We start from the raw sequence: 57671 nt of genomic DNA on the forward strand, positions 1-57671 counted from the left end.
TATCTCGTTCGGCAGCTCTATCCACTCATCGTCCAGACGCTGCAGCCTCGACGCCAAACGACCGCCGCTTGACAGCAAGTCAATAGGAGTGTCGCAGTTGAGGGGGTGGGTGGCTGAGCGCGTCGGTCGCCGGATGAAAGTCGAGGCCTTCCGATGATGGAAGTTCTCACACTGACCATCCGCCGGAAGACCTCGACGTGCACCACGCTACCTTCGCGCCCCCCGACCTGACCGTCTTCTGACACCTCGACGAGCTCGGTCTTGTGGCCGTCGGTCAGCTGCTCGAGCCGGATCGCGCGGTGATCGAGTGCCGCGTCGCCGAGCCGGACCCGTGGTGCCGGGGATGCGGTAGCCGGGCGCTCTCGCGCGGGACGGACACGCGGCGTCTCGCCCACGAGACATCCTCGCGTTCTTCGACCGGACCGGCACGTGCAACGGCCCGACCGGGACCGTCAACGGGTGCCTGGAGCGCCTCCGCGGCTCGGCCCTGAACTTCCGGAACCTGACGAACCTCATCCGGTCGAGACGGCTGAGGAAGGCTCCGCCTCGGTGCGCCTGGTGGACACGCACGCTTCGAATGGCCCTGTGGCTCGCGACCATCCGTGCCAGCGCTGGGGCAAGTTTCGACAAGCCTCCCGCTAGGTCCACCGTTCGGAAGACATTCCTCGCGGGAGACTTCCTCGCAGCAGCTCTTCTCGTCGTTCTGCAGCGGCCCCGCGCGTCGCGAGGCCGCTGCATTCTCACGATCTCAGCCCGCCGAGCCGGTGGACGTGTACAGCGTCATGCCCCAACCCACCGTCGTGCGCTCGGGTTCCGCGAGGCCGGCTGCCTCGAACAGTGCCAGGTGGTCCTCGTGCGTACGACCACCGCCGCCGCTGAGTGCGAAGTCGATGAGATCGTCCTCGTAGTCGTGCTCACCGGCGATGTCGTCGAGCACAGTGCCGAAGACGAGGACCCGGCCGTCCGGATTCAGTCCCGCCGCCGCCTGCTGCAGCACGTGCACGGCGTCGGCATCGGGCAGTTCGTTCAACCGCCCGGTCAGCAGCACCGCGTCGACCGGTTCGGGGCGGGTTTCGAGCATGCTGCCCGGCGTATAGGCGACGCGCTCGTGCTCGCCGTGGACGCGACGCAGGACCTCGATCTCCGACGGCGCGGCCACCACGGTCGCCCGTACCGACGGATTCGCCGTGACGAGGGCGTGGGCGTAGGAACCGGCGGCCTCACCGGAGACCGCGATCGTCGAGACATCGGAGGGCACCTTCGCCGCGAGGGCACTGGCGAAGTAGACGGCCATTTCGGCTTCCTGCTCGTACCGATCCGTCAGGAGAGCGGTGTCGTCTGTGACGCGCTGCGCGAAGCTCTTGCCGAACCGATGTGCGTCGTCCCCGCGACCCGTGCGGACGGCAGCGAGCAGTGCGAGCATGCCCGCCAGTTCCCGCTGCGCGTGCACACCGTCGAGTCGCAGTTCCTCGAGGTGGTGGTCGTCCTCGAGTTCACGGCCGACGCCGGTGAGCCGGAACCGGCCCTCGCCCAGATCCTCGGCCACCCCCACGGCGACGAGGTAACGGAGAAGTTTGCCCAGACCGGTGCGGTCGGTCCCTGTCTTGGCCACGAGTTCGTCGAGGGTGCGCGGCGACGCGTCGAAGGCCGTCGCCAGTCCGATGGTCGCTGCGACCCGCAGCGCGAAACCCGGTGCGATCTCGGTCAATTCGTCGAAACGGTCGCGTTCGTCCTCGGTCGTCTCGAAATCGGGCAGGGAGGCGTCGGCCTCCGACACCGCGACTTCCTGACGACGCCAGTAGCCGGTGACCTCCACCTGTTCCTTCGGCAGGCCCTTCTCATTGCGCAGCCACCGCCGGATCGAGGTGAGCGTGAGGGCCTCACCGGCCACCCACGCGAAGACCGTGCCGTCCCACCACTCGGCGGCCCGGAGGGCATCGAACAACAGGGTGGTCGTGCCCGGCTCGGCGCCGTCGCGGCTCAGCCAGGTCAGCTCCACACCGGCGGGAACGGGAAGATCCTGCCGATTCGAGTCGTCGGCGATCTCGACGAAGATCCGGCCGCGTGCACCCTCCGGCCAGTTCTCGAGCCAGCGCCCGATGGCCGGCAGCGCCGTCTCGTCGCCTGCCACGAGCGTCCAGTCCACGCCCTGCGGGTGTCCGGCCGACGACTTCGGTCCGGCGATCTGGATGGTCTCACCGGGTTCCGCGCGGTACGACCAGCTCGACGCGGGACCCACGCCGTGGCGCACGAAGTCCACGTCGATCTCGCCGGCGACCGGATCCCAGCGCCGGACGGTGTAGGTGCGCATGAGCAGCTTCGGATCGCGCGGCCAGTTCACCACGCCGTCGGCCTGGGTGGGGCCGAGGGCCTCGTCGAGTTCGGGATGCTTGAACATCAGCTTGAACTCGTCGTCCACACCGTCGGACCGGAACGCCTCCACCGGGAATCCGTTCGGCGCGACGTGCGCCCGCAACTGTTCGCCCCCGAGGGTCACCCGCCGCATCCCGGGGCTCACGTCCGTCACGCGGAGCACCTTCAGGTACCGCGTGGTGATCGGGAAGACCTCGAGGGGGCGAAGACTACGGGCCATGGGTGCGTTCTCCTCGGCAGGGGATCGTGGACGGCGGAACGACCGGTCTCTCCGCCCGCGCGGTGACCTGCGTTTAGGCGAACCTTACTTCAGAGGGCATCCGTCTGCCGCGACCCGTCCTGGCCCGCGCGACGACCGTTCGCGTACATCTCGTCGACGAGACTGGCGTACCGGGCGAGCACGCGATCCCGGATCGGACGCCCGGCCGGGTCGAGATCGTCGGTCTCCAGCGGCTCGCTCACCGTGACGAAACGGCGGATGCGTTCCCACGGATCCGATCGGGCGTCGAGCTGTTCCAGCGCGGCCGCGACGACCGGTTCCGGCGCGGTGGTGAACACGAGACCGACGCAGTACGAGCGCAGCTCCCCGGCCACGACGAGTTCGCTGCCCGGACACATCCGGCGCCAGCGGTCGGCGAGCGCGGTGGGGCCGACGTACTTTCCGGTGCTGGTCTTGAAGGTGTCCTTGCGGTGCCCTGTCACGACGACGAATCCGTCGGCGTCGATCTCGGCGAGATCGCCCGTGTGGAACCAGCCGTCGGCGTCGAGCGCGGCGGCACTCTCCGCGGGATCGTCGTGGTAACCGGTCATCACTCCGGGACTCCGAATGAGGAGTTCGCCGGTGTCGGCGATCCGGACCTCCGTGCCGCGCAGTGGTCGGCCGACCGTGCCGGGGCGGTGCGCGCCGAGCAGGTTCGCGCACGACGGTCCGGAGGTCTCCGTGATCCCGTAACACTCGAGCACCGGTACACCGAGCTGCTCGAACCGCCGGGCGACGTCTTCGGACAATCGCGCCGATCCGGAGACGACGAAGCGGAGCCGACCCCCGAGCTCGTCCCGTTCCAGCCGGGCGATCTTCTCGAGCACGTGCGGGACCGATCCCAGGAAGGTCGGCCGGACCGTGCGCAGATTCGCGGTGACGCGGTCGGCGCGACCGTCGACGGCGGTGCTCACACCTGTGTGCATGGCCATGAGCAGCAACGACCGGCCGAAGACGTGCGCGAGCGGCAACCACAGCAACTGACGGTCGGACGACGAGATCATCCCGGTCTGCGCGACGGCACGGGCGCCGTAGGTCGTGCCCCGGTGGGTCAGGCACGCGCCCTTGGTGCGGCCGTCCTCGCACGCCGTGTATATCAGCGCGGCCTCGTCGTCCGGGGACAACGCCGCGATCCGTCGCTCCACGACGTCGGGGTCGGTGCGCAGCAGACGGCGCCCTTCGTCGGCGAGCTTGTCGAGTCCGTCGATGCCCAGGACGTCGGTGGCGGCGACCGGCCGGTCGGCGACGGTGAGGACGGTGTGCGCACGCCGGATCTGCGACCGCACCTCGTCGTCGCGGGTCGCCGGGTAGATCGGGACGGTGACGCCGCCCGCGCACGCGATCGCGAGGTCGGCGACGACGGTCCGATAACAGGTCGTCGCGCAGATCGCGACCCGCGATCCGGCTCCCACACCCCGACCGATCAGTCCCGCCGCGAGGTCGAAGACCTCGCGGCGTACGTCCGTCCACGTCGAAGGACGCCACCGTTCACCGTCCGGGCACAGGTAGGCGACGGAGTCGGGGGAGCGGGACACCCGGTCGAGCAGCAGACCCGGCACGGTCGCGGGGAACCCGTCGCGACCGTCGATCGCGGTCGCGGTGCCCGTCGTCGCGCGGGGGTCCGCCACTGTTCGTAGCACCTCCCACGGACGAGGAATCGATGTCGCCCCAGTGATCGGAATGTTACCGCCGGCCGGGGTCCGAGGGGCCGAAGTGGCGCAGTACGCGATGCGCGCGTCGGCAGGGGCCGGGGCTCCTCCGGGAAGGCGCCGGTGGACGCCGATATCGTGGGCATGTGAGTCCCGCTGCCCGTCGCCCTGAGGTCCTGATCGCCGAGCTGCGCGACGTCCTCACCGGTCCGCTCGCGGAGATCGCGCAGCGATTCTCCACCTATGTCGACGACCTCGCTCCGCACAGTGCCCTGGTGATCTTCACGAGGGAATGCACCGGCCGGCCGCGGAAGGTGGCCGGCGACCCGTCGATCGTCGACCGGGTGACCATCGCCGAGCTGGATCGGGTGCGGAACGACCTCGCCGCGGGGGAGATCCGCCGCGGCAGCTTCCGTCTCGCTGGTCGCGATCGTGAGGTGTGCGCGATCCTCGACAGCACCGACACGCTCCTGGTGTTCGTGCCTCGCGGGGCCCGGGCCACCTCCGCGGCCCTCGTTCTCGTGCGGGCGGCGTTCGGCGTGGTCGCGACCGGCATCCGGTTGCAGGTGCACACCGCCAGCCCGGCATATCTCGCGGAATCGCGGGCCGCCTCCGCGGAGCGGGCCCGAACCGTCGCCGAGCTCACCGAATCCCATGCCGTGACCCTCGAGACGATCCTCGCGACCCTGCGGTCGAAGGATCTCGACGACACCCGTGCCCGGACCACGGCGCGGGAGACGGCGACCGAGGCCCTGATCGGCCTGCGATCGGCGGTGGACCTGCACCGCGAACTCGCGGAGGAGGCACTGACCACCGCGTTCGCGCGACTCCACGGTGAACTGCGCGATCTGGTGCGGCACCGCCCGCTCGAACTGCAGATGGTCGCTCCGCCGGTGGGTGGACGGGGACTGCCCGGCGAGGTCGCGCACGCGGCCCGCGCGATCGCCCGGGGCGCCGTGCTGGCGATGTCCGGTCAGACCGACGTGACGCGGGTGCGCGTCGCGTGGACCTGCGACGACTCGACCCTGCTGGTGGACGTGCGTGACGACGGCAGCGGCGAGATCGACGTCGTCGAACTCGGGCGCCAGCTCCGCGACCGCGTCGAAACCCTCGGCGGTGGAATCGATTCCGAGTCGACCCCCGGCTGGGGCACACGGATCGCGGTGAGCTTCCCGCTCGACCTGCCGATCGCTGCGACGGACGGACCCGCTCTCGATGCGCTCGCCGCGCTCGCGCCCCGGGAGATCGAGGTCCTCGAACATCTCGTGGCCGGACGGCGCAACCGCGTCATCGCCGAACGTCTCGGCGTGAGCGAGTCGACGGTGAAGTTCCACGTGGCCGGCGTACTACGAAAACTCGGCGTCAGCACTCGCGGTGAGGCCGCGGCTCTCGGTGCAGAGGCCGGGGTCCGCGCCGCGGGCTGACGCCGAGTTCTCGGTCGGCGGGTGGCCCGTCGAGGACGGTCAGGCAGCCGGTGCCGGCGACGTGGTCGTCGGGGCGACGGTCGTCGTGGGCGTTCCGGAGGAGGTGGTCGACCCGGCGCCCGTGGTGGTCTCGCCCGTGGCCGGAGTCGTGGTCTCCGACGGGGTGGAGACCGGAGCCGTGGTGGTCATCGGGGTGGGCGTGGCTGTCGTCACGCCCGCTTCGGGTGCAGGCGGGGCCACCGGTGCAGCGGGGTCGCCTGCGGGAGCCGGGACAGCGTCGACGGGGGTGGGCACGCTGCTGTCGGCGACCGTCGCATCGTCGGTCACAGTCGAGGACGGCGAGGTCTCCGGCGTGGTGGACGCCTCGGCGGTCTCGGCCTTCGCCGTCTCCTCGGCGATCATCAGCACCGCGGCCTTGTCGACCTTGTTCGCATCGACCGCGTTGCCCTCCTTGGCCTGGCGGGCCAGGTGCTCGAGCCAGGCGGCGGCGTACTCGACGGTGGACGTGCCCTTGCCGTCGATGTCGTCGTCCCAGTAGTCGAAGTGGTGCCCGTAGTGGTCGTCGTTCTCACGGTCGTAGCCGAAGGTCTGGTCGTACGGGTCGGCAAGCACCACCGCGAGGGTGTTCTGGTTGCTCCGGATGAACCCGACGACCTCCTTGACGATCTTCTCCGGCAGGTACGCGAGGTTCGACAGACGCTCCGCGGGGATCGGCGCCTCGGCACCGTCCTCACGGGTGGCGCCGGAGTCGGCGTCGGCAGCCACAGGCGTGGTGGGGCGGGCGGCGGGATCGTAGCTCGGGTCGGAGACCTTGATCAGCACCTCGAGGAAGGTCTCGTCCGACCGCATCCAGTCCGGATTCGCCGAGATGTCGGCGAGGGCGAGCAGCGCGACCCGGCCGACGACCTGGGCCAGGTCGGCGCCGGTCGCGGGGGTCAGTCCCTCACGCTCGAGGGCGTCGCCGTTGACCTGACGACCCACGTTCGCGAGCAGTTCGATGAGCGCGATGTTCTCGGGTGCCGAGCACGTGAAGTCGCCCTCGGAGCAGAACGAGGCGACCTTGCCGGCGAGATGACCGAAACCACCGTTCGTGTCGGGGAGGACACCGCGTCCGGAAACGGCGTCGCTGCCCGGCTGGTAGGGGCGATCGAAGCCGTCGGGGTTCGTGCCGTTTTCCGCGCCGGGGAAGAAGCCTTCTCCGGCCTCGCGGCCCGCGTCGGAGAGGATGACCACGCCGCTGACGGCGTCGGGATCGATGATCTCCCAGGAACCGTCCTCGCTCTGCTCCTGCGCACCGATCTGCATCGCGGCGCGGCGCGCGACGTCGGCGCCCTCGCTGAACCCGACGATGGCGAACTGGGTGTCGGGGCAGGACCGCCGGATGGCCTTCATGACCTCGATGGTGTTCTCGGCGCCCTTGTTCACGGCGTTCTCGTAGCTGGCGAGGTCGGCCGGGTACTCGATGTAGATGGCCGCGTAGCCGTCGCCGGCCTCGTGGTTCTCGAGCGGTGCGCTGATGACCGGCTCGACCCAATGGCTGCGGTAGGCGCCCTGCTGGGCGGCGGGAAGGCGGTTGCCGTTCTCGTCGACGAGCATCTTCGACTCGTCGCGAGGGATGTCACCGCGACCGCCGATACCCAGGCTGACCATGTCGTGACATTCGGTGGTCTTCGCCAGGCCGGCGAGGTACGGGTCGGCAACGGTGGGGGTGTCCTGTTGCGGAAGCACGATCGCGGCCGCTGCCACGACTCCGAGCGCGGTGGGGGCGAAGACGCCGGCGAGAATCCGCCGACGCGACAGCGACTTTCGAAGTGCCATGGGCCTCTACCAATCCGTTTCTGACCGAGGAATTGCCGGCCCGCCGAAGTGCGGCGGGTCGTAACGGATTTCGTGAAGGTCGCTCGCAGCGTTACATCGACACGGGTTTACCGAGGTGGCGACGGAGAAATGCAGGCGCGAACACCGAGCCGCGAAATCCAAGGGAAATGCGCCAATCGGACAATTCGAGTTCGCCGCTCAGCGACTGGCCGTTCGGCTGGGTCGGGCCCGCCGAACGATCAGGAGCAGAGCGCCGCGGGAGTGGCTAGGGTCGGAATCACCGGAAGTCGGAAACACCGGATACTGCCGGTCGCATCACGAAACGGAGACAGCATGTCGCAAACAGTCCGCGGAGTCGTCGCTCGCTCGAAGGGAGCGCCTGTCGAGGTCGTGCCCATCGTGATCCCCGATCCCGGCCCCGGTGAGGTCGTCGTCGCGATCGCCGCGTGCGGCGTGTGCCACACCGATCTGCACTACCGCGAGGGCGGCATCAACGACGAGTTCCCGTTCCTGCTCGGCCACGAGGCCGCCGGTGTCGTCGAATCCGTCGGTGAGGGCGTCGACTCGGTCGCCGTGGGCGACTTCGTCGTCCTGAACTGGCGCGCGGTGTGCGGCCAGTGTCGCGCATGCAAGCGCGGTCAGCCGCAGTACTGCTTCGACACCTTCAACGCCACCCAGAAGATGACACTCGAGGACGGCACCGAACTCACTCCGGCGCTGGGCATCGGCGCGTTCGCCGACAAGACCCTCGTCCACGCCGGTCAGTGCACCAAGGTCGACCCGAGCGCCGATCCGGCCGTCGTCGGCCTGCTCGGCTGCGGTGTCATGGCCGGTCTCGGTGCCGCCGTCAACACGGGCGGAGTCACCCGCGGCCAGTCCGTCGCCGTCATCGGCTGCGGCGGTGTCGGCGACGCCGCGATCATGGGTGCGCGCCTGGCAGGTGCCGTCACGATCATCGCCGTCGACCGCGACGACAAGAAGCTCGAGTGGGCCACCGACCTCGGTGCCACCCACACCGTCAACTCCAGCGGGGTCGACGCGGTCGAGGCGATCAAGGAGCTGACGGGCGGTTTCGGTGCGGACGTCGTCATCGACGCGGTGGGCAGGCCGGAGACCTACAAGCAGGCCTTCTACGCCCGCGACCTCGCCGGCACCGTCGTCCTCGTCGGTGTACCCACCCCGGATATGACCCTCGAGATGCCGCTGATCGACTTCTTCTCGCACGGCGGCTCGCTCAAGAGCTCGTGGTACGGCGACTGCTTGCCCGAGCGCGACTTCCCGACCTACGTCGACCTGTACCAGCAGGGACGCCTGCCGCTCGAGAAGTTCGTCACCGAGCGCATCGGCATCGACGACGTCGAGAAGGCGTTCGAGACGATGCACCGCGGTGAGGTCCTGCGTTCGGTGGTGGTCCTGTGAGCACCTCGCCGATCCGCGTCGACCGGGTCGTCACGTCGGGCACCTTCGCGCTCGACGGCGGCGAATGGGAGGTCGACAACAACATCTGGCTCGTCGGCGACGACTCCGAGGTCGTGGTGATCGACGCCGCGCACACCGCGCAGCCGATCATCGACGCCGTCGGTGGACGGAAGGTCGTGGCGATCGTGTGCACGCACGCACACAACGACCACATCACCGTGGCGCCGGAGCTGTCCGAGAAGCTCGACGCGCCGATCCTGCTCAACCCGGCCGACGACGTGCTGTGGGAGATGACCCACCCGGGTGTCGCGCACGGCACGCTCGAGGACGGGGAGCGGATCCGGGTGGCCGGAACCGACATCCAGGCGATCGCCACGCCGGGTCACTCGCCGGGTTCGACCTGCCTGTACCTGCCGGAAGCGGGTGAGCTGTTCACCGGCGACACCCTGTTCTCCGGCGGACCGGGCGCGACGGGCCGCTCGTTCTCGGACTTCCCGACCATTATCGGGTCGATCCGCGACAAGCTGTTCGTCCTGCCCGCGGAGACGAAGGTGCACACCGGTCATGGCGACGGCACCACGATCGGCACCGAGTCGCCGCACCTCGAGGAGTGGATCAAGCGCGGCAGCTGATGCTGCCGGTGCGCGGTTCCGGCGGCGGTTGCCGTCGGAACCGCGTACGAGCGCACGGCTAGTCTCACCACCATGGCGAAGAAGCAGATCCCGGTGATCGTGGTGGCCGGATTTCTCGGCGCGGGGAAGACGACGCTGCTCAACCACCTGCTGCGCAACACCCGCGGTGCGCGGATCGGTGTGATCGTCAACGATTTCGGTTCCGTCAACATCGATTCGATGATGGTGGCGGGGCAGGTCGACTCGATGGTCTCGCTGAGCAACGGATGTCTGTGCTGCGCAGTCGATGTCAGTGACATGGACGCGATGCTCGACAAGCTCGCCCACCGCTCGTCCGATCTCGACGTGATCGTCGTCGAGGCGAGTGGACTCGCCGAGCCCCGCAACATGATCCTGCTCGTCGCCGGTTCGGAGAATGAATACGTCTCCTACGGTGGCCTCGTGCTGGTCGTCGACGCGGTGGAGTTCGACGCGACCGCCGAGCAGCATCCCGAGCTCGAACAGCACGTGGCGCTCGCCGATCTGGTGCTGATCAACAAGACCGACCGGATCGACGGTGAGGCCCACGACGATCTGCTGACGCGCCTGTGCCGGCTCAACTCCCGCGCCGCGGTCGTCTCGACCGATCACGGTCGCATCGACCCGGCGTTGCTGTTCGACATCCCGGAGCGGCCGGGTCCGCAGCCGGGGGAGCAGCTCACCCTCGACCGGTTGCTCTACGAGCAGGACGACCACGAGCACACCCATCTGCACGACGGCTACGACGCGATCACCTTCGAGTCAGCAGATGCACTGCACCCCCGCGTGCTGGTCGATTTCCTCGAGAACCAGCCCGCAGGGGTGTTCCGTATCAAGGGATACGTGCGAGTCGCTGCCGGACTGGACACCGGCACCTATCTGTTGCACACCGTCGGCGACCACATCAGGTTCGAACCGGCGGGTCGCGGCGACGACGTGCCCGACGGGACGCAGCTCGTCGTCATCGGGGCCGATCTCGACTCCGACGACGTACGCGAGCGACTACGCCGCTGTGTGCCGACCGAACCGGTGTCCGCGGACGCGATGTACGCGATACACCGATTCACGCCCCGCTGAGGCGGAAGGCCGATTCATCCCGCTGAGGCGGAAGGCAGGCCCTTCGGCTCAGCGAGCGGCGGAGGTACGGCGCTGGGGACGACGACGGCCACCGGTGGCAGCTGCGGCGCCCTGACCGGCCGAACGCTGACCGCCGGCCGCGCGCTGCCCACCCGAGGAGCGCTGACCACCGGCGGAACGCTGTCCGCTCGACGAGGAACGCTGACCCGAACCGGAGCCCTGGCGGGGAGCCGACGAACGGCGGCTGCCGCCGTTGCGCTGTGGACGCGACGGCGCGGAAGCCTGCTTCGGTGCCGGCGCGACGTACGGCGCGATCTCGCCGACGAGCTTCAGCACGTGCTCGGAATCCGCCGTCACCTTGATGGGGGTGACGTCGATGGCGGCCTTGCGCATGATGGCCGCGAGATCCCTGCGCTGGTCGGGTAGGACGACGGTGACGACGTCGCCGGTGCTGCCGGCGCGGGCCGTGCGACCGGAGCGGTGCAGGTACGCCTTGTGCTCGGCCGGGGGATCGACGTGCACGACGAGTTCGACGTCGTCGACGTGGACACCACGTGCGGCGACGTCCGTCGCCACGAGCACCCGCGCCTCACCCGACGAGAACGCGGCGAGATTGCGGTCGCGGGCGTTCTGGGAGAGGTTGCCGTGCAAGTCCACCGCTGGGATGCCGGAGTCGGTGAGTTGCTTGGCGAGCTTGCGGGCCTGATGCTTGGTGCGCATGAACAGGATTCGGCGACCGGTTCCCGATGCGAGGGTGCGGACGAGGTCCTTCTTCGTATCCATGCCCGCGACGTCGAAGACGTGGTGGGTCATCGCGGCGACGGGGGAGGTGGCCTCGTCGACCGAGTGCATGACCGGGTTCTTCAGGAACCGCTTGACGAGCTTGTCGACGCCGTTGTCCAGGGTGGCCGAGAACAGCAGGCGCTGACCGTCTTTCGGTGTCGCCGTCAGGATGCGGGTGACGCCGGGCAGGAAGCCGAGGTCTGCCATGTGATCGGCCTCGTCGAGCACTGTGACCTCGATGTCGTCGAGCGCCACGAACTTCTGGCGCATGAGGTCCTCGAGGCGGCCCGGGCAGGCGATGACGATGTCGACGCCGCGACGGAGGGCCTCGACCTGGCGCTTCTGCGACACGCCGCCGAAGATCGTGGTGACCTTCAGACCCGACGAATGCGCGAGCGGTTCGATGGCCGCGGCGATCTGGGTCGCCAGTTCGCGGGTGGGAGCCAGGATCAGGCCACGCGGACGGCCTGCCGCCCGGGTGCTCCTGCCGGCGAGGCGAGCGGCGAGCGGGATCGAGAAGGCCAGGGTCTTACCGCTACCCGTGCGTCCGCGTCCGAGCACGTCACGACCGGCGAGGGTGTCGGGGAGGGTGTCCACCTGGATGGGGAAGGGGCTGGTGATCCCGGCGTCGTTCAGCGTGGCGACGAGCGGGCGGGGCACCCCGAGATCGGAGAAAGATGTGGTCATGGAACAGCGCTGCCTTTCGATGCGGCGTGTGTGCACTCGACGGACCGTGTGCCCGTGGTGCTGTGCGATCGCCGCAAGGAAGGCCGGTGCATCTGTGCGTACTGCATCTGTGCATGCGGGCCGGGCACGATCCCGGGCCGCCGGTATCCCACGACGGTGGGCGTCGTCGTGACGCCCGAACCATGTCACCCTACCGCACGGGGTGCGTCAGTCCCTGATGTGACTACAGACCCACCCACTCCGAGGCACCCTCGGTGAAGTGCTGACGCTTCCAGATCGGCACTTCGGCCTTGATGCGTTCGACCAGTTCGGCGCAGGTGGCGAAGGCTTCTGCGCGGTGTGGGGCGGCGACCGCCGCGACCAGCGCGAGATCGCCGATGGTGAGATCGCCCACTCGGTGCACCGCCGCGACCGGGAGCCCGGACTTCGCCGCGACGTCCTCGCAGCACCGCCGCAGGAACGCTTCGGCATCCGGATGTGCCTGGTACTGCAGCGCGGTCACCGACTGTCCACCGTCGTGATTGCGGACGACACCGGTGAAGAGCACCACCGCACCGTGTTCGGCGCCTGCCACCGCGGCGTCCACCGCTGCGGGATCGAGCGGTTCCGAGGAGATCCGGGCCAGTAGTTCACTCATGAGCGCCGCCTCCTGCGACTTGTGCCAACAGATGGTCGAGGATCGGGTCGAGGGCGGCGAGACCGTCCTTCACCCCGCCGGGCGAGCCGGGCAGGTTCACGACGACCGTGTGGCCGACGAGACCGGCGACGCCGCGCGAGAGCACGGCGTGCGGGGTGGCCTCGAGTCCGCGCTGCCGGATCGACTCCGCGATGCCGGGCAGTTCACGATCGAGCAGGGCGAGAGTCGCTTCGGGGGTCGCGTCGGTCGGCGACGCCCCGGTTCCGCCGGTCGTCACGACCAGGGCAGGGCCCGGACGGACCGCGTCGGCGAGACCGGCTGCGATGTCGGCGTCCGCGTGGACGAGGGGACCGCGGACCGCGAATCCCTTGTCCTCGAGCCACGACCGGATGAGCGGTCCGGTGCGGTCCTCGCGGGTGCCCGCGGCGACACCGGTCGACGCGACGACCACGGCGGCGGAGCGTCCGGTCTTCTCCACGGGCTGTTCGCCGGCCCCGGGGGTCCCGTCCCGGCCGGGTGCGTCGTCACGGGTCCAGTGGCCGCGCTTGCCGCCCTCCTTGGAGATCAGCCGCACGCCGTCGAGAACGGCGGCCGGATCCACGGCCTTGACCATGTCGTGCAGGGTCAGGCCGGCGACGGCGACCGCGGTGAGCGCCTCCATCTCGACTCCGGTCGGGCCCTTGGTCTTCGCGGTGGCCTCGATCGTGATCGAGGTGTCGGTGAAGTCGAACATCACCTTCACCGACGACAGCGCCAGCTGGTGGCACAGGGGGATGAGCTCCCAGGTGCGTTTCGCCGCCGCGATGCCGGCGATGCGGGCCGTGGCCAGGACGTCGGCCTTGGGCATGTCGTCGGCGCGGACGAGCGCGACCACCTCGGGAGTGGTGACGAGTTCGCCTGCCGCCACGGCGATCCGTGTGGTGTCGGTCTTCGAGGAGACGTCCACCATGCGGGCGCGTCCCTGGTCGTCCAGGTGGCTGAGGTCGGTCACAGGATCCGTACTTTCACGAGGTCTCCGGCTTCGAGGGAGGTGGTGTCGGCGGGGATGTCGAGGAGCACGTCGGCGGCGGCGAGTCCGGCGACGAGATGCGACCCGTGCCCGCGGAAGGGGGTCACCCCCTTCTCGTCGAGTCGCCCGCGCAGGAACTGCCGGCGTCCCGGGATCGACGTGAGATCCTCGGTGAGCGGCAAGCTCTCGCACACGACGGGCGGATAGCCGGCGGCGGCCCGCAATGCGGGTCGCGCGAACACCTCGAACGAGACGAGCGCGCTGACAGGATTGCCGGGGAAGGTCAGGATCGGCACGCCGTCGACCACGGCGGTGCCCTGAGGACCGCCCGGCTGCATCGCCACCGAGACGAACTGCCCGCCCCGCGGCGCGAGCGTGTCCTTCACGACCTCGAAGTCGCCCTTCGACACTCCGCCGGAGGTGAACACGACGTCGGCGACGCCCACGGCATGTTCGAGCATCGTCACGAACTCCTCCGGATCGTCGTGGCAGTGGTCGATGGTCACGACGTCGGCACCGTTGGCCGACGCGCTCGCAGCCAGCGCCGGTCCGTTCGAGTTGAAGATCTGGCCCGGCCCGAGTTCGCTCCCGGCCGTGACGAGTTCGCTGCCGGTCGAGATGATCGCGACCCGCGGCCGTGCACGGACGGGGATCGAGGTGAGGCCGACGGCGGCGAGCGCGGCGATGTGTCGGGCGGCGAGGACCGTGCCCGCGGGAAGCAGCAGATCGCCCTTGCAGACGTCGGTTCCCGCCTCACGCACGTAGGCTCCGGGCGTGACGCTGCGCTCGACGGTCACGCTGCCGGCGCCGTCCGAGTCGGGGGTGGTCGCACGGGTGTCCTCGACCGGGACGACGGCGTCGGCGCCGTCCGGGACGGGAGCGCCCGTCATGATCTTCAGCGCGTGCCCCGGTTCGAGTGCCGCGACGGTGTCGCCCGCGGCCAGCACGCCCTGGACGGGCAGGTCGGCGGGGGTCGACGCGAGATCGCCGGCGCGGACGGCGTAGCCGTCCATCTGGGAGTTGCGGAAGGGTGGCAGGTCCAGCGGCGACTCGACGTCCTCCGTGAGGGTGCGGTGCAGCGCGTGCGCGAGCGGCACACGCAACGGGCTCTTCTTCCGCAACGGGTCGAGCAACGCCGCCACGTGCTGTTCGTGTTCCTCCACGGACCGCCTGCCGCTCGTCATGCCGCCATCCTAGGCACACGAGGGCCGTGCCTCGCCGCCCACGACGCGCCGCGTGTGCCCCGTCTGTCCGGATGCGATGTCACGATCGGCGGTTGTGGGCATACTGGGCTGTATGAAAGCGATGGTCGTATGACAGCGGTGGACATGGGCATCCCGGTCGTGCGCGATCGCGCAGACGACGCGTCCGATCGGCCCGACGTGCCCGAGCTTCTCGATCGCTTCGGTCGCATCGCCCGCGACCTGCGCGTGTCCCTCACCGAGAAGTGCTCGTTGCGCTGCACCTACTGCATGCCGGCCGAGGGCCTTCCCGAGATTCCGCGCGACCAGCTGCTCGCGAGCGCCGAGATCGTGCGTCTGGTGGGCATCGCGACCGGTCGACTCGGTGTCCACGAGGTGCGCTTCACCGGTGGGGAACCGCTCATGCGCCGCGATCTCGAGGAGATCGTCGCCGGATGCGCGCAGCAGACGCCGGGGCTGCCGATCGCGCTGACCACCAATGCGGTCGGTCTCCGGCACCGTGCGCGGGCGCTGGCGGACGCCGGACTGACCCGCGTGAACATCTCCCTCGACACCATCGACCGCGAGCACTTCGCGCGGCTCACGCGCCGCGATCGGCTCGATTCGGTGCTCGACGGTATCCGCGCCGCGGTGGCCGCCGGACTGGGTCGGGTCAAAATCAACGCTGTCCTGATGCCGGAAACCCTCGAAGGTGCGGCCGATCTGCTCGCGTGGTGCCTGGACGAGGGCGTGGAACTGCGGTTCATCGAGCAGATGCCTCTCGACGCCGATCAGAACTGGGCGCGCTCGCAGATGGTGCCGGCCCAGCAATTGCTCGACGTGCTCGGGCAGCGGTTCACGCTCACGGAGACCGAACGCGAGGACCCGTCCGCGCCGGCCGAACGCTGGCTCGTCGACGGCGGACCGGCGACCGTCGGGATCATCGCGTCGGTTACGCGGTCGTTCTGCAGCGACTGCGACCGCACGCGGTTGACGGCCGAGGGAACGGTCCGGTCCTGCCTGTTCAGCGACCGGGAGACCGACCTGCGCGCCGCTCTGCGGGGCGGCGCCACCGACGACGAACTCGCCGCGCTGTGGCGCGGGGCGATGTGGAACAAGTGGGCCGGACACGGCATGGACGCGGCGGACTTCGCGCCGCCGCAGCGGAGCATGGGAGCTATCGGTGGCTGAGGTGACGACGGGGATCGAGGTGCGGTACTTCGCGGCCGCAGCAGATGCGGCCGGACGCGAGAAGGACACGATCGACCTGCCGGAAGGCGCCGATCTCGGCACGCTGCGTGCCGTCCTCGTCGATCGTTACGGCGCCGATATGGAGCGGGTCCTGTCGGTGGCGGCCTTCCTGCTCGAACCCGGCGACGGCGGCACGGGCGAACTCACCCGGGACCTCGGCCGGCCGGCCGGGTCCCGAGTGGACGTCCTGCCGCCCTTCGCGGGTGGTTAATCCTCACGCCACCAGGTGTCGAAGGGCCCCACGGGCATCACGCGCTTGTGCCGCGTGTCGAGGAACTTGGCTTCGAGGCGCTTGGCGAGGTCGTCGGTGACGTCCTTGCCCTCGAGATAGTCGTCGATCTCGCTGTAGGCCATGCCGAGCGCTTCCTCGTCAGGCAGCGCGGGACGGTCGTCCTCGAGATCGGCGGTGGGGATCTTGATCCAGGTGCTCTCGGGTGCTTCGAGTTCGCGCAGCAGCGCCGCACCCTGCCGCTTCGTCAGACCGGCCAGGGGAGTGATGTCGACGCCGCCGTCGCCGTACTTGGTGTAGAAACCGGTCACCGCTTCGGCGGCGTGGTCGGTGCCGACCACGAGGTAGCCGAGTTCTCCGGCGATCGCGTACTGGATCATCATGCGTTCGCGGGCCTTGATGTTGCCGCGCACGAAGTCGCGCAGACGCGTCTCGGTGCCGTACAGCGCGCGAGCCGCTTCCGAAGCCGTCGCGTCGGCGCCGGGCTTCACATCCACACCGAGAGTGCGATCGGCTCCGATGAACTCCAATGCGACGAGGGCGTCGTGCTCGTCGGCCTGCTTGCCGTAGGGCAGGCGGACCGCGACGAACTCCGCCGTGTGGCCCTCGGCGCGGAGCTTCTCCGCGGCGAGCTGGGCGAGCTTGCCGGCGAGGGTGCTGTCCTGCCCGCCGCTGATGCCGAGCACGAATCCCTTCGCGGGAGTGCTGCGCAGGTAGTCGGCGAGAAACTGCACCCGAGCGTCGATCTCGGCGCGCGGGTCGATGGAGGGTTTCACCCCGAGTTCTTCGATGATCCGATCGCGAAGGTTCGTCATCTTCACGACCCTAGCGTTCCTGTGTTACTGCTGCGATACAACGGAGAAGAGGGTGGGCGAAGAGGGCGGGACGAAGTGTGCGGTCGGGCAGACTCTGCGGGGTGAGCACCGGAGACGTCTTCCGCAAACACGACCCGCACGCCCATCCTGATTTCTTCCGGGCCGAGGCGGCCGGCCTGGCCTGGCTCGCCGAGGCCGGTATGCCGGTCGCGGCGGTGCGGTCGGTGAGCGAACACCACATCGAACTCGATCGGATCGCCGAGGCATCCCCGTCCGCCGGGACCGCACGTGAGTTCGGTGCGGTACTCGCCCGGATGCACGACGCGGGGGCCGCAGGTTTCGGTGCGGCACCCGACCACTACGACGGGCAATTGTTCATCGGCCGCCGCCCCATGAGCCGTACCGTGCACGCCACCTGGGGATCGTTCTACGTCGCAGAGCGGGTGCTGCCCTTCCTGCGCATCGCGGTCGATGCGGGCAGCGTCACCGACCGCCAGTGCCGCGACATCGAGGCCGCCTGCGATCTCGTTGCGGCCGGAGCCTTCGACGACGACGATCCGCCGTCGCGTCTGCACGGAGACCTGTGGAACGGCAACGTGTTGTGGTCGCCGCGCGGCGTCGTCCTGATCGACCCGGCCGCACACGGCGGCCACCGCGAGACGGATCTGGCGATGCTCGCGCTCTTCGGCTGCCCGCACCTGGGCCGGGTCGTCGACGGTTACGAGTCGGCGCATCCGCTGCGCGCCGGCTGGGAGCATCGGGTGCCCGTGCACCAGCTGCATCCACTGGCGGTGCACGCCGCGGGATACGGTGCCGGGTACGGGCGGGAGCTGCACCGGGCGGCACTCGCGACCCTCGAACTCGGAGGCAGTACGTGAACGGGATCCTCGTCGTATCCGCAACCCGCGCCGAGGCGGCGCACGTCCCGGAACGCTACGAGACGGTGATCACCGGGATCGGGAAGGTCGACGCAGCGGTGGCCGTCACCGCGGCGCTCGCGGGGAATCCGGCCGACGCGCGGCCGCTCGTCGTGAACATCGGCACCGCCGGCGCATTGCACACCCACCACTCGGGACTGTTCCTGCCGTCCGCCGCGATCAACCACGACATCAGCAGCGAGATCCTGAAGAGCCTCGGTCATCCCGTGCAGGACGTCGTGCAGATCGACGACGGTGACGGCAGCGTGCTCGCCACCGGTGATTCGTTCGTCTCGGACGCCCAGATCCGCGACGCGCTGTCCGCGCGCGCCGATCTCGTCGACATGGAGGGCTTCGCGGTTGCCTATGCCGCCCGCCGCATGGGCGCGCGGTGCCGGCTCGTCAAGCACGTGAGCGACCGGGCCGACGATTCGGCGCTCGACTGGCCGAAGCAGGTCGACCGCAGCGCGCAGGAACTCGCCCGCTGGCTCGTCGAGCGTTACTGAACGATTCCATGACGAACGATCTCAGCGCCCGTCCGTACGTTCGGTGAGGGTGACGGTCACCGCGCCGGTGGTCAGGGTGAGCACCTCCCCGTCGAGAGCCCACCGGGGTGCGCCCGCGAACAGCGTCCGTACCCAGTCGTCGGCGCCGTCGCGCGGGGGAGGACACGCCATCCTCGTGGACGCGAGCGTCCCGGCGCGAATCCTGCCCCCGGACAGGTCGGCGGTGCCGGTGAACCGGTTGCACCCGGCGGACGCCGCGACCCGCTCCCGGGCGGGGAACGACAACTGGAGCGGGCCGCCGCCGGGGATCGACTGCCCCTCGACCTCGGTCGAGACGTAACGGCGGCCGATCGGGTCGGACGGCGACGATCCGAACACTCCGCACCCGGACAGCAGCGCACCCAGTGCGAGGACGACGACCACGCGGACTGCTCCCGGCATGGGTCTCACGGTACCGAGAACGGATCAGCGGGCCGTGAACTCCAGTCCGTCGGTGCCGTTCGGCGCGGTGAGGGTCATCGACGAGCCCTGGACGATGTAGGTGGTCTCACCTGCGAGCACGTTCAGGACGTGCGTCTCGATGTCGGCGAGCTCGGGATCGGCGCAGGCCGCGCGGGTCATGGTCCCGGTGCTCGCCAGGTCCGGCGCCTTCACTCTGCCCTCGGAGAGGTCGACGCCGCCGACGAAGCGGTTGCAGCCGGCAGTCGCCGAGATGCGTCCGTCCTCCGGGAACGCGACCACCAGCGGTCCGTCGCCGGGGATCTGGGTGCCCGTCACGTTCGTCGACACGAAGGTGCGACCGGTGAGGTCGTCTGCGGAGTTGCCGGCCGAATCCGAATCGGTGCTGCACGCGGCGGCCACCGCTGCCAGGGAGACCAGTGCGAGCACCCGGAATGTGCGAATCATGCCGTTACGGTACGGCGCTCGACCCGGATTTGCGGCTACCTCGACCGGTCACGACACGGTGTGCGAGTTCGGCCCAGTTGTCGGCGAGTCGGCGGAGCGGATGTCCCAGCTCGCGCCACTGGTGGAGCACGAGGGTGGCCTCGAGCGACGCGACCAGCGAGGTCGCCAGCAATCGGGTGTCGCCGGTGACTCCGGCGGCACGCAGCAGTGCGTCGACGTGGGCGAGCGAGACCAGGTGGGCGGGAGCGGTGTAGTGGGAGTCGGTGGCGGATTCGGCCGCGCGGAGCAGTTCGCCCTGCACCTCGACGAGTTCGATGCGTGCACGACCGAAGGCGATGAGCCGGTCCAGGGCCTCGGCGTCGGGGCCGAGCGGTGGCGGGCCGAACAGGAAGCCCTGCTGGAACTCGCGCTCGCTGTGGTCGAGCAGTGCCCGGACGAGCCCGGCGCGGGAGCCGAACCTTCGGAAGACGGTGCCCTTGCCGACCCCGGCCCGCGCCGCGACGGCGTCCATCGTCACGGCATCGACGCCGCGCTCGGCGACGAGCAGGGCGGCGGCGTCGAGCAGACGGGAACGATTGCGCGCTGCGTCGCCCCGTTCGGAGAGTCGTTCGTCCGCCAGGGGGAGAGCCCGGCTGTTCGCCGCAGACAGCGCCCGACCGTCCGCGTGCGGGAGGGGGCGAGTGTTCACAAGGTCACACTCTAGCGCGGCAGGGAATAAAGCGGACCACGGTCCGTTTAAAATTGCGTAGTCAACCACTTCGACCCGAGGATGTTCCCATGACCCGAGTTCTCGCCCTCGTCGGCAGCCTGCGTGACGGCTCCGTCTCCCGCCAGCTCGCCGAGACCGCCGCGGCGGTTGCTGCCGAGAACGTCGAGGTGACCCTCTACGAGGGCCTCGCCGACGTTCCCTTCTACAACGAGGATCTCGACGGCGAGGCTGCCCCCGCTGCTGCCGTGGCTCTGCGCGACGCCGCTGCCGAGGTCGATGCCGTGCTGATCGTCACGCCCGAGTACAACGGCACCGTCTCCGCGGTGCTCAAGAACGCCGTCGACTGGCTGTCGCGCCCCTACGGTGCCGGCGCACTGAGCGGCAAGCCCGTCGCCATCGTCAGCCAGTCGCCCAGCCAGAACGCTGCGAAGTGGGCGCTCGAGGACGCGGTCAAGGTCGTCGGAATCGCCGGCGGCAAGGTCGTCGACGGCGGCTCGCTGTCGGTCGGCGAAACCTTCGGCAAGTTCGGCGGCGAGCACGCCAAGGAGCACGCCGAGACCGCGCAGCAGGTCGCAACGGTCGTCGCCGCACTGGCCGACGCCACCAAGGTGCTCGCCGACGCCTGATCGAGACGTCCGTCGTCCCTGCCGGTACCGCCGGCACCGAGAGCGGCCGGCGGACCGACCGACACCCCCGGTGCCGGAGACCCGCGAGGTCTCCGGCACCGCGTATCCGCAGGGTCCGGCCGAGCCGCGGACGCTCCCCTCGTCGCTCGTCGCATCTCGACGGTTCGATGACGCCTGCAGCGGGAATGCCCCGAACACAGCCCACTGTTCGGAGGTTGCCCATGACAAGCGGGGACACGAGGACCGATACCGGCCACCGACCCGATCTCGACATAGTTCTCCACGTCGACGGGGTGGAGCGTCGCGTCCCGATCGACGTCCGCACCACCGTGCTCGACGCACTGCGCGACCGCCTCGGGATCACGTCCCCGAAGAAGGGATGCGATCTCGGTCAGTGCGGAGCGTGCACCGTGCTGATCGACGGCCGGCGCACCCTCTCGTGCCTGGCCCTCGCCGCCTCGCACGACGGCGCCGAGATCGTCACCGCCGCCGGACTCGGCGACGGGGAGATGCATCCGCTCCAGGCGCAGTTCATCGAGGACGACGCCTTCCAGTGCGGCTACTGCACCCCCGGCCAGATCTGTTCGGCCGTCGGCATGCTCGACGAGTTCGCCGACGGGGCGCCGAGTCACGTAACGGCCGATCTCGAACAGGCACCCGAACTCGACGACGACGAGATCCGGGAACGCATGAGCGGCAATCTGTGCCGCTGCGCCGCCTATCCCAACATCGTCTCGGCGATCCGCACCGTCGCCACCGGCGACAGCCGAATCGGTGCAGGCGACAGCCGAATCGGTGTCGGCGACAGCCGCCTCGATACGGAGGAGACGCGATGAGCCCCCTCCGCTACGAGCGACCGGCAGATCCCGCCGCCGCCGTCGCCGTCGTGCACGAGACACCGGGTGCGGTCTTCCTCGCGGGCGGCACGAATCTGGTCGACCACCTCAAACTCGGCGTCGCGACCCCCGATCTCCTCGTCGACGTCTCGCATCTTCCGCTCGACGCCGTGGAGGAGACGGCCGACGGGGGAATCCGGGTGGGCGCCAACGTCCGCAACAGCGACCTCGCGGCGCATCCCTTCGTGCGGCGCAACTATCCGGTGCTGTCGCGCGCACTGCTCGCCGGTGCCTCACCCCAGCTCCGGAACACCGCGACCACCGGCGGCAACCTGCTCCAGCGCACGCGGTGCTCGTACTTCCGGGACGTGAGCACCCCCTGCAACAAGCGCGAACCCGGCAGCGGCTGCTCCGCCATCGGCGGATACACCCGCTACCACGCGATCCTCGGCGCCTCGGAGCACTGCGTGGCCACCCATCCGTCCGACATGGCGGTCGCCCTGCTCGCGCTCGACGCCGAAGTCCTGGTCCTCGGCCCGGACGGCGAGCGCGCCATCGCGGTAGAGGACTTCTACCGACTCCCCGGCGACACACCCGAGCGCGACACCGTGCTCGAACGCGACGACCTCATCGTCGGCGTGCAGATCCCCGCGGCGCAGAGTTCGCTGTCCACCTATCGCAAGGTGCGCGACCGGGCGTCCTACGCCTTCGCGTTGGTCTCCGTAGCGGCCGAGATGACCGTTGCGGACGGGACGATCACCGGGTGCCGCATCGCATTCGGTGGGGTCGCACACCGGCCCTGGCGGGCACACCGCGCGGAGGAAGCACTCCTCGGGCAACGACCCTCCGACGAGGTCTTCGCTGCGGCGGCCGAGGCCGAACTCGCCGACGCGGGTCCCCTCGACGGCAACGCCTACAAGATTCCGCTGCTGCGGCGAACCGTGGTGGCGACCCTGCGCGAACTCGACGAACGACGGGAACGAGGTGGATCCGCATGAGCCCCGAGCCGATCCGAGCAGGTGGACGCTCCACCGCGCGCATCGACGGACCGGCGAAGGTCGCCGGGACGGCACCGTACGCCTACGAGCACCCGGTCGACGATCCCGCCTACCTCGTACCGCTCACCTCCACCATCGCCCGTGGACGCGTCGACCGCATCGACACCGCCGCCGCAGAAGCGGTGCCCGGGGTGCTGAAGGTCCTCACTCCCTGGAACGCCCCACGTCTCACCGAAGAGGCCGAGGGCGAGTACTCCGTCCTGCAGACACCCGACGTGCTGTACCGGGGTCAGATCATCGGCGCGGTCGTCGCGGAGAGCTTCGAGATCGCCCGGGAGGCATGCTCGCTCCTGAAGGTCGAGTACAGCGAGGAACCGCACGACGCGCTCTTCCGCGCCGACCATCCCGACGCGTACACACCCGAGACCGTCAACGGCGGCTACGAACCCGACACCGAGCGAGGCGACGTCGACGCGGCGTTCGCCCGCGCCGAGACGGTGATCGATCAGTGGTACTCCACCCCTGAGGAACACAACAATCCACTCGAACCGCACACCGTGGTCGCGATCTGGCGGAACGACGTCGTGCCGTCGAACAGTGAGACCGACGGATACACTCTGACGCTGTACACCTCGACGCAACATCCGCACGGTGTCGTCGAGACCCTCGCGCCGGTCTTCGGTCTCGACGCGGCCCGGATGCGGGTGGTCTGTCCGTACATCGGTGGGGGATTCGGTTCCAAGGGCGGTCCTCACGCGCACGACGTCCTCGGCGGACTCGCGGCGCGGGCCCTGGCCGGGAAAGCGATCAAGTTCGCGGTCTCCCGGCCCGACATGTTCGGTTACGTCGGGTACCGCGCTCCGACCGCCTCGCACATCCGGCTCGCGGCCGACAGTGACGGCAAGCTCACCGGTCTCGTGCACGAGGCGTTCGCCCAGTCGTCCCGGGTCACCGAATTCGTCGAACAGGCGGGGGTGTCGCTGCGCAATCTCTACGACGTCGCCAACGCCCGTACGTCGCATCGCGCGATCACCCTCGACGTGCCGGCGCCGTTCTGGATGCGCGCGCCAGGTGAAGCACCGGGCATGTTCGCCGGCGAGGTCGCGATGGACGAGCTCGCCGCCGAACTCGGGATCGACCCGATCGAACTGCGCATCCGCAACGAACCCGAGTCCGATCCGGAGACGGGAAAGCCGTGGTCGTCGCGCCGACTCGTCGAATGCCTCCGCGAAGGAGCGCAGCGATTCGGATGGGATCCGTCCGACCGCGAACCCGGCCGCCGGCGGCAGGGCAACACCCTGATCGGTACCGGCATGGCGGTCGCGACCTATCCCCACATGGTCAATCCCGGCTCGGAAGCCCAGATCCGGCACCTCGGGGAGGGGCGCTACTCCGTCCGCATCGGAGCCACCGACCTCGGTACGGGTGCGTGGACGACCCTGACCCTCATCGCCGCCGACGCACTCGGATGCCGACCGGAGGACGTGGACCTCGAGATCGGCGACAGCGCACTGCCCAACGGCACGGTGGCCGGCGGGTCGTCGGGCACCTCGTCCTGGGGAACCGCGATCGTCACGGCCGCAGAGCAATTCGGCAAACGTTTCGGCGACGACCCGCCGGTGGGTGCCGAACTGTCCGCGTCGGCAGCCGAGAACCGCGAACTCGAGCACTACACCGCGCAGTCCTTCGGTGTGCACTTCGCCGAGGTGCACGTCGACGCCGACACCGGCGAGATCCGGGTGCCCCGGATGTTCGGTCTGTTCTCCGTGGGACGGGTGATCAATCCGCGAACCGCGCGTTCGCAGGTCATCGGCGGGATGTCCTTCGGGATCTCGATGGCGCTCTTCGAGGAGAGCATCCGCGACGCGCGTTTCGGGCACGTCGTCAACCACGATCTGTCCGAATACCACGTGCCGACACACGCCGACATCCGCCGGGTCGAAGCGGATTGGCTCGATGACGAGGACCTGCATGCGACACCCATGGGGTCGCGGGGGATCGGTGAGATCGGGATCGTGGGCAGCGCCGCGGCGGTCGTCAACGCCCTGTGGCACGCGACCGGAGTGCGGGTCCGGAACCTGCCGGCCCACCTCGACGACCTGCTGGCCGGACTGCCCTGACACACCGGATCGGATGCGGGACGAGCGCGCGGAAACGGTCGCTCGTCCCGCATCCGGTTTCCCCGCACAGGGCAGTCGGGAGGGTGTTCTCGCGGTGCCCTCGCGAAGTTGTCGGTGGCACCCGCCACACTGTGCTCGAGGTCTCTCTCGTGCGCGCTGCGGCGACACGCCGGGACACGCCCGAAACGCCGTGGAGGGAGGGTCGCGACCTGGGAATATCACCTTTGTAAGTCACAACATCCTGGGTTCTGTGTATCCGATGGACACAAGGTGTAGTGTCTAGACCGCTGGAGGGCCACAAGTGCCGACGATCTCTCGGGGAAGCGGGATCGGACGGATGAGTGGGCTTCCGGGTAACGCACAGCAGTCAGTCGTCAGGCCGCCCACGGCCGTCGGAAAAGGGGCATTCATGAACATCACCGTCTATACCAAGCCTGCCTGCGTCCAGTGCACCGCCACCTACCGCGCCCTCGACAAGGCCGGCATCGAGTACGACGTCGTCGACATCAGTGAGAACCCCGAGGCCCGCGACTACGTCATGGCGCTGGGATACCTCCAGGCGCCTGTCGTCGTCGCCGGCGACGACCACTGGTCGGGCTTCCGCCCCGATCGCATCAAGGCGCTCACCGTCGCTGCCTGAGCCCGGGCCGCGTTCGCGGCGGCCCGATCGTCGTCGTCTCCGGGCGGACGTCTTCCGTGTCCGCCCGGGCCGGTCTTCGCAATCGAATGAAGAGTGGTGACTACCGATGGCTTCGCTGGGGTCGATCCCGGGAACATCGCTGGTGTACTTCTCGAGTACATCCGAGAACACCCACCGATTCGTGCAGAAACTCGGGATTCCGGCCAGCCGGATCCCGCTGCACGGTCGTGAGGGGAATTTCGAGGTCCACGATCCGTACGTGCTGATCGTGCCGACCTACGGTGGCGGGACGACCGCCACGGGCCGTGATACCCGCTACGTTCCCAGGCAGGTCATCCGATTCCTCAACAACGAGCACAATCGGGGCCTGATCCGCGGTGTCATCGCGGCGGGTAACACCAACTTCGGCGACTCGTACTGTTTCGCGGGAGACATCGTCTCGCGCAAGTGCAAGGTGCCGTATCTGTACCGGTTCGAGTTGATGGGCACGACCGACGACGTCGAGCGTGTCCGCGACGGTCTCGCCCGATTCTGGGAGTCCGTTCTCCAGAACGCCTGAGCCACATCCGTATCCGTATTCGACGCGCGTCGCGGACGTGACTGCGCGGCCGTTTCCTAACTCCGACAAGTGGGGACAGCACTGTGACCATTACCGATCCCGCTCCCGCCACGAGCGCACACCTCGACGATTCGCTCAAGGATCTCGACTATCACGCGCTCAACGCGATGTTGAATCTGTACGGCCCCAACGGCGAGATCCAGTTCGACAAGGATGTGGCCGCCGCCCGTCAGTACTTCCTGCAGCACGTCAACCAGAACACGGTCTTCTTCCACAACCTCGACGAGAAGCTCGACTACCTCGTCGAGGAGAACTACTACGAGCCCGAGGTGCTCGAGAAGTACTCGCGCGCATTCGTCAAATCGCTGTTCGAGCACGCATATTCGAAGAAGTTCCGGTTCCCGACCTTCCTCGGTGCGTTCAAGTACTACACCTCGTACACGCTCAAGACGTTCGACGGCAAGCGCTACCTCGAGCGTTTCGAGGACCGTGTGTGCATGGTCGCGCTGACGCTCGCCGACGGCGACGAGATCCTCGCCCGGCACCTCGTCGACGAGATCATCTCGGGTCGTTTCCAGCCGGCCACCCCGACCTTCCTCAACTCGGGCAAGAAGCAGCGCGGCGAGCCCGTTTCGTGCTTTCCCGCCGGTACGCTCATCGACACGATCGACGGGCAGCGGGCTATCGAGACCCTGCGGGCGGGGGATCTGGTCCTGTCGCACGACGGGGCGTACCACGCGGTCGAGGAGCTGATCGAGAACCCGAATGATCAAGCCTTGGTGTCGATTTCGCACTTCGGGCACAAAGAGCCGATTCGGTGCACTCCGGAGCATCCTATCCTGGTGTGGACCGACCGCGATGTCGAGACCTTGATCGACGGCGATGGAGCGGATCCCTTCAACGGTTTCGTATGGCTCGCTGCCCAGGACGTGCGCCCGACCGACTTCATTGTCACCGCGGCGCCGTTGGGTGAGCGCGACAAGCGCGTTTTCGACCTCATGGACCATGTTGGTAATGGACTGTACGAAGAGGTCGATGGTCTGATTCGTAAGGTGAACGTTGATGCCAAGCATCGGAACAAGCAGCGTCACAGTCAGCGCTTCGTCGGTGTCAACCGATACGTCGAGGAATCGTACGAGTTCGGACTGATTCTCGGCTGGTATGTTGCCGAGGGCTACGTATCCAAGCGTGCGGGTGTCGACGGTGTGCAACCCGATGGTGTTCACTTCACTCTCGGTGCACACGAGGTCGAGTACCAGGCAGATCTGGCGGCGGCGTTCAAGCAAGTATTCGGCGTCGAACTCTCTCAGTCCACCAACCAGTCGGACCACTCGACCAAGATGGGTTGCAACAGCAAGGTGGTGGCGTCATTGCTGCTGTCGCTTGCCGGGACCGGTTACAGTACGAAACGCCTGACGCGCGATGTCATGACTGCCGATGAAGAGTTTCAGCGCGGTCTGCTTGCGGGCTTGTTCAGGGGCGACGGCTGCAGCACCAATGGCGGCATGATCCTCGATCTCGTCAATCCGGAACTGGTGGATCAGGTGCAGTTGATCCTGCGCCGCCTGGGCATCGTGTCGGTCGTTCGCCAGTACATCAACCAGGCGGGCAATGTGACGGGCCATGTGTTCGTCCCCGGGGTGCCCGGTACCAACGAAGACTTCATCTTCGACGTCGGCAAGAACCTGCACAACTATGTCGGGCGGAAGGGCGCCAAGCGCACGACCTATCAGGTGGCGCACGGGCGTCATGTCTACGGAATCCGTGAGATCGCGAAGACCGACGAGACGCCGAGCAAGGTGTACAACCTGCACGTCGAGGGCACACATACCTATACGATTCGCGGCGCTGTGGTGCACAATTGCTTCCTGCTCCGCATCGAGGACAACATGGAGTCGATCGGCCGCTCCATCAACTCCGCGCTGCAGCTGTCCAAGCGCGGCGGCGGTGTCGCCTTGCTGCTCAGCAACATTCGTGAGCACGGCGCACCCATCAAGAAGATCGAGAACCAGTCCTCCGGCGTCATCCCGATCATGAAGCTGCTCGAGGACTCCTTCTCCTACGCCAACCAGCTCGGTGCCCGTCAGGGTGCCGGTGCGGTCTACCTGCACGCGCACCACCCCGACATCTACCGCTTCCTCGACACCAAGCGCGAGAACGCCGACGAGAAGATCCGCATCAAGACCCTCTCGCTGGGCGTCGTCATCCCCGACATCACCTTCGAACTGGCGAAGAAGAACGAGGACATGTACCTGTTCTCGCCGTACGACGTCGAGCGCGTCTACGGCAAGCCCTTCGCCGACATCGACGTCACCGAGAAGTACTACGAGATGGTCGACGACAAGCGCATCCGCAAGTCGAAAATCAAGGCGCGCGAGTTCTTCCAGACCGTCGCCGAGCTGCAGTTCGAGTCGGGCTACCCCTACGTCATGTTCGAGGACACGGTGAACCGGGCCAACCCGATCGCCGGCAAGATCACGCACTCGAACCTGTGCTCGGAGATCCTGCAGGTCTCGACTCCCTCGGAGTTCAACGACGACCTGTCCTACAGCCATGTGGGCAAGGACATCTCGTGCAACCTCGGCTCGCTGAACATCGCGAAGACGATGGACTCGCCCGACTTCGCGCAGACCATCGAGGTCGCCATCCGCGGCCTGACGGCCGTCTCCGACCAGACGACGATCTCGTCGGTGCCGTCGATCGAGCGGGGCAACAATGAATCCCACGCCATCGGCCTCGGCCAGATGAACCTGCACGGCTTCCTCGCCCGCGAGCACATCTTCTACGGGTCCGAAGAAGGCGTCGACTTCACGAACATCTACTTCTACACCGTGCTGTTCCACGCCCTGCGTGCGTCGAACAAGATCGCGATCGAGCGCGGCTCGTACTTCAAGGGCTTCCCGGAGTCGAAGTACGCCTCGGGTGAGTTCTTCGACAAGTACACTGATCAGGTGTGGGAGCCGGCCACCGAGCGGGTCCGTCAGCTGTTCGCCGAGTCGGACATCGCCATCCCCACGCAGCAGGACTGGCGCGAGCTGAAGGAGTCCGTGCAGAAGCACGGCATCTACAACCAGAACCTGCAGGCGGTTCCGCCCACCGGTTCGATCTCGTACATCAACCACTCGACGAGCTCGATCCACCCGGTCGCGTCGAAGATCGAGATCCGCAAGGAGGGCAAGATCGGGCGTGTCTACTACCCGGCGCCCTACATGACGAACGAGAATCTCGAGTACTTCCAGGATGCATACGAGATCGGCTACGAGAAGATCATCGACACCTACGCTGCTGCGACGCAGCACGTCGACCAGGGGCTGTCGCTGACATTGTTCTTCAAGGACACTGTCACCACCCGCGACGTGAACAAGGCGCAGATCTACGCGTGGCGCAAGGGAATCAAGACCCTGTACTACATCCGCCTGCGGCAGATGGCGCTCGAGGGCACCGAGGTGGAGGGTTGCGTCTCCTGCATGTTGTGACCCTGCTCCACGACAGTCTTTGCATCAGCACACAATTCAGGTAGGTAACCGATGACTGCAGCAGCACACTCGCCGGCCGACGGCGTGCGCGTCAAACTCATCGATCGCGTCTCCGCGATCAACTGGAACCGCGTCCCCGACGACAAGGACGCCGAGGTCTGGGATCGCCTCACCGGCAACTTCTGGCTCCCGGAGAAGGTGCCGGTCTCCAACGACATCCAGTCGTGGGGCACGCTCACCGAGTACGAGCAGGAACTGACGATGCGGGTCTTCACGGGCCTGACGCTGCTCGACACCATCCAGGGCACGGTCGGCGCGGTCTCGCTCATCCCCGATGCGGTGACCCCGCACGAGGAAGCGGTGCTGACGAACATCGCGTTCATGGAGTCGGTGCATGCGAAGAGCTACTCGCAGATCTTCTCGACGCTGTGCTCGAGCCGCCAGATCGACGACGCCTTCCGCTGGTCGGAGGAGAACGAGCACCTGCAGCGCAAGGCGCAGATCATCCTCGACTACTACAAGGGCGACGACCCGCTCAAGCGCAAGGCCGCCTCGACGCTGCTCGAGTCGTTCCTGTTCTACTCGGGCTTCTACCTGCCGATGTACTGGTCGTCGCGGGCCAAGCTCACCAACACCGCCGACATGATCCGCCTGATCATTCGCGACGAGGCCGTCCACGGCTACTACATCGGCTACAAGTACCAGCGCGGGCTCGAGACGATCACGCAGGCCGAGCGCGACGAGCTCAAGGACTGGGTCTTCGAACTGCTCTTCGAGCTGTACGACAACGAGACCCACTACACGGCCGACCTCTACGACCAGGTCGGGCTCACCGAGGACGTCAAGAAATTCCTGCGCTACAACGCGAACAAGGCGCTGATGAACCTCGGTTACGAGGCGCTGTTCCCGAAGGACGAGACGGACGTCAACCCGGCCATCCTGTCGGCGTTGTCGCCGAACGCCGACGAGAACCACGACTTCTTCTCGGGCTCCGGCAGCTCCTACGTGATCGGCAAGGCCGTCGTCACAGAAGACGACGACTGGGACTTCTGACGTAGACGTTCTCTGTCACCGGCCCGAACGCATCGATCCCGTACACCGGCGCAGCAGCGCCCGTGTGCGGGATCGCGTGCTTTTCGCGGCCCGGCCCGTCCCCGATAGCATCGCTCCTCGTGACCGAGACAAGAGAAGCGTCGGGCTCGCCTCGGCCGGTGACAATCGAACGCGTGCCGTCGGGCGGGCGGGCAGTCGAGCAGCGGACCCGTCTGTGGGCGGTGCTCGCCGCCGTCGTGGGGATCGTCGCATCCATCGCGATGCCGTTCCTGCCCGTGACGCAGACCACTGCGACCATCGACTGGCCGCAGAGCGAGAGCAACGCAGGCATCTCGGCGCCGTTGGTGTCCTACGCACCGGTCGATCTCGACGCCACGATCGAGTGCCGGTCCGTGCGCGACGCGCTGCCGGACGGCGGCACCGTCTTCTCCACACTTCCCGCAGGAGCTCCCGACCGTGAACGCTACGGGCTGATCGCCCGTGTCCGGCCGGCTGGTGACGACGGGCCGGCGGTGTTCGAGGTGATCTCCCGCAACACACTGCTCGCCTCCGCGCCGGTGGACGACCTGGCCGGGGACTGCTCGGTCACCCTGTCCTCGAACTCGGAACGCACCGTCGCCACGATCACCGGCTCGGCCGCGGCGTCAGGGGAGCGGACCTTCGACCGAGACCTGCGGCCCCAGCTCGTCGGCATCTTCACCGACCTGCCCGGTCCCGCACTCGACGGTGTCTCGGTCACCGCGACCGTCGACACCCGCTTCACGACGTCTCCGACGGTGCTGAAGATCGTCGCGATGATCGTCGCGGTGGTCGCCACGGCACTGGCGTTGTGGACGCTGGCCCGGCTCGACCGCGCCGACGGTCGTCGCCACCGCCGCCTGTTGCCGGCGTCGTGGTGGTCGTTCACCCGCATCGACGCGCTGGTCGTCGGAACGCTGCTCGTCTGGCACGTCATCGGGGCGAACACCGCCGACGACGGTTACCAGCTCGGAATGGCTCGCGCCGCGGGCGCGGCCGGGTACATGGCGAACTACTTCCGGTGGTTCGGTGTGCCCGAGGCACCCTTCGGCACTCCCTTCTACGACGTCCTCGCCCTGATGACCCAGGTCTCGACGGCGAGCATCTGGATGCGGCTACCGGCACTGACCGCCGGAATCCTGTGCTGGTGGGTGCTCAGCCGCGAGGTCGCTCCACGTCTCGGCGTCGCACTGCGTCGCAACCGGCTTCCGCTGTGGACCGGGGCGCTCGTGTTCCTGGCGTTCTGGCTGCCGCTCAACAACGGACTGCGCCCGGAACCGATCGTCGCGACGGGCGTCGTGCTCACCTGGTGCTCGGTCGAACGCGCGATCGCCACCCGGCGTCTGCTGCCCGCGGCGGCCGCGATCCTCGTCGCCGCGCTCACCGTGACCGCGGGACCGTCGGGCATCATCTGTTTCGCTGCGCTGATCGCCGGTGCCCGCCCGATCGCCCGCATCCTCCATCGGCGTGCGCAGACCCTGGGATGGCTGCCGGTACTTACGCCGATGATCGCGGCCGGACTGGTGATCCTGGTGCCGGTCTTCGCCGACCAGACCCTCGCGGCGGTGCTGGAGATGCAGCACGTGCACGGCGTCGGCCCGAACGTGCCGTGGTTCCAGGAGTATCTGCGCTACCAGTACCTGCTGCAGATCACCGTGGACGGCTCGCTGGCCCGCAGGTTCGCGGTCTTCGCCCTGGTGTTGTGCCTGGCGGTGGCGATCGTGGCGATGCTGCGCCGCGGTGGGCACATCCCCGGCACCGCGCAGGGACCGTCCCGCCGCATCGTCGGCATCACCCTCGGCGCGCTGGTGTTGATGATGTTCGCGCCCACCAAGTGGACCCACCACTTCGGTATCTACGCCGGTCTGGCCGCCGCGGTGGCGATGCTCGCCGCCGTGGCCACCGGACCCGCGGTGTTGCGTTCGCGACGCAACCGCGCCCTGTTCGCCGCGGCGGTGTCGTTCGTGGTGACCATGTCGTTCATCGGCCCCAACGGCTGGTGGTACGTCTCGAGCTACGGGGTCCCGTGGTGGGACAAGCCGCCGTCGGTCGCCGGATTCGGTTTCTCCACCGTCTTCTTCGCCGTGACGGTCGTCGCGTTGCTGCTGGCCGCGTGGTGGCACATCCACCCCGTCGCCTCCACCCGCACCGACACCCCGTCGCGGTTGTGGGCGGTGCCGCCGTTGACCGTCGCCGCCGCGGCGATGGTGCTGTTCGAGGTGCTGTCACTGGCCAAGGGCGCGATCTCGCAGTACCCGGGCTATTCGGTGGCACGGTCCAACGTCGACACGCTCACCGGCAACTCGTGTGCGCTCGCGAACGACGTGCTGCTCGAAACGGATCCGAACGCCTCGGTGCTCACCCCCATCGGCGCCGACGCGGCCTCCGCTCTCGATGCCGGGGGAGGGGACGGGTTCACGCCGGGTGGTGTCGCGCTCGATCTGACCCCGGACGACGACTCGGCCTCGGCCGGCACCGCCAACACCGTCGACACGAACGACGACCAGAGCTCGACCGGCGGTACCGGTGGCACCGGCGGCGGTACCGGCAGAGTCGGAATCAACGGCAGCACCGTCGCATTGCCGTTCGGCCTCGATCCGGTGACCACGCCGGTGCTGGGCAGCCACGGATCGTCCCTCGGCGACGTCACGAGCGCCTGGTTCCGGCTGCCCGAGCCCGACGCGACCGGATCGCGTGGGGATCTCGTCACGATCGCCGCGGCCGGCCGGATCTTCTCCGTCGACGCCGACGGCACCGAAACCTACGGTCAGCGACTCGAACTCGAATACGGAACCACCGCTGCCGACGGCAGCGTGACCGCGCTGGGACGGGCGTTGCCGATCGACATCGGTCCGTCGCCCTCGTGGAGGAATCTGCGTGTGCCGATGGACACGCTGCCGGCCGAGGTCGACGCGGTGCGGATCGTCGCCTCCGACAACGATCTCGCGCCCGAACAGTGGCTGGCGTTCACCCCGCCGCGCGTGCCGCAGACGCAGACTTTGCAGCAGGTCGTCGGGAGCGACACACCGGTCCTGCTGGACTGGGCTGTCGGTCTCAATTTCCCGTGCCAGCGGCAGATGGTGCACCGCAACGGCATCGCCGAGATCCCCGAGTACCGGATCCTGCCGGACCGGATCGGTGCTATCTCCACGGATCTGTGGCAGGACCACAACGGTGGCGGTCCTCTCGGCTGGACCGACCAGCTGTTGCGGGCCCGCACGATCCCGTCGTATCTCGATCACGACTGGGACCGCGACTGGGGAGCGATCGAGCAGTACACACCGATCGATCCGTCGACGGAGACCGCGGAACTCGACACCGCCACGGTCACGCGCAGCGGTCTGTGGAGCCCGGGTCCGATCAACACTGCCTACTGACGGAACCAGGCCTCCGCACGCCCGGCGAGGGCCTTCCCGAGCCGCAGACGCGACGTCTCGGTGAGTGGCTCGGGGAGGTCGTCCGGCACGAACCACGCCACCTCGAGGTTCTCGTCGTCGGCGACGCGTGCGTCCCCGCCGGTCGCGCGGAGCAGGAAGCACACGTCGAGGTACTGCGCGACGTCGCCGTTGGGATAGGTGATGGGTGCGGTGACGTCGACGCTCGTCAGCCGCACGATCTCGGCGGCGACACCCGTCTCCTCGAGCACCTCCCGGACTGCGGCGACAGCCGGTTCCTCGCCGGGTTCGAGGATGCCGGACACCACGGCCCACATGCCGTTGTCGGCGCGGCGGGTGAGCAGGACGCGGTCGTCGCCGTCCGTGACGATCGCGCTCACCCCCGGCAGCCACAGGGGAGCGGTTCCTACGTGTGAGCGGAGCTGGACGACGAAATCGGGTATCGGCACGCCCTCGTTTCTATACCGGCAGGCGTGCTGCCGCCGGTCGAGCCGGCGATCAGTTCGAATATCCGTTGAGGGTGTACGTCAGGTCGGTGAGGATCGCCCGCGCGGCGACCGGTCCGGGGGTCGACCACACGTCGTCGGTCACGGAGAACAGACGGTTGTCGCGCACGGCCCCGAGGTCGAGCCACTCGTCGGTCTGCATGTAGTCCTTGCCGGCCTCGAGTCCGTCCTCACCGGCGAAACGGACGAAGATCACATCGCCGTCCGCCGGGGCCGGGTCCTCCGTGTCGACGGCCTGCCACGGTTGTCCGTCGACGACCGCGAACCGCTGGGCCGGGGGCCGGGCAGCGCCGACGTCGCCGAGCACCTGCCCCGCGAACGACGCGGTGCCCTCCACGGTCGGGCCGTCGGCCGTGAACCGGACGATCGACGCCTGCGTCTGGGACGACACGAGCTCGCGGCCCAGATCGCGCGCGGCCGTCGCGTAGTCGTCGAGCACGCGACGTGCGGCCTCCGTGCGCCCGAGCGCCTCACCGACCCGCACGAACTGTTCCCTCCAGAAGACCGGATCGGACCCGACCAGCACGGTGGGTGCGATGCCGCTGAGGGAGGCGTAGACGTCCGGGGCGGTGGAGGAGCCGAGGATCACATCCGGCTGTGCGCGCTCGATCGCCGCGACGTCCGGGTTGCCCGCGGCACCCACGGGCGGGAGTTCGCCGATCCCGTGACCGAGATATTCCGGCCGGCCGGTGAGCTCGGCGCTCGCTCCCACGACGCGCTCCCACAGCCCCAGGGCGCACACCGCGTCGAGCGCCGCGGGGTCGAGGACGACGATCCGCTGCGGGTCGGCGGGCACATCCGACCGGCCTGCGGTGTGCAGGACCGGCCGGGTGCCGGTGGTGGGCTGTCCCGGATCGAGCGGGGAGGAGAGTGCGCACGCGGTCGACGTGTCCCGGTCGATGCCCACGACCGACGCACCGGCGATGCGGGTCGTGGTGCGCACGATCTCCGATGCGTCGTCGTCGGGAGGTGTGGAGCATCCGGCCAGGGCTGTCGTCACCGCAGCGACGGCTGCGACGAGTACTGCTCGTGACCGGTGCACGGAAAACACGTCGGACCAACTCCTGTAGGACGCTGCTCGGATCGGACGGCTCAGGCTATCCGGTCGTGTGACGGTCGACGCCGAAGGTGTCCGCAAGGTCGTCGAGGATGCGGTGCGCACCCTGGATGCTCACCGGCATCATCCACACGCTGTCGTCGACCTCGACCTTCCGTCCCTGCAGGTTCTCCCACAGCGGATTGGTGACGAAGGGTTCGGCCGCCGCCTGCGCCTTGCCGTCGCCGAGGTCGTAGGTGGTGACGAAGATGACGTCCGCCTCGGCCTCGGTGATCAGTTCGGGGCTGATGGCGTTCATGATGCTCGACGGATCCGACGGATCGGGACCCTGGCTCGCGGGGCGGGCGAGACCGGCGTCCTCGAGCACGATGCCGCTGAACGAGGTGGTGCGGTACAGCCGGGCCGTCGGTTCACCGGCGAAGCGGACGATCGAGATCGTCGGGTTGCCGGCCTTGGCGTTGATGTCCGCACCGATGGCCGCGGCGCGCTCCTCGTACTCGGAGATCTTCTGCTCGGCGAGGTTCTCCTTGCCGATGGCCTGCGCGACGAGGCGGATGTTGTCCTTCCACGTCGGTCCGGTCGACTGGGAGAAGACGGTCGGGGCGATGGCGGACAATTCCTCGTAGTTCTCTCCGTCGCGCACCTCCGCCGAGAGGATGAGGTCGGGTTCGAGCGCGGCCACCTGTTCGAGGCTCACGTCCGCGGTCTTGCCGACGGACACGGCGTCGGTCGCGTACTGCTGCGAGTCGCCGAGATAGTCGGGGAACTCGTCGGTGCGGTAGTCGACGTACCCGACGAGAGGTGCCTCGAGGAGAAGCACGGCGTCGGAATAGCTCGTGTCGAGCGCGACGATGCGGGTCGGCTCACTCTCGATCGTGGTGGAACCGCGGAAGTGTTCGACCGTCCGGGGGAAGCCGGCGGCCGAGTCGGACGCGGTGTCGGTGGACGCGTCGTCGGAGGCGTCGGCCGAACTGCAGCCGGCAACGAGGAGTCCGGCGGTCAGCAGTGCTGCCGCGAACCGGGCGGGTCGTGAGGAGAGAACAGGCACGGGTCGTCCTTCTGTAATTACGGGGTAAGTGCACCCTAACCCGGGCTGATCGCGCGTGGTGGGGTCACCTGGTCTCGCCCTTGCATGTGAGGTGCAGCACAGCCTCGGATTGTGGTTGTCGGCTCCGCTCCAGGTAGCCTCGCGAGTCGAGTACGACAGTGAGTAGGACCCGGAGGGCGACCGTTTCGGGCAGGGTCTACGATTCGATGAGCGCAAGCCAGAGACCGTTCGCCTCCAGCCCGAGGTCGAGCGCGCATTCAGGAGGATTAGTGACTGCCGTAGCGCCCCAGCCAGTCCCAGAGATAGCTGCAGCAAGGCCGTACCCGCCGCGGCAGGGACCCAAGGGTTCGTTCATCTACAAGATGATCACGACCACAGATCCCAAGATGTTGGGGATCATGTACATGGTCACCTCGTTCGCCTTCTTCCTCATCGGCGGCCTGATGGCCCTGCTGATGCGCACCGAGCTCGCGGTCCCCGGCCTGCAGTTCCTGTCGAACGAGCAGTTCAACCAGCTGTTCACCATGCACGGCACGATCATGCTGCTGATGTACGCGACGCCGGTCGTGTTCGCCTTCGCGAACTACATCCTGCCGCTGCAGATCGGCGCCCCCGACGTCGCCTTCCCGCGCCTGAACGCCTTCAGCTACTGGCTGTACCTGTTCGGCGCGACGATCGTCATGCTCGGCTTCGTCACCCCCGGCGGTGCCGCGGACTTCGGTTGGACGGCGTACACGCCGCTCACCAGTGAGATCCACTCCCCGGGTGTCGGTGCCGACTTCTGGATCCTCGGCCTCGGCGTGATGGGTCTGGGCACCATCCTCGGTGGCGTCAACTTCATCACCACCGTGGTGTGCATGCGTGCACCGGGCATGACCATGTTCCGGATGCCGATCTTCACCTGGAACATCCTGATCACCAGCCTGCTGATCCTGCTCGTGTTCCCGCTGCTGACCGCCGCCTTCATGGGCCTGTTCGTCGACCGTCACCTCGGTGGCCACATCTACGACCCCGCCACCGGAGGTGTGCTCCTGTGGCAGCACCTGTTCTGGTTCTTCGGTCACCCCGAGGTGTACGTCATCGCGCTGCCGTTCTTCGGCATCGTCTCGGAGATCTTCCCGGTCTTCTCCCGCAAGCCGATCTTCGGTTACACCGGTCTTGTCTACGCCACGATGGCCATCGCGGCGCTGTCCATCGCCGTGTGGGCGCACCACATGTACGCCACCGGCGCCGTGCTGCTGCCGTACTTCTCGTTCATGACCTTCCTGATCGCCGTCCCGACCGGTGTGAAGTTCTTCAACTGGATCGGCACGCTGTGGAAGGGCCAGATCACCTTCGAATCGCCGATGCTGTTCTCGGTCGGCTTCATCGTGACCTTCCTCTTCGGTGGTCTGACCGGTGTCATCCTCGCGAGCCCGCCGCTGGACTTCCACCTGCACGACTCGTACTTCGTGGTCGCGCACTTCCACTACGTGCTCTTCGGCACCATCGTGTTCGCGACCTACGCCGGCATCTACTTCTGGTTCCCGAAGATGACCGGACGCATGCTCGACGAGCAGCTCGGCCGCTGGCACTTCTGGCTGACCTTCATCGGCTTCCACACCACCTTCCTGGTACAGCACTGGCTCGGTAACGAGGGCATGCCCCGTCGCTACGCCGACTACCTGCCGTCCGACGGGTTCACCACCCTGAACACGATCTCCACCATCGGTGCGTTCGTGCTCGGTGCCTCGACGCTGCCGTTCCTGTGGAACGTCTTCAAGAGCTACCGCTACGGCCAGGTCGTCACGGTCGACGACCCGTGGGGTTACGGCAACTCGCTCGAATGGGCCACCAGCTGCCCGCCCCCGCGGCACAACTTCACCGAGCTGCCGCGGATCCGTTCGGAGCGTCCCGCCTTCGAGCTGCACTACCCGCACATGGTCGAGAAGATGCGCGCCGAAGCGCACGTCGGCCCGGGCAGCGACAAGCACAACGTCAACGTCCTCGAGGGTGCCGACCGTACCCCCGGCGACCATCCGCGCGCCTGAGCGCAGATCGACGATCGACCGAAGCCCCACCCGTTCACCGGGTGGGGCTTCGGCCTTTCCGTGGGTCCGGACCCGCGAACGGGAGCGGTGGTTCGCCCTGCAACAATGAACGAGCGAGCCGGTACGCGCGTGCGTCCGTGTGTACCTCGACAGACAAGCGATCGGAGACGTAGTGGCGTCTGACAGCACGGTGCTGGTGACCGTGACCGGACCTGACCATCCCGGCGTGACCTCGGTGCTCTTCGCCGCGCTGACGCGGCACGACGTCGACCTCCTCGATGTGGAACAGGTCGTGATCCGTGGCCGGCTCACCCTCGGTGTCCTCCTCGTCTGCCCGACCGATGTCGAAGCGATGCAGGACGAGGTCGAGTCCGCGATGGCCACCATCGGCATGCACGCCGACGTCCAGATCGGTGCCGAGCGCGGCGCCCGCACCGTCTCGACCCACGCCGTCGTCGTGCTGGGCAGCCCGGTCAGTGCCAAGGCGCTGCGATCGGTGGGCCGCACCCTCGCGGCCCAGGGCGCGAACATCGATTCGATCCGCGGCATCGCCGACTACCCGCTCACCGGCCTCGAGCTGATGATCACCGCGCCCGACACCAGCGTCGAGGCCGACGCCGCGCTGCGGCACGCCCTCGTCGAACTCGCCGCGGGCCTCGACGTCGACATCGCGGTGGAGCGCGGCGGTCTCGCCCGTCGTTCCAAGCGCCTGATCGTCTTCGACGTCGACTCCACGCTCATCCAGGGCGAGGTCATCGAGATGCTCGCCGCGCACGCCGGTGTCGAGGACAAGGTCCGCGAGGTCACCGAGGCTGCGATGCGCGGTGAGATCGACTTCGCGCAGTCCCTCGAACAACGCGTCGCGACCCTCGCGGGTCTGCCGGCGACCGTGATCGACGAGGTCGCCGAGCAGCTCGAACTCACTCCCGGTGCCCGCACCACGATCCGGACGTTGCGTCGGCTCGGCTTCCGCTGCGGCGTCGTCTCGGGCGGCTTCCGCCAGGTGATCGACCCGCTCGCACACGAACTCGAACTCGACTTCGTCCGCGCCAACACGCTCGAGATCGTCGACGGCAAGCTCACCGGGCGAGTGGTCGGCGACATCGTCGACCGCGCCGCCAAGGCACGCGCCCTCCGCGAGTTCGCCGACGAGGCGGGCGTGCCGGTCGAGCAGACCGTCGCGGTCGGCGACGGTGCCAACGACATCGACATGCTCTCGGCCGCGGGCCTGGGCGTGGCGTTCAATGCCAAGCCGGCCCTGCGCGAGGTCGCCGACACCGCCCTGTCGTATCCCTACCTCGATGCGGTGCTCTTCGTCCTCGGCGTCACCCGCGAGGAGATCGAGGCGGCCGACCGCGTCGACGGAACCCTGCGCCGCGTCCCGATCGACGGCAGTGTCTGAGCTGGACCCCGACTTCGCGGACACGGCGCCCGAGCCGGTCTTCGAGGCCGCACCCGATCGGGTCTTCGACCCGGCCTCGGATCCGGGTTTCGCCGAGCGCCACGGCGTACTCACCCGCGGTTACGGGCACCGGCCCGACCCGGAGGATCCGGCGAAGGTGCAGGCGATGCCGATCGTGCTGCACATCCCCAAGGTCGATCCACCCGCCCGCAGCGCGGTGCTCGAAGCCGCCGCGATGGCCACCGTGGCACTGTGTTTCGACCCGCGGGTCGGTCCCGGCCCGGACGGCGAACCCGGTCCGTGGCAGGAACCCTTCCTCGCATGGAACGACGCGCGGATCCGGAAGGTCGCCCGCCGCGCCCGCGGAGCGCACTGGCGTGCCGCGCAGGACGTCGACGGAGTCACCGTCGACCACGCCGGTGCCCAGGCCCGGGCGTTCGTGCCCGGCCCGGTGGGGGAACTGGACCCGCGCATCTCCCGCCTGCAGATCGGTGGCACCGACCTGCCCCACGACGATCCGCCCCCACCGGCGGACGGCGTTCCGGTCCTCTGGGTGCAGAAGGACCTCGAGATGACCGTCGGCAAGGCGGCCGCGCAGGTCGGTCATGCTGCGATGCTGTTCGCGGGGGCACTGGACGTCGACACCGCACGCGCTTGGGCTTCCGACGGATTCCCGTGTGCCGTCCGCGATGCGGACGAGGCCACCTGGCGCGAGCTGCTCGCCCGCGTGGAAGCCGGCACGGCCGTCGCGGTCCGCGACGCGGGCTTCACCGAGGTGGCCCCGGGTTCGATCACCGTGATCGCGGTGCCCGGCACGGTCGACGAACGAGCCTGACCTCCACCGGCGTCGTGCCGCCGTGGATCATCCTTGCTCGATGGGTCCGTCGTCCGCGATCCAGAAGATCAGCACCGTCGGACCGTCGACCGGGTACGAACTTCCCACCCGCATCGGGGAGGTGTCCGCGGGCCTGCCGTCGGGGGCACTCGAATCGAAGACGCACACGATGTTGCCGCAATACCACTCGGGTCCGGCGAGGGTCACCGTGGCGGCGTCGCCCGAATGCAGAACGAACAGCCCGCTGCTGTCCTCGAGAGTGACGCCGGTGCGGGTCACGGTGCCGAGTTGCGAGCCGTCGACCCAGCCCTGCAGCGTGCGGCGACTGTCGTCCTGCCACGCATCCTCGTCGAGTTCGATCCCCTCGATGCCGAACCACACGAGATCGGGATAGCCCACGGACCGGGCGCGGCCCTCGAAGAAGCGTCGCTGCCGCAGCACCGGGACGCGCGTGCGCAGGCGGAGCAGTTCGCGCACGTAATCCGTTCGCGCACGGTCGGCGTGCTCCCAGTCCAGCGGCCAGGCGTCGCGGACGGGGACGTCCTCGGGGACGCAGTAGGCGTTGTTGTTGCCGTTCTGCGTGTGCCCGAACTCGTCGCCGGCGAGCAGCATCGGTGTGCCCGTCGACAACAGCAGCGTCGCGAGCATCGCCCGGATGTGCCGGTCGCGGGCGGCGAGGATCTCCGGATCGTCGGTCGGCCCTTCGACCCCGTGGTTCACCGACTCGTTGTTGTTCGACCCGTCCCGGCCTTCCTCACCGTTCTCGTCGTTGTGCTTGCGCTCGTACGAGACCGCATCGGCGAGGGTGAAACCGTCGTGGGCGGTGACGAAGTTGACCGACATCCACGGCTGCCGGATGTTCCTGTCGTAGAGGTCCTCCGAACCGGTGAGCCGCGAAGCCATCTCGCGGATCCCGGAACGTCCCGCCCAGTAGCGGCGGACCGTGTCGCGGTAGCGGTCGTTCCATTCGGCCCATTGCGCGCCGAAGTTCCCGAGCTGGTAACCGTGTGCGGTGGCGTCCCACGGTTCGGCGACGAGCTTGACGTCGCAGAGGACGGGATCGGTGACGATCGCGGTGAGCAGTGCCGCTCGCGGATCGAAGGCCCCACCGCGGGGACGGGCCAGCGCACTGGCGAGGTCGAAGCGGAAGCCGTCCACCCCCATCACGTCCGCCCAGTACCGGAGGCTGTCGCACACCATCCGCACGACGATCGGTGAGGACGCGTCGAGGGTGTTGCCGCACCCCGTCAGGTCGATGTCCCGTCCGTGCGCGTCGAGCAGGTAGTAGCCGGGCGCGTCGAGACCGCGCCAGGACAGACTCGGACCGTCGACCGATGCTTCGCACGTGTGGTTGTAGACGACGTCGAGCAGCACCTCGAGCCCGGCGCTGTGGAAGGCGTCGACCATCGTTCGGAACTCGGCGATCTCGTTGCCGGGCGTGACGGCGTAGGCGGGATGGGGCGCGAAGTACGAGGCGGTCGAATAGCCCCAGTGGTTGCGCATCCCCCGCGCACGCACCGACGGCTCGGTCACGAAGGCCTGCACGGGGAGCAGTTCGACCGTCGTCACTCCCAGCCCCACCAGGTGGTCGATCACCGACCGGTGGGCGAGTCCGAGATAGGTGCCGCGCAGTTCCGGCGGCACGAGCGGGTGACGGGCCGTGTACGAACCGACGTGCAGTTCGTAGACGACGGTGTTCTCCCACGGCACGCGTGGTTTGTCGTGCATGGGCGTCAGGACGGGGGTCACCACCGACAGAGGTGTGTGGCCGAGCGAGTCGGTGCTCGACATCGCACCGAACGGGTCACCCTGGTGAGGGATCAGCCGGTCCGGATCACCGACGTCGCCGACGATCCGGCGGGCCCACGGGTCGAGCAGGATCTTGTGCGGGTTGGTGCGCAACCCCCACTGCGGTTGCCACGGCCCGTAGGCGCGGTAGCCGTACCGTTGCCCGGCGCCGACGCCGGGGACCACCCCGTGCCAGACCCCGTAGGTGCGGTCGGGCAGGTCCACGCGGTGTTCGTTCCCGTCGTCGTCGACGAGGCAGACCTGGACGCGGTCGCTGTGCGGGGCGTGGACGGCGAAGCGTGTCCCACCGTCGACCGGGGTGGGGCCGAGCGGAAAGGCGGCCCGGTCGGGGAGCGCGACCGAGCCGGACACGACAGCAGATTCGGATGCGGAGGACGACACGGGAACCGATCCTGCCGCGTTTCGGGCTCGGGCGTAAGAGAAGATGGTCCGCGTGGCACAACCTGATCCCGATTTGCTCATCGAATTCGACGACGTAGTGGTCCGACGCGGCGGGAACGTCCTCGTCGGTCCCGTGACCTGGAAGGTGGAACTCGACGAACGTTGGGTGGTTCTCGGACCCAACGGGGCAGGAAAGACCTCGCTGCTGCGGGTCGCGGCGGCCGAGACGTTCCCCACCTCCGGCACCGCGCACGTCCTCGCGGAGACGTTCGGAAAGACGGATCTGTCCGAACTACGACCCCGGATCGGATTGTCCTCCGCGGCCCTGGCCAACCGGGTGCCGAACGACGAGAAGGTCACCGATCTCGTGCTCTCCGCGGGCTACGGCGTGCTGGGCCGGTGGCGCGAGCAGTACGACGACATCGACACGAGCCGCGCGGTGGAGATGCTCGAGAGCCTCGGCGCGGAACATCTCGCCGACCGTCTGTACTGGACGCTGTCGGAGGGCGAACGCAAGCGTGCGCTCATCGCCCGGGCGCTCATGACCGACCCCGAACTGCTGCTGCTCGACGAGCCCGCGGCCGGTCTGGACCTCGGCGGTCGCGAGGAACTCGTGGCCCGGCTCGGGACGCTCGCGGCCGACCCGGATGCCCCTGCGATCGTGCTCGTCACCCATCACGTGGAGGAGATCCCGCCGGGCTTCACGCACGCGCTGCTCCTGAAGGAGGGCGGTGTGGTCGCCCAGGGCCTGCTCGACGACGTGATCACCGCCGAGAACCTCAGCGCGGCGTTCAGTCAGTCCATCTCGCTCGACAAGGTCGACGACCGGTTCTTCGCCCGCCGCACCCGCCAGGCGGGACGGCACCGCCGGTGACTCCGGGTCGGGTGGTGCCGGGACCGATCGGTTAGGTTGAGGCCATGGCCAACAATCGCTCGGCATCCACCTTCGATCCCACCGCGGTACCCATCCGCGACGCGTCCACCGTGATGCTCGTGCGGGACTCTGCGCGCGGCGTCGAGGTGTTCCTGCAGCGTCGTGTCGTCGGCATGGACTTCGCCGGCGGCATGACCGTCTTCCCCGGCGGCGGTGTCGACACTTCCGACACCGACGCCGAGGTGCGGTGGACCGGACCGGACGTGACCTGGTGGGCCGAGCGGTTCGGTATCGGCGAGGCGCAGGCCCGTGCGCTGGTGCTCGCGGCCGTGCGCGAGACCTTCGAGGAGTGCGGCGTGCTGCTCGCCGGACCCACCGAGGATTCGGTGGTGGCCGACACCGGTGACTACGCGGAGGCGCGTCGTCTGCTGGAAGCGCGCGAGTTGTCCTTCGGCGACTTCCTGGAGAAGGAACAGTTGGTGCTGCGCGCCGACCTGCTGCGTCCCCACGCGAACTGGATCACCCCGCTGGGGGAGCGGCGCCGCTACGATACGCGTTTCTTCGTCGCCGCGGTACCGGAAGGACAGCGGGCCGATGGCAACACCAGCGAGACCGATCTGGTGCAGTGGCAGACCGCGGAGGAGGCCCTCGCCGACTGGCGGTCGGGCCGGTGCATCCTGCTCCCGCCCACGTGGAGTCAGCTGTCGATCCTGTCGGGCTTCGCCACGGTCGCCGACCTCATGGCGGCGGATCCGGTCATCGAGCCGATCCTGCCGATCATCAGCCGTCGCGACGGGGCGGTCCACATCGCGTTCGACGGGGACGAGGCCTACTACGAGGTCGGTACTCATCCGTGGGCCCAGCGCTCCGACATCTAGGCTGAGGACCATGGCTGAATTCGTGACCCTCGACGTTTCCGACGGCATCGGCACCATCCGTCTCGACCGCCCTCCGATGAACGCGTTGAACCGGCAGCTCCAGGAGGAGATCCGGGCCGCTGCGCGCGAGGCGACCGTCCGGTCCGACGTGAAGTCGGTGATCGTCTACGGCGGCGAGAAGGTGTTCGCGGCCGGCGCCGACATCAAGGAGATGGCCGACCTGAGCTACGTGCAGATGAGCGAGATCGTCGGCGACCTGCAGTCGGCCCTCGGGTCGATCGCCGACATCCCCAAGCCCACCGTCGCCGCGATCACCGGCTACGCCCTCGGTGGTGGCCTCGAACTCGCCCTCGGCGCCGACCGGCGCATCGTCGGCGACAACGTCAAGCTCGGCACGCCCGAGATCCTGCTGGGCATCATCCCCGGTGGCGGCGGCACCCAGCGACTGGCTCGGCTCGTCGGCCCGGCGAAGGCGAAGGATCTCGTCTTCACCGGTCGTTTCGTCGGCGCCGACGAAGCCCTGTCGATCGGTCTGGTCGACGAGGTCGTCGCCCCCGACGACGTCTACGAGGCTGCGCGTCGCTGGGCCGGGCAGTTCACAGGCGCCGCCTCGCGCGCGCTCGCCGCTGCGAAGGCCGCGATCGACCAGGGCCTCGACACCGATCTGGATACGGGTCTGAAGATCGAACAGCACGTCTTCGCCGCGCTGTTCGCCACGAAGGACCGCACCATCGGCCTCGAATCGTTCATCGAGAACGGGCCGGGCAAGGCGAAGTTCGTCGGCGAGTGATGCCGACCGGCACCTGCACTTGTCCACAGCTTACCGATGAGTAGGATCACCGCATGACTGCCAGCAGGACCGACGGGGTCGACCCCGCGCCGAATCCGCACGCCACTGCCGAAGAGGTCGCAGCCGCGCTCGAGGACACCAAGCTAGCCCAGGTGCTCTACCACGACTGGGAAGCCGAGACGTACGACGAGAAATGGTCCATCTCGTACGACGAGCGGTGCATCGACTACGCTAAGGGGCGGTTCGTCGCCGCGGCCGGCGATCAGCCGCTGCCCTACGAGCGCGCACTCGAACTCGGCTGCGGCACGGGCTTCTTCCTCCTCAACCTCATGCAGGGTGGGGTCGCGAAGACCGGTTCGGTGACCGACCTGTCGCCCGGCATGGTGAAGGTCGCGCTCCGCAACGCCGAGAATCTCGGCCTCGACGTCGACGGCCGCGTTGCCGACGCCGAGACCATTCCGTACGACGACGACACCTTCGACCTCGTGGTCGGCCATGCCGTGCTGCACCACATCCCGGACGTCGAGCAGTCGCTGCGCGAGGTGCTGCGCGTGCTCAAGCCCGGCGGCCGTTTCGTCTTCGCCGGTGAGCCCAGCACGATCGGCAACTTCTACGCCCGCATGCTCGGCCGGGTCACGTGGGAGGCCACCACCAACATCACCAAGTTGCCTTTCCTGCGCGACTGGCGTCGTCCGCAGACCGAGCTCGACGAGTCCTCCCGGGCGGCCGCCCTCGAGGCCGTCGTCGATCTGCACACCTTCGATCCTTCCGATCTCGAGAAGCTGGCCTCCTCGGCCGGAGCCGTCGAGGTCAAGGCGTCGAGCGAGGAGTTCGCCGCGGCCCTGCTCGGCTGGCCGGTGCGCACCTTCGAGGCCGCCGTCCCGCAGGAGAAGCTGGGCTGGAACTGGGCGAAGTTCGCCTTCGGTGGCTGGAAGGCGCTGAGCTGGGTCGACGAGAACATCCTCGAGCACGTCGTGCCCCGTAGCTTCTTCTACAACGTCATGATCACCGGTGTGAAGCCCGGCAAGTAGTTGGGTTACGACTTCACCCTCGCCGACGTCGAGTACCTGACGTCGGACGACGGTCGCGACGCTCTTGCGAGCGTCGCCGACCGGGAGCTGTCGACGCGTACGCGCCTCGCCGACATCGGCTGGGCGCGTACGCGTTTCGGCGATCGTGCCGGAATGCTGGTCGAAACCGTCATCCTCCGGCGCAAGACGGAGGCGAAGATCGCCGGCGGCGGCGAGTGGGTGCTCACCGACGACGCTCTGCAGCAGTCCACGCCCACGCGCGTCGCGGCCCACCGCGCGAAGCGGTTGCGAGGGCGCACAGTGCACGACGTGACGTGTTCGATCGGCGCCGAGCTCACTGAACTCGTCGGGGTCGCCGAGACCGTGATCGGCAGCGATCTCGACGACGTGCGGCTGGCGATGGCCGCGCACAACGTCCCCGGGGCGTACCTCCTGCGCGCCGACGCCCTGCGTCCGGTCACGCGAGGCACCACCGTCATCGCCGATCCCGCACGCCGTTCGGGCGGGCGACGGACCCACGATCCGGCCGCGCTGCAACCACCGCTGCCCGATCTCCTCGACGCCTACGCGGGCCGCGATCTCGCCGTGAAGTGCGCACCGGGACTGGATTTCGACTCGTTCGACTGGGCCGGTGAGGTCGAGGTCGTCTCGCTCGACGGTGGAGTCCGCGAAGCGTGCCTGTACTCGCCGGGATTGAGCACTCCCGGCGTGCGCCGACGGGCTGCAGTACTGCGTTCGGACGGAACCGGTTTCGAGATCACCGACGCCGCGGACGACGACATTCCGGAACGGGAGCCGGGGGAGTGGATCGTCGACCCCGACGGCGCGATCGTGCGCGCCGGTCTCGTCCGCCACTACGCGGCAGCCCACGGACTGTGGCAACTCGACCCGCGGATCGCCTATCTCACCGGCGACAGCCTGCCCGACGGAGTACGGGGTTTCCGGATCGTCGAGCGTCTCAAGTACAGCGAGAAGACACTCCGTCAGGCGCTCGCCCGACACGACTGCGGCGCGGTCGAGATCCTCGTGCGCGGCGTCGACGTCGACCCGGCGGTATTGCGTCCGCGCCTGAAACTGCGCGGGTCGGCCTCGCTCAGCGTGGTGCTCACCCGCATCGGCCGGACGCCGGAAGCCTTCGTCTGCACGCCGTCGCGCTGACCGCCCTCACACGGGCGGCCGTCCTCACACGGACTGCGGTTCGCGCAGCACCACCACGTCCCCGTCGAGGGTCGTGATCACGAACTCCCCGCCCGGGCCGACGCCGGTGCCGACCGGCAGTCCGGTGGCGGGATCGAGGGGTTCCTCCTCCATCGTCGCTCCGTCCGCGAGATCGAGCACCGCCGCTGCGAGACCCCGATCGCCGTCGACGACCACATAGGCCCGGCCGTCGGCGGTCACCGCCGGCGCACCGTACGGAGTCACGTCCGCCCGCTCCCACTCGACTTCGACGCTGTCGCCGCCGTCGCGCAGGGCCGTCAGCGGGGCGCTGCCGTCGGCCGACGCGAGGAGCAGCAGTCCGTCCTCGGTGACGGCGGGACCGAGCGCCGTGGGACGGCCGGTCTCGTGGGTCCATCGCGCTTCGCCTGTCTCGGCGTCGAGCGCCCACAGGGCACCCTCCCCGTCGTGGACGTAGACGGTCGAACCGTCAGCAGACAGAACCGGACTCGTCACCGCACCTCCGGGGAGGTCGGCTACCGACCACTCCTCGATGACCACGGCGTCATCACCGGCCGTGTAGCGCAGCGCCACGAGCGCCGACCTGTCCGAACCCGGACGCCACACGGTGACGAAGACACGGTCGGTGGCGGTGTCGACGGCCGGGGTTGTGGCGACCGGGCAGTCCTCCGAGCCCCCGAAGCAGGCGGGGAGGCCGTGATCGCTCGCGAGTCGCGGCAGGTTCTGCCCGTCCTCGAGGGTCGGCACCGGCACCAGATCGAACAGCGGTGCCTCGAGTTGTCCCGTCTGCGGGTCGACGACGTTGACCTGACCGAAATGCGTGACCACCAACAGGCTTCCGTCGGAGGTGAACTGTGCGCTGCGGGGGCTGCCGCTCACGGGAATGCGCCAGCGACGCTGGCCGTGCTCGTTGAACGACAGCAGTCCGCCGTCCTCACCGACGTAGATGTTCGCGACGCCGTCGGAGACGGGGGTGATCGTCGTGACGGCAGGGGCGAGACGCGTGCACCAGCGCTTGCGGCCCGTGTCCATCTGGAAGGAGAACAGATTGCATCCGGCCTCCGTCGCGGCCGCCACCGAGACCTGGCCGTTGGCCGCGATCCCGGCGGGGGAGCCGACCGGGCCGCCCAGCGGACGCGTCCAGCCGGGCGCGAGGTCGTCGACGCTCTCGGCGGTCGCGGTGTTGCTGTTGCGGGCATCGGAGTGCCGTCCCGGCCAGCCCCCGCTCGACAACACGTCGTCGGTGCCGGCCCCACCGCCGCACGCGCTCAGCGCGAAGACCACCGTCAGCGCCGGGACCGCGGTCCGCAGGACACCCCGCATCACTCAACTCCTCCACAGGCGAACGATTCGACGTGTCAGCGTATCGGGCCGGGGGTCGTGAGCCGCGAACGAGGCGGACCGTAGGCTGCCCCTATGACGAGCATGTGGGGTGCACCTCTGACGGCGAGGTGGCGCGGGTCCCGTCGGAGGGATCCCGAACAGGTACGATTCCTGACGCTGTCCTCTCTGAAATGGGTGCTGGACAACAAGGCGTACACGCCCTGGTACCTGGTCCGGTACTACCGCCTGGCGAAGTTCCGGCTGGCCAATCCGCACGTGGTGCTGCGCGGCATGGTCTTCCTGGGCAAGAACGTCGAGATCCACGCGACGCCCGAACTGTCGCGCCTCGAGATCGGCCGCTGGGTCCACATCGGCGACGGCAACGCCATCCGCTGCCACGAGGGTTCGCTCCGGATCGGCGACAAGGTCGTCTTCGGCAAGGACAACGTCGTCAACACCTATCTCGACATCGAGATCGGTGCGTCGACGCTGGTCGCAGACTGGTGCTACATCTGCGACTTCGACCACCGCACCGAGGACGTCACCTACCCGATCAAGGACCAGGGCATCGTCAAGAGCCCCGTCCGGATCGGTCCGGACACCTGGATCGCCGCGAAGGTCACCGTGCTCCGCGGCACCCGGGTCGGCCGCGGTTCGGTGCTCGGAGCGCACGCGGTCGTCAAGGGAGACATCCCCGATTTCAGTATCGCGGTGGGTTCGCCCGCCAAGGTCGTGAAGAACCGTAAGGTGGCGTGGGAGAGCGCCGCTGCCGAGCGTGCCGCCCGGGAAGCGGCGCTCGCAGATATCGCACGGAAGAAGTCGGTAGACACGCCCGCGGGCGTCCACCAGTAGCGACGCGGGCCGGGACACTGTCGGGGGACAGCAGATGGACTACTCGGAGTATCGGAGTCACGACGCGACCGGCCTGGCCGAACTCGTCGCGACGGGGCAGGTATCGGCGAGCGAGTTGCTCGAGACCGCGATCGCGCGGCTCGACACGGTCGAACCGACACTGAACACCGTCGTCCGCAGGCTCGACGACAAGGCCCGTGTCCTGGTACGCGAACCGCTCGACGGTCCGTTCGCCGGGGTGCCGTTCCTGCTCGAGGATCTGGGGCAGGATCTGGCCGGTGAGCCGACCTCGTGCGGGTCCCGTGTCCTCGCGGACCTGCCGATGGACGAGAACTCGGTGATCGTCGACCGGTGGCTCGGAGCCGGCCTGGTCCCGTTCGCCAAGACCAACACCCCCGAGTTCGGGGCGAAGGGCATCACCGAGCCCGAGGCGTTCGGGGCCACCCGAAACCCGTGGGATCCGTCGGTGACGCCGGGCGGGTCATCGGGTGGTTCCGCCGCGGCGGTCGCGGCCGGCGTCGTTCCCGCGGCGGGAGCGAGCGACGGCGGCGGCTCCATCCGCATTCCCGCCGCCTGCTGCGGGCTCCTCGGGCTGAAGCCCGGACGCGGACTCGTGCCCACCGGTATGCGCGGCGGGGAACCGCTGCACGGCGCGGCTACCAACGGGGTGATCTGCCGACGGTGCGCGACGCCGCTGCCTTCCTCGACGTCATGGCGGGCCCGTACGCGGGTGGGCCGTATCTCGTCGAGCGTGCCCGGTCGTACGCGGAGGCCGCGCGCTCGGCGCCGAAGCGGTTGCGGATCGGATACGAGACCGCGTCACCGATCGGGACGCCGGTCGATCCGGAGGCGAAGGCCGCGGTGGACGCTGCCGTCGCGGTGCTCGAGGAACTCGGCCATCACGTCGAACCCGCCTCGACGGGTATCGACGAACGGCGTCTCGCAGAGGACTTCCTCATCATGTGGTTCGCCACGGCTGCCGCGGAGGTCGCCGAGGCCTGCCGCCTCACCGGAGCACGACCCGAGGACTTCGAGTTCGACACCCGCATCATCGCCGCCGTGGGCAAGGCGACCTCGGCGTCGGACTACATTGCGGCCCATGCCCGCTGGGCCGAGTACGCGAGCGGTCTCGCGCAGTTCCACGAACGCTACGATCTGCTGCTCACGCCGACACTCGCCTTCCCGCCGTCGCGCATCGGCGAACTCGACACGCCCCGCTGGATGCGGCGTGCCGGCGAGGCGCTCCTGCGTACCCGCACCGCGTGGATCGCGACCCGGGCCGGTTTCATCGACCGGGTGGTGGACGACAATCTGGGGCGCACCCCCTACACGCAGCTGGCCAATATCACCGGGCGCCCGGCGATCTCGGTGCCGTTGCACTGGACGGTGTCCGGTCTGCCGCTCGGGGTGCAGTTCGTCGGCCCACTCGGTGGGGAGAGTGTGCTCCTCGCCCTCGCAGGCGAACTCGAACAGGCCCGGCCGTGGTTCGATCGGCAGCCGCCGCTCGCTCCGGCCGAGTTGTCCGATACCTCGTGAGTCGAAGGTCGACTCAGGGTCGGCCCAGTGGCTTCCGGTAGACGACCGTTTCACATAGGACCGCAAGAGCCGGAACGAGTTCCGGATGGCGCGTATCGAGCGGCGCGGGCTCCTCCGGCACGTACCCGAGCCGGGTGTAGAGCCGGTCGAGGAACACCTTCGACTCGTGTGAGGTGTCGCGCGGACGGATCACCTCGAGTTGCATTGCCTCGAAACCTCGCTCGGCGAACTCCGTCTCGACGGTGTCGATCAGGACGCGGCCGACGCCAGTGCCGCGGACCGTCGGGTCGGAGGCGAGCATCCCGAACTCGGCCGTCGTCGCGTCGACCGGGGTCACGCGGATACAGCCGACCACCCGGCCGTGCGAGCGGGCGATGCGAATGCTGCCCTCCCGCGCATATCGGGTGATCTCGTCCGTGTCGGTCCGTGTGGTGCCCGGTACCCACATGCCGTCCTCGGCCACCGCGTAGACCGCGTTGAGCAGTGCGGTGACGGCGACGATATCGGATTCGTGCGGTGCCAGGCGCTCGATTTGGAGCGTGTGCTGCTCGTTCATTCGCGGTCCGGGAGGGGACGTTGGGGGACCGTGGGGCGTGCGAGCGGGTGACGCACCCGCCGCTTCGCCGACGAGTAGACCTGCGCGGTTTCTTCGGCGACGCGGCGCCAGTCGAAGTCGTCGGTCAGTCGTGCCCGGGCCGCCCGCGCGCGCACTCGGGCGGCCTCGGGATCGTCGAGGGTTTCCCGGACGGCCGAGACGAGTCCGGCCACGTCGCCGGGCCGGAACGACAGTCCGGTCACCCCGTCGACCACGGCTTCGCCCAGGCCGCCGGCGGTGGACGCGATGAGCGGGGTACCCGCTGCGGCGGCCTCGAGGGCGATGATGCCGAACGGCTCGTAGCGGCTCGGCAGCACGATCGCGTCGGCGCCGTGCAGCCAGCCGAGCAGTTCGGTGTGGTCGAGGTTGCCGAGGAAACTCACCGAGCGTGCGACGCGGTGTACGCGTGCCTGCTCGCGCAGCCACTCGAACTGGGTGCCCTCACCGGCGACCACGAGGGTCGTGCCGGGATGCGAGCGGCGGATGCGGGGGAGCGCGGCGATCGCGTCCTGCACACCCTTCTCGTATTCGAGGCGGCCGACGTACAGCAGTCGTGCCGGCCCGGGACGCGGTTCGCGGTCGCGGTACGACCAGGTGGTGATGTCGATGCCGTTGCGGATCACGGAGATCTCCGGCAGGTCCGGACCGTACAACTCGGTGACCTCGTCGTGCATCGACGCCGAACACGTGATGAGACGGTCGGATTCGTTGGCGAGCCACCACTCGACGGAATGCACCTGGCGGTTGATCCGGCCCGACAGCCAACCGCTGTGGCGACCGGCCTCGGTCGCGTGCAGGGTCGACACGAGCGGCACGTCGAAGTACTCGGCCAGCGCGATCGCGGGGTGGGCGACGAGCCAGTCGTGGGCGTGGACGACGTCCGGATACCAACCTTCGCCGATGCCGCCGCGGGTCAGCCCGATCCCGGCGCGGACCATCGCGTGGCCCATCGCCAGCGTCCAGGCGATCATGTCCTCGCCGAAGTCGAAGTGGGGTGCGTCCTCCGCGACCGCCACCACGAGCACGCCGTCGGCGATGTGGCTGATCGTGGGGTGGGTCGACGCATCGGTGCCGGTCGGGCGACGTGACAGCACCACCACCTCGTTGCCCGCCGCGGCGAGTTCGGTGGCGAGATGATGGACGTGTCTGCCCAGGCCGCCAACGACGACGGGTGGGTACTCCCATGAGACGAGCAGAATCTTCATCGCGGGCCTCCGTGGCGTCCGGGCAGTCGTCGGGCGTCGAGTCCTGGGAAGAGATTGTCGGCGCGGTTCCATCCGTCGGCCAGACGCCGTGCCGTCTCGGTGCGTCCGGAGTCGACCGCCTCGGCGATCTCACGCAGGGCGTGGGCGTGTTTGTGCGCGCGGTCGCGGGCATAGGCGGCGGCGGTGTCCTTGCTGACCATGAACGCCCAGTCGCTGGAGACCGTCAGCAGTGCTTCGCGCACCATCTGGTCGTGCACGCGGTTGCGGAGCGCGACCGACGACATGCTCTGCTCGCGGGACTTGTCGATGCTGTCGAGGGTCGTGCGCACCACCTCGTCGTTGAGACGCACGAGATCGGCGACCTGGTCGCCGGCCCAGACCCGCCAGTCCTTGCCCGAACCCCACGACGAATTCTCGAGATCGACGGAGGCGCCGACGTACCCGCGGTCGCGGGCATCGGCGAGGGTTCCCACCTCGATGCCGGCCTCGGGAAGCGCGCGGAGCAGTCGTTCGAGGAAGATCGGACCTTCGAACCACCAGTGGCCGAACAGTTCCGTGTCGAAGGCCGCGACGACGAGTGCGTCCCGGCCGATGCGGCCGGATTCGCTGTGCAATCGCTGCCGGACGGTCTCGACGAAGTCGGCGACGTGCCGGTCGACGGCGTGCGACGCGAGTTCGGGATCGTAGGGCGCCTTCTCGTGCGAGGGCACCGTGCGGCCCGTGACGCGGGACGGTTTGAGTCCGGTGTCGTGGCAGTAGGTGTGGAAGTCGCGGTAGGCGGAGTGGCCGGGATAGCCGGACTTCGGCGACCACACCCGGTACGAGACCTGCAGGTCGCGGCCGAAACACACGACGTCCGAGTCGCGGACCGTGCGGCCGAGCGAGGTGTCGCCGCGCAGCGCAGGACCGTCGACCATGAAGTGCTCGACTCCCGCTGCGGCGTAATCGTTCTCCATGCCCGGCGTGTAACCGCATTCCGGGCCCCAGATGCCGCGGGGGCGATGGTTCCAGCGGGCGTGCGCGTCGGCGAGACCTTCGGACAACGAGAAGGTGCGCAGTCGCGGGTCGAGGAGGGGCTGGAACGGATGGGCGAGAGGCCCACCGAGCAGTTCGATCGCGTCGGCGTCGATCAGCTGCCGCACGACGGGGGATCCGCCGTGGCGCCATTGGGTTTCGAAGTCCTCCAGTGCCGCGGTGGCGGCGCGGTGCTCGCGGGCGCCGAGTGCGCGGTAGGACTCCTCCCGCATGCCGGCCGCCTCGTGCGCGCGCAGTTGCCAGTTGCCGAGCCAGTGGTGCATCCCGGCGAGGCAGTGCGGGTCGTCGAGTTGCGCGGCCAGTACCGGGGTGATGCCGAGTGTGAGCATCCGGGTTCGGCCTTCGGCGGCGAGCCGCCGCAGCACGTCGGTGACGGGCAGATAGGTCGCTGCCCACGACTGGTAGAGCCATTCCTCGCCGACGGGCCACCGGCCGTGGTGGGCGAGCCACGGGAGGTGGGAGTGGAGGACGAGCGCGAACATCCCGGGTTCGCGGGACGATGCGGCACTCACGGAGCGGTGTCCTTCGCTGCGGGGTCCTTCACGGCGATCGCGACCAGATCGAGGCTCGCATCGATGTTCTCGGGGACGATGGCGAAGTCGTCGGTGGAGACCATCGCGACGTCGGCGGTGAGATCGTCCGGCCACGGCTGCCCGGCGAGGGCGCGCTCGATCTGGGCGTCGATGAACGATCCGCCGTGCTTGGCATCGAGTGCGCGCAGCGTGGGGCCGTGGTGCACGCCGGTCATGAGTTCGACGCGGAAGCCGGCGTCCTCGAGCAGTTCGGTCAGTTCGGCGGCGTTCAGCTCACGGGTGTGGAAGGGGTTGAGCGGGGTGTCGCGGCCGGGGGAGAAGGTGATCCGGTTGGGAGTACTGATGAGCAATTCGCCGCCGGGGGTGAGAACGCGGTGACATTCGCGTAGGAACTGTGTCTGATCCCACAAATGCTCGATCACCTGGAAGTTCACGACCGTATCGACCGATTCGTCCTCGAGGGGAAGTTCGGCGAGGTTTCCGTGCCGGATGTCCACGCGGGGGTAGCGCGCGCGGATGTGTGCGACGGCGCTCTCGTCGTAGTCGAGGCCGATCACGCGCGTCGCCACATCGGCGATCATGTCGGCCCCGTAGCCTTCGCCGGCGCCGGCCTCGAGCACGGCCCGGTTCACGCAACGGGGGAGAAAGTTCTGGTAGACGACCTCGTGACGTCGGAACCAGTAGTTCTCCTCGGCGATGCCGGGGACCGTCCGTTCGCCGGTGAGGGGGAGGGCGTGCGCGTCATCGGCGCGGGCGGGGGTGTCGCTCACCGCCACGACATTAGACCTCTCCCCGGAGGGGTGGTCTCCGGTGTTCCAGATCACAGGTTTCGTCGTCCTTCCGTACGGCTATGGTGAACCGGGAATCCCGTCAAGTTACTGACTGGTAACTTAGCGGCTGATAATCTATCGCACACGCCGTGCGAAAGACACGAGTGCTCGGTTCAGGCAGCGCCTTGCCGACCAAAGGCAGCTACACACAGGAGGTCGACGCAGACCCATGACGAACATCGTCGTTTTGATCAAGCAGGTCCCCGACACGTGGTCCGAGCGCAAGCTCAGCGACGGCGACTACACGCTCGACCGTGAGGCCGCCGACGCCGTGCTCGACGAGATCAACGAGCGCGCCGTCGAGGAAGCTCTGCTCATCAAGGAGCGCGACGGCGGTGAGGTCACCGTTCTGACCGCCGGCCCGGACCGCGCCACCGACGCCATCCGCAAGGCGCTGTCCATGGGCGCCGACAAGGCGATCCACCTCAACGATCCCGCCATGCACGGCTCCGACTCGATCCAGACCGCGTACGCGATCGCCGCTGCGCTCGGCCAGATCGAGGGTGTCGAGCTGGTCATCGCCGGTAACGAGGCCACCGACGGTCGCGTGGGCGCCGTGCCCGCGATCATCGCCGAGTACCTGGGCCTGCCTCACCTGACGCACCTGCGCAAGCTCACGATCGCGGACGGCAAGGCCTCCGGCGAGCGCGAGACCGACGAGGGCGTCTTCGGCATCGAGGCTCCGCTCCCCGCCATCGTCTCGGTCACCGAGAAGATCAACGAGCCCCGCTTCCCCTCCTTCAAGGGCATCATGGCCGCGAAGAAGAAGGAAGTTCAGACCCTCACCCTCGCCGACATCGGTCTCGATCCCGAGATCTTCGGTGTTGCGAACGCTGCGTCCACCGTCACCGGTGTGACTCCGAAGCCCCCGCGCACCGCGGGTGAGCGCGTCACCGACGAGGGCGACGGCGGCAGCAAGATCGCTCAGTACCTGGTCGGCCAGAAGATCATCTGATCGCGCCCCGCGACAACATCTGACATATCTAGGAGAGAAGTAGTAATGGCAGAAGTACTCGTGCTCGTCGAGCATGCCGAGGGCGCGCTCAAGAAGGTCACCACCGAACTCATCACCGCCGCGCGTGTGCTCGGCGAGCCCTCGGCCGTCGTCGCAGGTGCCCCCGGCACCGCCGACGCGCTGCAGGACGCCCTCGCCGCCGCCGGTGCGGTCAAGGTCTACGCCGCCGAGTCAGAAGACGTCGACAACTACCTGGTGACCCCGAAGGTCGACGTCCTCGCGTCGCTCGTCGAGTCCACCAGCCCCGCCGCCGTCATCACCGCCGCGTCCGTCGAGGGCAAGGAGGTGTCGGGCCGCCTCGCCGCCCGCATCGGCTCCGGTCTGCTCGTCGATGTCGTCGACGTCAAGGCCGACGGCTCCGCCGTGCACTCGATCTTCGGTGGCGCGTTCACCGTCGACGCCAAGGCCAACGGTGAGGTCCCCGTGATCTCCATCCGCCCGGGCGCCATCGAGGCCAAGCCCGAGGCTGCCGCCGCCGAGCGTGTGGCCGTCGAGGTTCCGGCCCAGGAAGAGAACGCCGTGAAGATCGTCTCGCGCGATCCGATCGTAGGCGGCGACCGTCCGGAGTTGACCGAGGCGTCGATCGTCGTCTCCGGTGGCCGCGGTGTCGGTTCGGCCGACAAGTTCTCCGTCGTCGAGGAGCTCGCCGACTCGCTCGGTGCCGCCGTCGGTGCTTCCCGCGCCGCCGTCGACTCGGGCTACTACCCGGGCCAGTTCCAGGTCGGTCAGACCGGTAAGACGGTCTCCCCGCAGCTGTACGTCGCGCTCGGCATCTCCGGCGCCATCCAGCACCGCGCCGGCATGCAGACGTCGAAGACCATCGTCGCCGTCAACAAGGACGAAGAGGCCCCGATTTTCGAGATCGCGGACTACGGCGTCGTCGGCGACCTGTTCAACGTCGCTCCGCAGC

At 68.5% G+C, this 57671-nt stretch carries 47 protein-coding genes and 5 pseudogenes (1 of these 52 running past the window's edge); 32 read left to right on the forward strand and 20 right to left on the reverse strand.

Annotated elements, in window-relative coordinates; genetic code table 11:
- Positions 1 to 197: 197 nt before the first annotated feature.
- Positions 198 to 398: pseudogene (locus tag ACQR3U_RS08045) on the forward strand (ISL3 family transposase); the annotation flags it as partial.
- A gap of 350 nt (positions 399 to 748) precedes the next feature.
- Here the strand turns inward: ACQR3U_RS08045 and ACQR3U_RS08050 are convergent.
- Complete coding sequence (locus ACQR3U_RS08050; RefSeq protein WP_230810293.1) at positions 749 to 2593, reverse strand: siderophore-interacting protein; 1845 nt, start codon at positions 2591 to 2593, stop codon at positions 749 to 751.
- An 89-nt stretch (positions 2594 to 2682) separates the two neighbouring features.
- The gene (locus tag ACQR3U_RS08055) at positions 2683 to 4260 is read right to left on the reverse strand and encodes an AMP-dependent synthetase/ligase (protein WP_230810294.1); all 1578 of its coding nucleotides are present in this window, start codon (positions 4258 to 4260) and stop codon (positions 2683 to 2685) included.
- Positions 4261 to 4427: 167 nt separating this feature from the next.
- Here ACQR3U_RS08055 and ACQR3U_RS08060 point away from each other — a divergent pair, with 167 nt between their 5' ends.
- Complete coding sequence (locus ACQR3U_RS08060; protein WP_230810295.1) at positions 4428 to 5705, forward strand: LuxR C-terminal-related transcriptional regulator; 1278 nt, start codon at positions 4428 to 4430, stop codon at positions 5703 to 5705.
- Between the two features lie 39 nt (positions 5706 to 5744).
- On the opposite strand, the gene ACQR3U_RS08065 is transcribed toward ACQR3U_RS08060, so the two are convergent.
- Entirely contained in the window at positions 5745 to 7523 is a 1779-nt protein-coding gene (locus tag ACQR3U_RS08065) for a cutinase family protein (RefSeq protein ID WP_064061571.1), read from the reverse strand.
- Positions 7524 to 7856: 333 nt separating this feature from the next.
- Here ACQR3U_RS08065 and ACQR3U_RS08070 point away from each other — a divergent pair, with 333 nt between their 5' ends.
- The 3 genes from ACQR3U_RS08070 to ACQR3U_RS08080 all read left to right on the forward strand — a co-directional run bounded on the left by ACQR3U_RS08070 (position 7857) and on the right by ACQR3U_RS08080 (position 10669).
- On the forward strand, positions 7857 to 8942 hold the full coding sequence (locus tag ACQR3U_RS08070) for an S-(hydroxymethyl)mycothiol dehydrogenase (RefSeq protein ID WP_006550372.1): 1086 nt from the start codon (positions 7857 to 7859) through the stop codon (positions 8940 to 8942).
- A complete protein-coding gene (locus ACQR3U_RS08075; RefSeq protein ID WP_006550373.1) occupies positions 8939 to 9574 on the forward strand; it encodes an MBL fold metallo-hydrolase in 636 nt (211 codons plus the stop codon). Before ACQR3U_RS08070 ends, ACQR3U_RS08075 begins: the two co-directional genes overlap by 4 nt.
- A 72-nt stretch (positions 9575 to 9646) precedes the next feature.
- Entirely contained in the window at positions 9647 to 10669 is a 1023-nt protein-coding gene (locus ACQR3U_RS08080; protein WP_230810296.1) for a CobW family GTP-binding protein, read from the forward strand.
- Between the two features lie 48 nt (positions 10670 to 10717).
- On the opposite strand, the gene ACQR3U_RS08085 is transcribed toward ACQR3U_RS08080, so the two are convergent.
- The 4 genes from ACQR3U_RS08085 to ACQR3U_RS08100 all read right to left on the reverse strand — a co-directional run bounded on the left by ACQR3U_RS08085 (position 10718) and on the right by ACQR3U_RS08100 (position 14969).
- Positions 10718 to 12139, reverse strand: a complete 1422-nt coding sequence (locus tag ACQR3U_RS08085; protein WP_230810297.1) for a DEAD/DEAH box helicase — start codon at positions 12137 to 12139, stop codon at positions 10718 to 10720.
- Between the two features lie 223 nt (positions 12140 to 12362).
- Positions 12363 to 12776, reverse strand: a complete 414-nt coding sequence (locus ACQR3U_RS08090) for a molybdenum cofactor biosynthesis protein MoaE (protein WP_006550376.1) — start codon at positions 12774 to 12776, stop codon at positions 12363 to 12365.
- Complete coding sequence (gene moaCB / locus ACQR3U_RS08095; RefSeq protein ID WP_024101436.1) at positions 12769 to 13767, reverse strand: bifunctional molybdenum cofactor biosynthesis protein MoaC/MoaB; 999 nt, start codon at positions 13765 to 13767, stop codon at positions 12769 to 12771. Before moaCB ends, ACQR3U_RS08090 begins: the two co-directional genes overlap by 8 nt.
- Positions 13764 to 14969, reverse strand: a complete 1206-nt coding sequence (locus tag ACQR3U_RS08100; RefSeq protein ID WP_039957738.1) for a molybdopterin molybdotransferase MoeA — start codon at positions 14967 to 14969, stop codon at positions 13764 to 13766. Before ACQR3U_RS08100 ends, moaCB begins: the two co-directional genes overlap by 4 nt.
- Positions 14970 to 15098: 129 nt before the next feature.
- On the opposite strand from ACQR3U_RS08100, the gene moaA reads away from it, so the two are divergent.
- Both moaA and ACQR3U_RS08110 read left to right on the forward strand, forming a co-directional pair.
- A complete protein-coding gene (gene moaA / locus ACQR3U_RS08105; protein ID WP_039586034.1) occupies positions 15099 to 16157 on the forward strand; it encodes a GTP 3',8-cyclase MoaA in 1059 nt (352 codons plus the stop codon).
- Positions 16150 to 16428, forward strand: coding sequence for a MoaD/ThiS family protein (locus ACQR3U_RS08110; RefSeq protein WP_006550379.1), 279 nt, complete (start codon positions 16150 to 16152; stop codon positions 16426 to 16428). The genes moaA and ACQR3U_RS08110 overlap by 8 nt, the downstream gene beginning before the upstream one ends.
- On the opposite strand, the gene nadE is transcribed toward ACQR3U_RS08110, so the two are convergent.
- Entirely contained in the window at positions 16425 to 17261 is an 837-nt protein-coding gene (gene nadE, locus ACQR3U_RS08115) for an ammonia-dependent NAD(+) synthetase (RefSeq protein WP_006550380.1), read from the reverse strand. The genes ACQR3U_RS08110 and nadE overlap by 4 nt on opposite strands.
- A 77-nt stretch (positions 17262 to 17338) precedes the next feature.
- Between nadE and ACQR3U_RS08120 the strand changes: the two genes are divergently transcribed.
- Both ACQR3U_RS08120 and ACQR3U_RS08125 read left to right on the forward strand, forming a co-directional pair.
- On the forward strand, positions 17339 to 18139 hold the full coding sequence (locus tag ACQR3U_RS08120; RefSeq protein WP_230810298.1) for a fructosamine kinase family protein: 801 nt from the start codon (positions 17339 to 17341) through the stop codon (positions 18137 to 18139).
- Positions 18136 to 18684, forward strand: coding sequence for a nucleosidase (locus ACQR3U_RS08125; RefSeq protein WP_230810299.1), 549 nt, complete (start codon positions 18136 to 18138; stop codon positions 18682 to 18684). The genes ACQR3U_RS08120 and ACQR3U_RS08125 overlap by 4 nt, the downstream gene beginning before the upstream one ends.
- Positions 18685 to 18705: 21 nt before the next feature.
- Here ACQR3U_RS08125 and ACQR3U_RS08130 read toward each other — a convergent pair whose 3' ends face one another.
- From ACQR3U_RS08130 to ACQR3U_RS08140, 3 genes are read right to left on the reverse strand one after another with little or no spacing between them, the layout of a single operon-like run.
- A complete protein-coding gene (locus ACQR3U_RS08130) occupies positions 18706 to 19125 on the reverse strand; it encodes an META domain-containing protein (protein ID WP_230810300.1) in 420 nt (139 codons plus the stop codon).
- A gap of 24 nt (positions 19126 to 19149) precedes the next feature.
- Entirely contained in the window at positions 19150 to 19590 is a 441-nt protein-coding gene (locus tag ACQR3U_RS08135; protein WP_230810301.1) for an META domain-containing protein, read from the reverse strand.
- 4 nt (positions 19591 to 19594) lie between these two features.
- On the reverse strand, positions 19595 to 20239 hold the full coding sequence (locus ACQR3U_RS08140; protein ID WP_024101427.1) for a TetR/AcrR family transcriptional regulator: 645 nt from the start codon (positions 20237 to 20239) through the stop codon (positions 19595 to 19597).
- Positions 20240 to 20367: 128 nt separating this feature from the next.
- Between ACQR3U_RS08140 and ACQR3U_RS08145 the strand changes: the two genes are divergently transcribed.
- From ACQR3U_RS08145 to ACQR3U_RS08195, 11 genes and pseudogenes are all read left to right on the forward strand, one after another.
- Positions 20368 to 20925, forward strand: coding sequence for an NAD(P)H-dependent oxidoreductase (locus ACQR3U_RS08145; protein WP_019288426.1), 558 nt, complete (start codon positions 20368 to 20370; stop codon positions 20923 to 20925).
- A gap of 221 nt (positions 20926 to 21146) precedes the next feature.
- Entirely contained in the window at positions 21147 to 21761 is a 615-nt protein-coding gene (locus ACQR3U_RS08150; protein WP_051121499.1) for a 2Fe-2S iron-sulfur cluster-binding protein, read from the forward strand.
- A complete protein-coding gene (locus ACQR3U_RS08155; RefSeq protein ID WP_230810302.1) occupies positions 21758 to 22759 on the forward strand; it encodes an FAD binding domain-containing protein in 1002 nt (333 codons plus the stop codon). Before ACQR3U_RS08150 ends, ACQR3U_RS08155 begins: the two co-directional genes overlap by 4 nt.
- On the forward strand, positions 22756 to 24879 hold the full coding sequence (locus tag ACQR3U_RS08160; RefSeq protein WP_230810303.1) for a xanthine dehydrogenase family protein molybdopterin-binding subunit: 2124 nt from the start codon (positions 22756 to 22758) through the stop codon (positions 24877 to 24879). Before ACQR3U_RS08155 ends, ACQR3U_RS08160 begins: the two co-directional genes overlap by 4 nt.
- A gap of 409 nt (positions 24880 to 25288) precedes the next feature.
- Positions 25289 to 25519 carry a redoxin NrdH gene (locus ACQR3U_RS08165; protein WP_006550390.1) on the forward strand — a complete coding sequence of 77 codons (231 nt, stop codon included), beginning with the start codon at positions 25289 to 25291 and terminating at the stop codon, positions 25517 to 25519.
- A gap of 106 nt (positions 25520 to 25625) precedes the next feature.
- A complete protein-coding gene (gene nrdI / locus ACQR3U_RS08170) occupies positions 25626 to 26078 on the forward strand; it encodes a class Ib ribonucleoside-diphosphate reductase assembly flavoprotein NrdI (RefSeq protein WP_230810304.1) in 453 nt (150 codons plus the stop codon).
- 83 nt (positions 26079 to 26161) lie between these two features.
- A pseudogene (locus ACQR3U_RS08175) lies at positions 26162 to 26719 on the forward strand (ribonucleotide reductase N-terminal alpha domain-containing protein); the annotation flags it as partial.
- Positions 26720 to 26725: 6 nt separating this feature from the next.
- Positions 26726 to 27913: pseudogene (locus ACQR3U_RS08180) on the forward strand (LAGLIDADG family homing endonuclease); the annotation flags it as partial.
- Positions 27914 to 27937: 24 nt separating this feature from the next.
- Positions 27938 to 29554, forward strand: a pseudogene (nrdE, locus tag ACQR3U_RS08185) (class 1b ribonucleoside-diphosphate reductase subunit alpha); the annotation flags it as partial.
- A gap of 51 nt (positions 29555 to 29605) precedes the next feature.
- Complete coding sequence (nrdF, locus tag ACQR3U_RS08190) at positions 29606 to 30607, forward strand: class 1b ribonucleoside-diphosphate reductase subunit beta (RefSeq protein WP_006550395.1); 1002 nt, start codon at positions 29606 to 29608, stop codon at positions 30605 to 30607.
- A 158-nt stretch (positions 30608 to 30765) separates the two neighbouring features.
- The gene (locus ACQR3U_RS08195) at positions 30766 to 34002 is read left to right on the forward strand and encodes an arabinosyltransferase domain-containing protein (RefSeq protein WP_230810305.1); all 3237 of its coding nucleotides are present in this window, start codon (positions 30766 to 30768) and stop codon (positions 34000 to 34002) included.
- Here ACQR3U_RS08195 and ACQR3U_RS08200 read toward each other — a convergent pair.
- From ACQR3U_RS08200 to ACQR3U_RS08210, 3 genes are read right to left on the reverse strand one after another with little or no spacing between them, the layout of a single operon-like run.
- Entirely contained in the window at positions 33996 to 34469 is a 474-nt protein-coding gene (locus tag ACQR3U_RS08200) for an NUDIX hydrolase (RefSeq protein ID WP_024101414.1), read from the reverse strand. The genes ACQR3U_RS08195 and ACQR3U_RS08200 overlap by 7 nt on opposite strands.
- 49 nt (positions 34470 to 34518) lie before the next feature.
- Positions 34519 to 35577, reverse strand: a complete 1059-nt coding sequence (locus ACQR3U_RS08205; RefSeq protein WP_372477558.1) for an iron-siderophore ABC transporter substrate-binding protein — start codon at positions 35575 to 35577, stop codon at positions 34519 to 34521.
- A gap of 46 nt (positions 35578 to 35623) precedes the next feature.
- The gene (locus ACQR3U_RS08210; RefSeq protein WP_230810306.1) at positions 35624 to 36631 is read right to left on the reverse strand and encodes an ABC transporter substrate-binding protein; all 1008 of its coding nucleotides are present in this window, start codon (positions 36629 to 36631) and stop codon (positions 35624 to 35626) included.
- Positions 36632 to 36900: 269 nt separating this feature from the next.
- On the opposite strand from ACQR3U_RS08210, the gene ctaD reads away from it, so the two are divergent.
- The 3 genes from ctaD to ACQR3U_RS08225 all read left to right on the forward strand — a co-directional run bounded on the left by ctaD (position 36901) and on the right by ACQR3U_RS08225 (position 40898).
- Positions 36901 to 38661, forward strand: a complete 1761-nt coding sequence (gene ctaD / locus ACQR3U_RS08215; RefSeq protein WP_024101412.1) for an aa3-type cytochrome oxidase subunit I — start codon at positions 36901 to 36903, stop codon at positions 38659 to 38661.
- Between the two features lie 172 nt (positions 38662 to 38833).
- The gene (gene serB / locus ACQR3U_RS08220; protein WP_024101411.1) at positions 38834 to 40063 is read left to right on the forward strand and encodes a phosphoserine phosphatase SerB; all 1230 of its coding nucleotides are present in this window, start codon (positions 38834 to 38836) and stop codon (positions 40061 to 40063) included.
- Complete coding sequence (locus ACQR3U_RS08225; protein ID WP_006554579.1) at positions 40056 to 40898, forward strand: peptidyl-tRNA hydrolase; 843 nt, start codon at positions 40056 to 40058, stop codon at positions 40896 to 40898. The genes serB and ACQR3U_RS08225 overlap by 8 nt, the downstream gene beginning before the upstream one ends.
- A gap of 27 nt (positions 40899 to 40925) precedes the next feature.
- Here ACQR3U_RS08225 and glgX read toward each other — a convergent pair whose 3' ends face one another.
- Positions 40926 to 43088, reverse strand: a complete 2163-nt coding sequence (gene glgX, locus ACQR3U_RS08230; protein ID WP_230810307.1) for a glycogen debranching protein GlgX — start codon at positions 43086 to 43088, stop codon at positions 40926 to 40928.
- Between the two features lie 43 nt (positions 43089 to 43131).
- Here glgX and ACQR3U_RS08235 point away from each other — a divergent pair, with 43 nt between their 5' ends.
- From ACQR3U_RS08235 to ACQR3U_RS08255, 5 genes are read left to right on the forward strand one after another with little or no spacing between them, the layout of a single operon-like run.
- Positions 43132 to 43962 (forward strand): ABC transporter ATP-binding protein, encoded by an 831-nt coding sequence (locus ACQR3U_RS08235; protein WP_230810308.1) that lies wholly within the window; start codon positions 43132 to 43134, stop codon positions 43960 to 43962.
- A gap of 44 nt (positions 43963 to 44006) precedes the next feature.
- Positions 44007 to 44840 carry an NUDIX hydrolase gene (locus ACQR3U_RS08240; protein WP_006554576.1) on the forward strand — a complete coding sequence of 278 codons (834 nt, stop codon included), beginning with the start codon at positions 44007 to 44009 and terminating at the stop codon, positions 44838 to 44840.
- 10 nt (positions 44841 to 44850) lie between these two features.
- On the forward strand, positions 44851 to 45630 hold the full coding sequence (locus ACQR3U_RS08245; RefSeq protein WP_019288413.1) for an enoyl-CoA hydratase-related protein: 780 nt from the start codon (positions 44851 to 44853) through the stop codon (positions 45628 to 45630).
- A 53-nt stretch (positions 45631 to 45683) separates the two neighbouring features.
- A complete protein-coding gene (locus tag ACQR3U_RS08250; RefSeq protein ID WP_019288412.1) occupies positions 45684 to 46661 on the forward strand; it encodes a class I SAM-dependent methyltransferase in 978 nt (325 codons plus the stop codon).
- Entirely contained in the window at positions 46662 to 47819 is a 1158-nt protein-coding gene (locus tag ACQR3U_RS08255; protein WP_006554573.1) for a THUMP-like domain-containing protein, read from the forward strand.
- Positions 47820 to 47843: 24 nt separating this feature from the next.
- Here the strand turns inward: ACQR3U_RS08255 and ACQR3U_RS08260 are convergent, their stop codons facing one another.
- Positions 47844 to 49160, reverse strand: a complete 1317-nt coding sequence (locus tag ACQR3U_RS08260) for a PQQ-binding-like beta-propeller repeat protein (protein WP_230810309.1) — start codon at positions 49158 to 49160, stop codon at positions 47844 to 47846.
- A gap of 93 nt (positions 49161 to 49253) precedes the next feature.
- Between ACQR3U_RS08260 and ACQR3U_RS08265 the strand changes: the two genes are divergently transcribed.
- Both ACQR3U_RS08265 and ACQR3U_RS08270 read left to right on the forward strand, forming a co-directional pair.
- On the forward strand, positions 49254 to 50012 hold the full coding sequence (locus ACQR3U_RS08265; RefSeq protein ID WP_230810310.1) for an acyltransferase: 759 nt from the start codon (positions 49254 to 49256) through the stop codon (positions 50010 to 50012).
- 34 nt (positions 50013 to 50046) lie between these two features.
- Positions 50047 to 51548 (forward strand): annotated as a pseudogene (locus ACQR3U_RS08270) (amidase).
- 13 nt (positions 51549 to 51561) lie between these two features.
- On the opposite strand, the gene ACQR3U_RS08275 reads toward ACQR3U_RS08270, so the two are convergent.
- From ACQR3U_RS08275 to ACQR3U_RS08290, 4 genes are read right to left on the reverse strand one after another with little or no spacing between them, the layout of a single operon-like run.
- Complete coding sequence (locus ACQR3U_RS08275) at positions 51562 to 52104, reverse strand: GNAT family N-acetyltransferase (RefSeq protein ID WP_230810311.1); 543 nt, start codon at positions 52102 to 52104, stop codon at positions 51562 to 51564.
- Positions 52101 to 53348: a glycosyltransferase family 4 protein gene (locus tag ACQR3U_RS08280; RefSeq protein WP_230810312.1), complete on the reverse strand. Its 1248-nt coding sequence runs from the start codon at positions 53346 to 53348 to the stop codon at positions 52101 to 52103. The genes ACQR3U_RS08275 and ACQR3U_RS08280 overlap by 4 nt, the downstream gene beginning before the upstream one ends.
- Positions 53345 to 54865, reverse strand: coding sequence for a 1,4-alpha-glucan branching protein domain-containing protein (locus ACQR3U_RS08285; protein WP_230810364.1), 1521 nt, complete (start codon positions 54863 to 54865; stop codon positions 53345 to 53347). The genes ACQR3U_RS08280 and ACQR3U_RS08285 overlap by 4 nt, the downstream gene beginning before the upstream one ends.
- Positions 54866 to 54891: 26 nt before the next feature.
- The gene (locus ACQR3U_RS08290; protein WP_006554566.1) at positions 54892 to 55692 is read right to left on the reverse strand and encodes a class I SAM-dependent methyltransferase; all 801 of its coding nucleotides are present in this window, start codon (positions 55690 to 55692) and stop codon (positions 54892 to 54894) included.
- Between the two features lie 223 nt (positions 55693 to 55915).
- On the opposite strand from ACQR3U_RS08290, the gene ACQR3U_RS08295 reads away from it, so the two are divergent.
- Entirely contained in the window at positions 55916 to 56701 is a 786-nt protein-coding gene (locus ACQR3U_RS08295) for an electron transfer flavoprotein subunit beta/FixA family protein (protein ID WP_019288406.1), read from the forward strand.
- A gap of 45 nt (positions 56702 to 56746) precedes the next feature.
- Positions 56747 to 57671, forward strand: partial view of an electron transfer flavoprotein subunit alpha/FixB family protein gene (locus ACQR3U_RS08300; protein WP_230810313.1) — the 5' portion only. 32 nt of this gene lie beyond the right edge of the window; only the first 925 of its 957 coding nucleotides appear in the window; its start codon is at positions 56747 to 56749; the stop codon falls past the right edge of the window.

Origin of the sequence: Rhodococcus sp. IEGM1339, from assembly GCF_050321925.1 — a bacterium.
Classification (GTDB): domain Bacteria; phylum Actinomycetota; class Actinomycetes; order Mycobacteriales; family Mycobacteriaceae; genus Rhodococcus; species Rhodococcus pyridinivorans.

Bases quoted from the DNA above. Each gene is read 5' to 3' on its own strand.
- ACQR3U_RS08050 (WP_230810293.1), bottom strand. From the start codon at position 2,593: ATGGCCCGTAGTCTTCGCCCCCTCGAGGTCTTCCCGATCACCACGCGG.
- ACQR3U_RS08065 (WP_064061571.1), bottom strand. From the start codon at position 7,523: ATGGCACTTCGAAAGTCGCTGTCGCGTCGGCGGATTCTCGCCGGCGTC.
- ACQR3U_RS08070 (WP_006550372.1), top strand. From the start codon at position 7,857: ATGTCGCAAACAGTCCGCGGAGTCGTCGCTCGCTCGAAGGGAGCGCCT.
- ACQR3U_RS08080 (WP_230810296.1), top strand. From the start codon at position 9,647: ATGGCGAAGAAGCAGATCCCGGTGATCGTGGTGGCCGGATTTCTCGGC.
- ACQR3U_RS08085 (WP_230810297.1), bottom strand. From the start codon at position 12,139: ATGACCACATCTTTCTCCGATCTCGGGGTGCCCCGCCCGCTCGTCGCC.
- ACQR3U_RS08090 (WP_006550376.1), bottom strand. From the start codon at position 12,776: ATGAGTGAACTACTGGCCCGGATCTCCTCGGAACCGCTCGATCCCGCA.
- ACQR3U_RS08100 (WP_039957738.1), bottom strand. From the start codon at position 14,969: ATGACGAGCGGCAGGCGGTCCGTGGAGGAACACGAACAGCACGTGGCG.
- moaA (WP_039586034.1), top strand. From the start codon at position 15,099: ATGACAGCGGTGGACATGGGCATCCCGGTCGTGCGCGATCGCGCAGAC.
- nadE (WP_006550380.1), bottom strand. From the start codon at position 17,261: ATGACGAACCTTCGCGATCGGATCATCGAAGAACTCGGGGTGAAACCC.
- ACQR3U_RS08130 (WP_230810300.1), bottom strand. From the start codon at position 19,125: ATGCCGGGAGCAGTCCGCGTGGTCGTCGTCCTCGCACTGGGTGCGCTG.
- ACQR3U_RS08135 (WP_230810301.1), bottom strand. From the start codon at position 19,590: ATGATTCGCACATTCCGGGTGCTCGCACTGGTCTCCCTGGCAGCGGTG.
- ACQR3U_RS08145 (WP_019288426.1), top strand. From the start codon at position 20,368: ATGACCCGAGTTCTCGCCCTCGTCGGCAGCCTGCGTGACGGCTCCGTC.
- ACQR3U_RS08150 (WP_051121499.1), top strand. From the start codon at position 21,147: ATGACAAGCGGGGACACGAGGACCGATACCGGCCACCGACCCGATCTC.
- ACQR3U_RS08155 (WP_230810302.1), top strand. From the start codon at position 21,758: ATGAGCCCCCTCCGCTACGAGCGACCGGCAGATCCCGCCGCCGCCGTC.
- ACQR3U_RS08160 (WP_230810303.1), top strand. From the start codon at position 22,756: ATGAGCCCCGAGCCGATCCGAGCAGGTGGACGCTCCACCGCGCGCATC.
- ACQR3U_RS08165 (WP_006550390.1), top strand. From the start codon at position 25,289: ATGAACATCACCGTCTATACCAAGCCTGCCTGCGTCCAGTGCACCGCC.
- nrdI (WP_230810304.1), top strand. From the start codon at position 25,626: ATGGCTTCGCTGGGGTCGATCCCGGGAACATCGCTGGTGTACTTCTCG.
- nrdF (WP_006550395.1), top strand. From the start codon at position 29,606: ATGACTGCAGCAGCACACTCGCCGGCCGACGGCGTGCGCGTCAAACTC.
- ACQR3U_RS08235 (WP_230810308.1), top strand. From the start codon at position 43,132: ATGGTCCGCGTGGCACAACCTGATCCCGATTTGCTCATCGAATTCGAC.
- ACQR3U_RS08240 (WP_006554576.1), top strand. From the start codon at position 44,007: ATGGCCAACAATCGCTCGGCATCCACCTTCGATCCCACCGCGGTACCC.
- ACQR3U_RS08245 (WP_019288413.1), top strand. From the start codon at position 44,851: ATGGCTGAATTCGTGACCCTCGACGTTTCCGACGGCATCGGCACCATC.
- ACQR3U_RS08250 (WP_019288412.1), top strand. From the start codon at position 45,684: ATGACTGCCAGCAGGACCGACGGGGTCGACCCCGCGCCGAATCCGCAC.
- ACQR3U_RS08260 (WP_230810309.1), bottom strand. From the start codon at position 49,160: ATGCGGGGTGTCCTGCGGACCGCGGTCCCGGCGCTGACGGTGGTCTTC.
- ACQR3U_RS08265 (WP_230810310.1), top strand. From the start codon at position 49,254: ATGACGAGCATGTGGGGTGCACCTCTGACGGCGAGGTGGCGCGGGTCC.
- ACQR3U_RS08275 (WP_230810311.1), bottom strand. From the start codon at position 52,104: ATGAACGAGCAGCACACGCTCCAAATCGAGCGCCTGGCACCGCACGAA.
- ACQR3U_RS08280 (WP_230810312.1), bottom strand. From the start codon at position 53,348: ATGAAGATTCTGCTCGTCTCATGGGAGTACCCACCCGTCGTCGTTGGC.
- ACQR3U_RS08285 (WP_230810364.1), bottom strand. From the start codon at position 54,865: ATGTTCGCGCTCGTCCTCCACTCCCACCTCCCGTGGCTCGCCCACCAC.
- ACQR3U_RS08295 (WP_019288406.1), top strand. From the start codon at position 55,916: ATGACGAACATCGTCGTTTTGATCAAGCAGGTCCCCGACACGTGGTCC.